Source organism: Sphingopyxis sp. GW821-FHT10B01, from assembly GCF_059415685.1.
In genome coordinates this window covers 933,913-986,412 of record NZ_JBWKNS010000001.1, presented here as the reverse complement: position 1 = coordinate 986,412, position 52,500 = coordinate 933,913, and the positions used below count along the sequence as shown (strand labels likewise).

At 63.0% G+C, this 52,500-nt stretch carries 46 protein-coding genes, 1 tRNA gene and 2 rRNA genes (1 of these 49 only partly in view); 24 read left to right on the top strand and 25 right to left on the bottom strand.

The window, feature by feature from the left end; genetic code table 11:
• From AC07NV_RS04360 to AC07NV_RS04350, 3 genes are all read left to right on the top strand, one after another.
• A 23S ribosomal RNA gene (locus tag AC07NV_RS04360) occupies positions 1–1,271 on the top strand (it extends 1,522 nt beyond the left edge of the window).
• 119 nt (positions 1,272–1,390) lie between these two features.
• Positions 1,391–1,505 (top strand): 5S ribosomal RNA (rrf, locus tag AC07NV_RS04355).
• 119 nt (positions 1,506–1,624) lie between these two features.
• Positions 1,625–1,701: transfer RNA gene (locus tag AC07NV_RS04350), tRNA-Met, on the top strand.
• Positions 1,702–1,791: 90 nt separating this feature from the next.
• On the opposite strand, the gene AC07NV_RS04345 is transcribed toward AC07NV_RS04350, so the two are convergent.
• Together AC07NV_RS04345 and AC07NV_RS04340 are read right to left on the bottom strand one after the other, a co-directional pair.
• On the bottom strand, positions 1,792–3,090 hold the full coding sequence (locus AC07NV_RS04345; protein ID WP_495165113.1) for an Hsp70 family protein: 1,299 nt from the start codon (positions 3,088–3,090) through the stop codon (positions 1,792–1,794).
• Between the two features lie 98 nt (positions 3,091–3,188).
• The gene (locus AC07NV_RS04340) at positions 3,189–3,779 is read right to left on the bottom strand and encodes a TetR/AcrR family transcriptional regulator (protein ID WP_495165112.1); all 591 of its coding nucleotides are present in this window, start codon (positions 3,777–3,779) and stop codon (positions 3,189–3,191) included.
• Between the two features lie 107 nt (positions 3,780–3,886).
• Between AC07NV_RS04340 and AC07NV_RS04335 the strand changes: the two genes are divergently transcribed.
• Genes AC07NV_RS04335 through AC07NV_RS04325 form a run of 3 tightly spaced genes read left to right on the top strand, consistent with a single transcriptional unit; the run spans position 3,887 to position 8,016 of the window.
• Complete coding sequence (locus AC07NV_RS04335; protein ID WP_495165111.1) at positions 3,887–5,314, top strand: efflux transporter outer membrane subunit; 1,428 nt, start codon at positions 3,887–3,889, stop codon at positions 5,312–5,314.
• Complete coding sequence (locus AC07NV_RS04330; RefSeq protein ID WP_495165110.1) at positions 5,314–6,462, top strand: HlyD family secretion protein; 1,149 nt, start codon at positions 5,314–5,316, stop codon at positions 6,460–6,462. Before AC07NV_RS04335 ends, AC07NV_RS04330 begins: the two co-directional genes overlap by 1 nt.
• Before the next feature lie 3 nt (positions 6,463–6,465).
• Positions 6,466–8,016 (top strand): DHA2 family efflux MFS transporter permease subunit, encoded by a 1,551-nt coding sequence (locus tag AC07NV_RS04325; protein WP_495165109.1) that lies wholly within the window; start codon positions 6,466–6,468, stop codon positions 8,014–8,016.
• A 2-nt stretch (positions 8,017–8,018) separates the two neighbouring features.
• On the opposite strand, the gene AC07NV_RS04320 is transcribed toward AC07NV_RS04325, so the two are convergent.
• Positions 8,019–8,441: a VOC family protein gene (locus AC07NV_RS04320; RefSeq protein WP_495165108.1), complete on the bottom strand. Its 423-nt coding sequence runs from the start codon at positions 8,439–8,441 to the stop codon at positions 8,019–8,021.
• Between the two features lie 80 nt (positions 8,442–8,521).
• On the opposite strand from AC07NV_RS04320, the gene AC07NV_RS04315 reads away from it, so the two are divergent.
• From AC07NV_RS04315 to AC07NV_RS04305, 3 genes are all read left to right on the top strand, one after another.
• Complete coding sequence (locus AC07NV_RS04315; protein ID WP_495165107.1) at positions 8,522–10,396, top strand: ABC-F family ATP-binding cassette domain-containing protein; 1,875 nt, start codon at positions 8,522–8,524, stop codon at positions 10,394–10,396.
• Positions 10,397–10,569: 173 nt separating this feature from the next.
• Positions 10,570–11,658: a 4-hydroxyphenylpyruvate dioxygenase gene (hppD, locus tag AC07NV_RS04310; RefSeq protein ID WP_495165106.1), complete on the top strand. Its 1,089-nt coding sequence runs from the start codon at positions 10,570–10,572 to the stop codon at positions 11,656–11,658.
• Positions 11,655–12,200: a VOC family protein gene (locus AC07NV_RS04305; protein ID WP_495165105.1), complete on the top strand. Its 546-nt coding sequence runs from the start codon at positions 11,655–11,657 to the stop codon at positions 12,198–12,200. The genes hppD and AC07NV_RS04305 overlap by 4 nt, the downstream gene beginning before the upstream one ends.
• A gap of 132 nt (positions 12,201–12,332) precedes the next feature.
• Here AC07NV_RS04305 and AC07NV_RS04300 read toward each other — a convergent pair whose 3' ends face one another.
• The 3 genes from AC07NV_RS04300 to AC07NV_RS04290 form a co-directional block, all read right to left on the bottom strand.
• Positions 12,333–13,013: a YqaA family protein gene (locus tag AC07NV_RS04300; RefSeq protein ID WP_495165104.1), complete on the bottom strand. Its 681-nt coding sequence runs from the start codon at positions 13,011–13,013 to the stop codon at positions 12,333–12,335.
• A 151-nt stretch (positions 13,014–13,164) separates the two neighbouring features.
• Positions 13,165–14,757 carry a bifunctional phosphoribosylaminoimidazolecarboxamide formyltransferase/IMP cyclohydrolase gene (purH, locus tag AC07NV_RS04295; protein ID WP_495165103.1) on the bottom strand — a complete coding sequence of 531 codons (1,593 nt, stop codon included), beginning with the start codon at positions 14,755–14,757 and terminating at the stop codon, positions 13,165–13,167.
• A gap of 215 nt (positions 14,758–14,972) precedes the next feature.
• On the bottom strand, positions 14,973–15,995 hold the full coding sequence (locus tag AC07NV_RS04290) for a phytase (RefSeq protein ID WP_495165102.1): 1,023 nt from the start codon (positions 15,993–15,995) through the stop codon (positions 14,973–14,975).
• 183 nt (positions 15,996–16,178) lie between these two features.
• On the opposite strand from AC07NV_RS04290, the gene AC07NV_RS04285 reads away from it, so the two are divergent.
• Positions 16,179–18,956 (top strand): TonB-dependent receptor, encoded by a 2,778-nt coding sequence (locus tag AC07NV_RS04285; protein WP_495165101.1) that lies wholly within the window; start codon positions 16,179–16,181, stop codon positions 18,954–18,956.
• A gap of 109 nt (positions 18,957–19,065) precedes the next feature.
• Here AC07NV_RS04285 and AC07NV_RS04280 read toward each other — a convergent pair whose 3' ends face one another.
• The 9 genes from AC07NV_RS04280 to AC07NV_RS04240 all read right to left on the bottom strand — a co-directional run bounded on the left by AC07NV_RS04280 (position 19,066) and on the right by AC07NV_RS04240 (position 27,126).
• The gene (locus AC07NV_RS04280) at positions 19,066–20,844 is read right to left on the bottom strand and encodes a heparinase II/III family protein (RefSeq protein WP_495165100.1); all 1,779 of its coding nucleotides are present in this window, start codon (positions 20,842–20,844) and stop codon (positions 19,066–19,068) included.
• A 3-nt stretch (positions 20,845–20,847) separates the two neighbouring features.
• The gene (rpe, locus tag AC07NV_RS04275; protein ID WP_495165099.1) at positions 20,848–21,519 is read right to left on the bottom strand and encodes a ribulose-phosphate 3-epimerase; all 672 of its coding nucleotides are present in this window, start codon (positions 21,517–21,519) and stop codon (positions 20,848–20,850) included.
• Positions 21,520–21,642: 123 nt separating this feature from the next.
• On the bottom strand, positions 21,643–22,356 hold the full coding sequence (locus AC07NV_RS04270; RefSeq protein ID WP_495165098.1) for a hypothetical protein: 714 nt from the start codon (positions 22,354–22,356) through the stop codon (positions 21,643–21,645).
• 142 nt (positions 22,357–22,498) lie between these two features.
• Positions 22,499–22,741, bottom strand: coding sequence for a hypothetical protein (locus tag AC07NV_RS04265; RefSeq protein WP_495165097.1), 243 nt, complete (start codon positions 22,739–22,741; stop codon positions 22,499–22,501).
• Positions 22,738–22,950, bottom strand: a complete 213-nt coding sequence (locus tag AC07NV_RS04260; RefSeq protein WP_495165096.1) for a type II toxin-antitoxin system antitoxin — start codon at positions 22,948–22,950, stop codon at positions 22,738–22,740. The genes AC07NV_RS04265 and AC07NV_RS04260 overlap by 4 nt, the downstream gene beginning before the upstream one ends.
• 106 nt (positions 22,951–23,056) lie before the next feature.
• Positions 23,057–23,959 carry an SPFH domain-containing protein gene (locus tag AC07NV_RS04255; protein ID WP_495165095.1) on the bottom strand — a complete coding sequence of 301 codons (903 nt, stop codon included), beginning with the start codon at positions 23,957–23,959 and terminating at the stop codon, positions 23,057–23,059.
• Positions 23,960–24,369: 410 nt separating this feature from the next.
• Positions 24,370–24,567, bottom strand: a complete 198-nt coding sequence (locus tag AC07NV_RS04250; RefSeq protein ID WP_495165094.1) for a hypothetical protein — start codon at positions 24,565–24,567, stop codon at positions 24,370–24,372.
• A gap of 115 nt (positions 24,568–24,682) precedes the next feature.
• Entirely contained in the window at positions 24,683–25,225 is a 543-nt protein-coding gene (locus AC07NV_RS04245; protein ID WP_495165093.1) for a hypothetical protein, read from the bottom strand.
• A gap of 245 nt (positions 25,226–25,470) precedes the next feature.
• Entirely contained in the window at positions 25,471–27,126 is a 1,656-nt protein-coding gene (locus AC07NV_RS04240) for a hypothetical protein (protein WP_495165092.1), read from the bottom strand.
• A gap of 922 nt (positions 27,127–28,048) precedes the next feature.
• Here AC07NV_RS04240 and AC07NV_RS04235 point away from each other — a divergent pair.
• Positions 28,049–28,522 carry a hypothetical protein gene (locus AC07NV_RS04235; RefSeq protein ID WP_495165091.1) on the top strand — a complete coding sequence of 158 codons (474 nt, stop codon included), beginning with the start codon at positions 28,049–28,051 and terminating at the stop codon, positions 28,520–28,522.
• A gap of 155 nt (positions 28,523–28,677) precedes the next feature.
• On the opposite strand, the gene AC07NV_RS04230 is transcribed toward AC07NV_RS04235, so the two are convergent.
• Complete coding sequence (locus tag AC07NV_RS04230; RefSeq protein WP_495165090.1) at positions 28,678–29,223, bottom strand: hypothetical protein; 546 nt, start codon at positions 29,221–29,223, stop codon at positions 28,678–28,680.
• 11 nt (positions 29,224–29,234) lie between these two features.
• On the opposite strand from AC07NV_RS04230, the gene AC07NV_RS04225 reads away from it, so the two are divergent.
• Positions 29,235–29,681 carry a hypothetical protein gene (locus AC07NV_RS04225; protein ID WP_495165089.1) on the top strand — a complete coding sequence of 149 codons (447 nt, stop codon included), beginning with the start codon at positions 29,235–29,237 and terminating at the stop codon, positions 29,679–29,681.
• Positions 29,682–29,770: 89 nt separating this feature from the next.
• Here the strand turns inward: AC07NV_RS04225 and AC07NV_RS04220 are convergent, their stop codons facing one another.
• The 3 genes from AC07NV_RS04220 to AC07NV_RS04210 form a co-directional block, all read right to left on the bottom strand.
• A complete protein-coding gene (locus AC07NV_RS04220; protein WP_495165088.1) occupies positions 29,771–30,535 on the bottom strand; it encodes a hypothetical protein in 765 nt (254 codons plus the stop codon).
• A 1-nt stretch (position 30,536) separates the two neighbouring features.
• A complete protein-coding gene (locus AC07NV_RS04215; protein WP_495165087.1) occupies positions 30,537–32,648 on the bottom strand; it encodes a M3 family metallopeptidase in 2,112 nt (703 codons plus the stop codon).
• A gap of 165 nt (positions 32,649–32,813) precedes the next feature.
• Entirely contained in the window at positions 32,814–33,683 is an 870-nt protein-coding gene (locus AC07NV_RS04210; RefSeq protein WP_495165086.1) for an SMP-30/gluconolactonase/LRE family protein, read from the bottom strand.
• Positions 33,684–34,019: 336 nt separating this feature from the next.
• Between AC07NV_RS04210 and AC07NV_RS04205 the strand changes: the two genes are divergently transcribed.
• The 4 genes from AC07NV_RS04205 (at position 34,020) to AC07NV_RS04190 (ending at position 37,704) form a co-directional block, all read left to right on the top strand.
• Entirely contained in the window at positions 34,020–35,174 is a 1,155-nt protein-coding gene (locus tag AC07NV_RS04205) for an acyl-CoA dehydrogenase family protein (protein ID WP_495165085.1), read from the top strand.
• 29 nt (positions 35,175–35,203) lie between these two features.
• Complete coding sequence (locus AC07NV_RS04200; RefSeq protein WP_495165084.1) at positions 35,204–36,373, top strand: acetyl-CoA C-acetyltransferase; 1,170 nt, start codon at positions 35,204–35,206, stop codon at positions 36,371–36,373.
• A gap of 109 nt (positions 36,374–36,482) precedes the next feature.
• On the top strand, positions 36,483–37,265 hold the full coding sequence (locus AC07NV_RS04195) for an SDR family NAD(P)-dependent oxidoreductase (protein ID WP_495165149.1): 783 nt from the start codon (positions 36,483–36,485) through the stop codon (positions 37,263–37,265).
• A 1-nt stretch (position 37,266) separates the two neighbouring features.
• Positions 37,267–37,704, top strand: coding sequence for an acyl-CoA thioesterase (locus tag AC07NV_RS04190; RefSeq protein WP_495165083.1), 438 nt, complete (start codon positions 37,267–37,269; stop codon positions 37,702–37,704).
• 124 nt (positions 37,705–37,828) lie between these two features.
• Here the strand turns inward: AC07NV_RS04190 and gmk are convergent, their stop codons facing one another.
• Positions 37,829–38,491 carry a guanylate kinase gene (gmk, locus tag AC07NV_RS04185; protein ID WP_495165082.1) on the bottom strand — a complete coding sequence of 221 codons (663 nt, stop codon included), beginning with the start codon at positions 38,489–38,491 and terminating at the stop codon, positions 37,829–37,831.
• Between the two features lie 52 nt (positions 38,492–38,543).
• Here gmk and AC07NV_RS04180 point away from each other — a divergent pair, with 52 nt between their 5' ends.
• Positions 38,544–39,107, top strand: coding sequence for a DUF2585 domain-containing protein (locus AC07NV_RS04180; protein WP_495165081.1), 564 nt, complete (start codon positions 38,544–38,546; stop codon positions 39,105–39,107).
• Here the strand turns inward: AC07NV_RS04180 and AC07NV_RS04175 are convergent.
• From AC07NV_RS04175 to AC07NV_RS04155, 5 genes are read right to left on the bottom strand one after another with little or no spacing between them, the layout of a single operon-like run.
• Positions 39,104–39,499, bottom strand: coding sequence for a hypothetical protein (locus AC07NV_RS04175; RefSeq protein ID WP_495165080.1), 396 nt, complete (start codon positions 39,497–39,499; stop codon positions 39,104–39,106). The two genes, AC07NV_RS04180 and AC07NV_RS04175, sit on opposite strands and share 4 nt — an antisense overlap.
• Positions 39,500–39,550: 51 nt before the next feature.
• On the bottom strand, positions 39,551–39,919 hold the full coding sequence (locus AC07NV_RS04170; protein ID WP_495165079.1) for a hypothetical protein: 369 nt from the start codon (positions 39,917–39,919) through the stop codon (positions 39,551–39,553).
• A 21-nt stretch (positions 39,920–39,940) separates the two neighbouring features.
• A complete protein-coding gene (gene fumC / locus AC07NV_RS04165; RefSeq protein WP_495165078.1) occupies positions 39,941–41,356 on the bottom strand; it encodes a class II fumarate hydratase in 1,416 nt (471 codons plus the stop codon).
• Positions 41,353–41,664 carry a hypothetical protein gene (locus AC07NV_RS04160; protein ID WP_495165077.1) on the bottom strand — a complete coding sequence of 104 codons (312 nt, stop codon included), beginning with the start codon at positions 41,662–41,664 and terminating at the stop codon, positions 41,353–41,355. Before AC07NV_RS04160 ends, fumC begins: the two co-directional genes overlap by 4 nt.
• A gap of 4 nt (positions 41,665–41,668) precedes the next feature.
• Entirely contained in the window at positions 41,669–42,151 is a 483-nt protein-coding gene (locus tag AC07NV_RS04155; RefSeq protein ID WP_495165076.1) for an SspB family protein, read from the bottom strand.
• A 96-nt stretch (positions 42,152–42,247) separates the two neighbouring features.
• Here AC07NV_RS04155 and hisB point away from each other — a divergent pair, with 96 nt between their 5' ends.
• From hisB to AC07NV_RS04120, 7 genes are all read left to right on the top strand, one after another.
• Positions 42,248–42,835, top strand: coding sequence for an imidazoleglycerol-phosphate dehydratase HisB (hisB, locus tag AC07NV_RS04150; RefSeq protein ID WP_495165075.1), 588 nt, complete (start codon positions 42,248–42,250; stop codon positions 42,833–42,835).
• A gap of 9 nt (positions 42,836–42,844) precedes the next feature.
• Positions 42,845–43,453 (top strand): imidazole glycerol phosphate synthase subunit HisH, encoded by a 609-nt coding sequence (hisH, locus tag AC07NV_RS04145; RefSeq protein ID WP_495165074.1) that lies wholly within the window; start codon positions 42,845–42,847, stop codon positions 43,451–43,453.
• Complete coding sequence (gene hisA, locus AC07NV_RS04140; protein ID WP_495165073.1) at positions 43,441–44,175, top strand: 1-(5-phosphoribosyl)-5-[(5-phosphoribosylamino)methylideneamino]imidazole-4-carboxamide isomerase; 735 nt, start codon at positions 43,441–43,443, stop codon at positions 44,173–44,175. Before hisH ends, hisA begins: the two co-directional genes overlap by 13 nt.
• A complete protein-coding gene (hisF, locus tag AC07NV_RS04135) occupies positions 44,172–44,936 on the top strand; it encodes an imidazole glycerol phosphate synthase subunit HisF (RefSeq protein WP_495165072.1) in 765 nt (254 codons plus the stop codon). Before hisA ends, hisF begins: the two co-directional genes overlap by 4 nt.
• Positions 44,937–44,984: 48 nt before the next feature.
• Positions 44,985–46,073 (top strand): calcium:cation antiporter, encoded by a 1,089-nt coding sequence (locus AC07NV_RS04130; RefSeq protein ID WP_495165071.1) that lies wholly within the window; start codon positions 44,985–44,987, stop codon positions 46,071–46,073.
• Between the two features lie 934 nt (positions 46,074–47,007).
• Positions 47,008–47,730 carry a hypothetical protein gene (locus AC07NV_RS04125; RefSeq protein WP_495165070.1) on the top strand — a complete coding sequence of 241 codons (723 nt, stop codon included), beginning with the start codon at positions 47,008–47,010 and terminating at the stop codon, positions 47,728–47,730.
• Positions 47,731–47,740: 10 nt separating this feature from the next.
• Positions 47,741–52,500 (top strand): SPM autocatalytic domain-containing protein (locus AC07NV_RS04120; protein WP_495165069.1); only part of this gene is annotated, 4,760 nt, incomplete at its 3' end.

The following is a 52,500-nucleotide window of genomic DNA, read 5'->3' as shown; positions in this document are numbered from 1 at the left end:
ATTATAGACCGTACCCTAAACCGACACAGGTGGGATGGTAGAGTATACCAAGGCGCTTGAGAGAAGTCTCCTGAAGGAACTCGGCAAATTGCCTCCGTACCTTCGGAAGAAGGAGGCCCTCATTCCGGGCAACCGGTTTGAGGGGGCACAGGCCAGGGGGTAGCGACTGTTTAGCAAAAACACAGGGCTCTGCTAAGTCGGCTTCAAGACGACGTATAGGGCCTGACGCCTGCCCGGTGCCTGAAGGTTAAGTGGAGTGGTGCAAGCTGCGAAATGAAGCCCAGGTAAACGGCGGCCGTAACTATAACGGTCCTAAGGTAGCGAAATTCCTTGTCGGGTAAGTTCCGACCTGCACGAATGGCGTAACGACTTCCCCACTGTCTCCAGGAGATGCTCAGCGAAATTGAATTCTCCGTGAAGATGCGGAGTACCCGCGGTTAGACGGAAAGACCCCGTGCACCTTTACTGCAGCTTCAGAGTGGCATTAGGAAAGAACTGTGTAGCATAGGTGGGAGGCTTTGAAGCGTTGGCGCCAGCTGACGTGGAGCCATAGGTGAAATACCACCCTGTTGTTTTCTGATGTCTAACCTCGATCCATGAAACTGGATTAGGGACCCTCTGTGGCGGGTAGTTTGACTGGGGCGGTCGCCTCCTAAAGAGTAACGGAGGCGCGCGATGGTAGGCTCAGGACGGTTGGAAACCGTCTGCAAGAGTGCAATGGCATAAGCCTGCCTGACTGCGAGACTGACGAGTCGAGCAGAGACGAAAGTCGGTCATAGTGATCCGGTGGTCCCGAGTGGAAGGGCCATCGCTCAACGGATAAAAGGTACGCCGGGGATAACAGGCTGATGATTCCCAAGAGCTCATATCGACGGAATCGTTTGGCACCTCGATGTCGGCTCATCACATCCTGGGGCTGGAGCAGGTCCCAAGGGTTTGGCTGTTCGCCAATTAAAGTGGTACGTGAGCTGGGTTCAGAACGTCGTGAGACAGTTTGGTCCCTATCTGCCGTGGGCGTCGAAATTTGAGAGGAGTTGACCCTAGTACGAGAGGACCGGGTTGAACATACCTCTGGTGTACCTGTCGTGGCGCCAGCCGCGCAGCAGGGTAGCTATGTATGGACGGGATAACCGCTGAAAGCATCTAAGCGGGAAGCCTCCCTCAAGATAAGATTTCTTAGAGCCGTGGAAGACCACCACGTTGATAGATCGGATGTAGAAGCGCGGTAACGTGTGGAGCTAACCGATACTAATTGCTCTATTCGCACTTAAGAGTCCCACCATCAACGACAATCCTGACGGGTTGTCCGCGACAAGTGGATGATTGTAGTCAGACAAATATTGCACGGACATCGATTGAAACCCGATTTTGACCCACGCCGACTTCATTGCTTGGTGACCATGGCGTCAGTGACCCACCCGATCCCATCTCGAACTCGGACGTGAAACCTGACAGCGCCGATGGTACTGCTGCTTAAGCAACGGAAGAGTAGGACGTCGCCAGGCATTGTGGTCGGCGTGAGGCTGAAATCGGAAGAACCCATTCACAAAGTTAGAGGCCGGCAGAAATGCCGGCCTTTTGCTGTTAGCGGCTCGCGCTTGGCGTCGAGATTCGCGATTGGTGGCGCGGGATGGAGCAGCCCGGTAGCTCGTCAGGCTCATAACCTGAAGGTCGTAGGTTCAAATCCTACTCCCGCAACCAACAAAAAAGCCCGCTTTCCTTGGGGATGGCGGGCTTTTTCGTGTCTGAAGCGAGCGTCTTTCGATGGTGCCGAAGGGAGCCCCGCCCGGATCAAGCGGTCCATTCGGAGGGATCGGATTCTTCGCCGATCAGTGCGAGGCCATGTGCGATCGATGTCAATTCTCCGCCGGTTGCGATGCGATCGGTGCCGAAGCGGCGGTCGAATATCGTCCTGATCGCGGGTATGAGTGACGATCCGCCGGTCAGGAACACGCGGTCGATATCCATCGGCTCGATGCCCGCGCGGACGAGCGCCTGATCCATCGCGCTTTCGATGCGGAGCAAATCGCCGGCGATCCACCGCTCAAAATCCGCGCGGCGTACATCGGCGCTGATTTCCACACCGCCGCCTACAAATTGAAACTCGGCGTGATCGCTGCTCGAAAGCGCGCGCTTGAGCCGGCCGACCGCGTCGTAGAGCGGGAAACCCTGTTCATGCTCGATCAGCCCGATCATGCGGCCGATGAGGTCGGGCCGGACGGCGTCGCGCTGAAGGCGGCGCAGTTCTTCGATGGTCCGGCGGTTGCGCATCATCGCAAGCCGCGACCAGTCGCCGAAATCGGCGAAATATCCGCCCGGGATCTCGAGCAATTTGTCGAACGACCGATAATTGCTGCCCTTGCCCAGCAAAGGCAGCACCAACCGGTCGACAATACGATAGTCGAAGCGGTCGCCCGCGATGCCGATCCCAGACGAGGCGAGCGGTACGCAACGGCGCGGGGCGCCCGGTTCGGCAACGCGGACGATCGAAAAGTCGGTCGTACCGCCGCCGAAGTCCGCAACCAATATCGTCGCCGGCTCGGTGAGCCGCGACGCATAGCTATGCGCGGCGCCGAGCGGTTCGTGAACATAGTAGATTTCGGTACCGAACGCCGCGAGCATCGCGTCGTAGCGTTGCCGCGCCAGCGCTGGATCGGCGCGTGCGCCGGCATATTCGACCGGACGGCCGACGATGATCCGATGCGGCCGCGTGTCGAGCGCGCCGCGAGCATGCGCGACGAGCCGCTGGAGAAACAGGCGCCCCATATCTTCGAAGCGGAACGGCTTGTTAAAGATCATCGCGCGTTCGAACAGCGGGCTGGCGGCTACACTCTTGAACGACTGGATAAAGCGGCTGTCGAGCGGTGACTGAAGATATTCGTCGATCGCCCAGGGGCCCGCCTCGTGCGCGATGCCGTTCCAGCCGCGTTCCTCTTCCCAGAAGCACAGCGCCGACCGGAACACGGCGTTGCGCGTCTGTGCGTCGCCGAACTCGACAAGCTGCGTTCCGCCCCGGCCATCGGCGAGCGCGACGACGCTGTTGGTCGTGCCGAAATCGAGGCCGAGCGCGCTCACGGCTGCGGTGGTCATGGGAGTGCTCCTGTGGCGGCGGGGTGCCGCGCGGGGCGGCGCCTATTGCACAGGGCGGGTCGGGGAGCAAGTTCCGGGTCGGGACGGGGCTTGTCCGGTCAGGCTTCGGGTCTCCACGCGCGATAGAAGGTGTCGACCGCGGCGTCGACTTCGTCCTGAAGGCGACTGAGGTCGCGGCTTTCGGGAAGATTCAGCAGGGCGAACTGGTACAGGCCCGACTGGCACAGTCCGGCAAATTGCTGCACCGCGCGCATCGGATCGCCCATCCTTATCTCGCCGCGTACCATCTTTTCGGCGACCCAGTCGGCGGCGCGCGCTTTTCCGCGCCGCGGGCCGCGATCATAGAAAGTCTCGGCCAGATGCGGGAAGCGGTCGGCCTCACCGACGACGAGACGATAGAGCGACAGCAAGGGGGTCGCGGTCAGCTTCGTCATCAACACATTGCCGAAACGACGCAGCACATCGGGCACCGGCTCGTCGAGCGGCAGGTCGATGGTGAGTGCGTCGCCATATTGTTCGACGATACCGTCGACGACGGCCGCGAACAGATCCTCCTTCGAAGGAAAATAGGTCCAGAGCGTGGTCTTCGACCCGCCGACCTTGCTCGCGATCGACGACATGGTGGTTCCCGCATAGCTGTTCGCGAAGAACAGCTCGCGCGCCGCATCGACAAACGCTTTTCGCCGCATCGCCGCGGCATCGTCTGTCGCAGCCGTACTATCTGGTATCATTTCGATTGACAACGCATCCTCCGAAGTTCATCTGCGCATGATACCAGCTAGTATCGTTGGAAGCCATGCCCCGGACAATTTTTCTCTCCACCGCTGTTTTCAGCCTGCTCGCGGGCTGCGCGAGCGTTCCCGACCTTGGACCCAAGCCGGTTCCGGCCGCAGCCGAGTCGCTCGAATCGAGCGCGTCTTTTGCCGGCGCGCAGGGCCAATGGCCTGCCGAAGGCTGGTGGCAGAGCTTCGGTGATGCGCAGCTCGATACGCTGATCGCCGAGGGTTTGAAGGGCTCGCCCGACGTTGCCATCGCGGCGGCGCGCGTGCGCGCCGCCGATGCGATGGCGCAGCAGGCCGATGCCGCCCTGTTGCCGCGCATTGGCGCGGAGGGCAGCGCCGGCGGTGTCCAGCAAAGCAAGAATATGGGCATTCCGCCCGCGTTCGTTCCCGAGGGTATCCAGGACACGGGGCATGTCGCCGCGACCTTTTCCTTCGACCTCGACCTGTGGGGCCGCAATCGCGCGGCACTCGCGGCCGCGACCTCCGAAGCCGAGGCCGCGCGCGTCGACGAAGCACAGGCGCGGCTGATGCTGACGACGGGAATCGCGTCGGCCTATGCCGATCTTGCGGGCTATTATCATGCGCTGGACGTCGCCAACGAGGCGGTACGCGTTCGCGTCGCAAGCGCGGACCTGTCGGGCGAACGCGCCCGCGCGGGCATCGAGAATCAGGCGAGCCAGCGGCAAGCCGAAAGCCGTGCCGCCTCGGCGCGCGCCGACGTCGTCGCGCTCGACGAAGCGATTGCCACGACCCGCAACCGGATCGCCGCGCTCGTCGGGGCAGGGCCCGACCGCGGCTTCTCGATTGCGCGGCCGCAGATGGCGCGCCCGCCATTGGGTCTGCCGAACAGCGCCGGGATCGACCTGATCGGGCGGCGCCCCGATATCGTCGCGGCGCGGCTGCGATCCGAGGCCGCCGCTAAGCGTATCGATGTCGCGCGCGCCGACTTCTATCCGGATATCAGCCTGTCGGCGCTCGTCGGGCTTCAGTCGCTCGGTCTGTCGAACCTGTTCAAGTCGGGGTCCGAATATGGCAATGGCGGCGCCGCGATCAGCCTGCCGATCTTCGAAGGCGGGCGCCTTCAGGGACGCTATCGCGGCTCGCGCGCTGATTATGACGTGGCGGTTGCAACCTATGACCGCACGCTGATCGATGCGCTGCGCGACGTCGCCGATCTCGTTGCGCAACGCGCTGCGACCGAGCGTCAGCTTGTCGGACGGCGCGAGGCGCTGACCGCGGCGGCCGAGGCCTCGAAGCTTGCCGGGCTGCGCTATCGTGCCGGCCTGTCGAACCAGATCGTCCAGCTCACTGCGGAGGACAGCATGGTGGCGCTCAGCCGCGCCGTCGCCGACCTCGAGGCGCGCCAGCTCACACTCGACATCGCCCTGATCCGCGCGCTTGGCGGCGGATACCGGGCCAGCAACTCAACAGGAGACGAATGATGGCCGACGAAACGGCTGCAGCGGCAACCGACGCTCCCGAAACCGCAGCCGAGGGCAACGGCGCCAAGCGCAAGAAGCTGCTCGGCATTCTTGCGATGGTCGTCGTGACCGTCGCGATCCTGTGGGGGCTCTGGTATTTTCTGACGCAGGCGGGGCGTGTCCACACCGACAACGCCTATGTCGGCGCCGATTCGGCGCAGGTGACCGCGCTCGTATCGGGCCCCGTCAAGGAAGTGCGCGTCAGCGGCACGCAGGCGGTGAAGAAGGGCGACATCCTCGTCATCCTCGACGACGCCGACCAGCGGATCGCGGTTGCCGATGCCGAAGCCGCATTGCGTCTGGCACGCCAGCGCTATGGACAGGCCGATGCCAACGCCGACGCGGCGCGGGCTCGTGTCGCGGCACGCGGCGCTGACATTGCGCAGGCGCGCGCGCGCCTGCGCGACGCCGACGCGGCGGTTGCGCGCACGCGCGCCGAACTCGCGCGGCGCGAAAGCATCGCGGGCACCGGGGCCGTCTCCGGCGAAGAACTCACCGCTGCGCGCGCAGCCTTGGCGTCGGCGAGCGCGGCGCGTGATCTCGCCGCCGCCGGTATCGCCTCGGCCGAAGCGACGCGCGGATCGGCGAGCGGCGATCTCGGCGCCGCCGAAGCCGTCGTCCGCGGCACAACGATCAACACCGCGCCCGATGTGGCCGCCGCCGAAGCGCGGCTCGAAAAGGCGCGGCTCGATCTCGCGCGCACCGTGCTGCGCGCGCCGGTCGACGGTATCGTCACCAACCGGCAGGTTCAGGTCGGGCAGCGCATTGCAGCGGGCGCGCCGATCATGGTCCTCGTCCCGATTGCGACCGCCTATGTCGACGCCAATTACAAAGAGAGCCAGTTCAAGGATATCCGCCTCGGCCAGCCGGTCGAGCTGGTCTCGGACTATTATGGCGGCGACGTCGTTTTCCGCGGCAAGGTGGTCGGCGTCGCCGGCGGCACCGGTGCGGCCTTCTCGCTGATCCCCGCGCAAAATGCGACGGGCAATTGGGTGAAGGTGGTCCAGCGTCTGCCGGTGCGCATCGCGCTCGACCCGAAGCAGCTCAAGGAGCATCCGCTGCGCGTCGGGCTGTCGATGGAAGCCACGATCGACACGCGCGGCAACTGAGCCATGGCCAGCGCTGCCCTCTCTGGATCCGCTATTCCGGCCGAACCGCAGCCGCTGACCGGGGTGCGGCTGATCGTCGCGGCCTTCGCGCTGGCGCTCGCCAATTTCGTCGTGGTGCTTGATACCACGATCGCCAACGTGTCGGTCCCGCATATCGCGGGCGGGCTCGCGGTATCGCCTACCCAGGGAACGTGGGTGATCACCAGCTATGCGGTCGCCGACGCGATCAGCGTGCCGCTCACCGGCTGGCTCGCGATGCGCTTCGGCACCGTGCGCTGGTTCATGATCTCGATCATCGGCTTCGGCATCTTCTCTTTCCTCTGCGGTGTCTCGCGCACGCTCGACGCGCTCGTGCTCTTCCGCGTATTGCAGGGGCTCGCTGGCGGGCCGCTGATGCCGCTGTCGCAGATCCTGCTGCTGCGCATCTTTCCCAAGGAAAAGGCCGGGATCGGTCTTGCGATCTGGGCGATGACGACAACCACCGCGCCCATCCTCGGACCGATCCTCGGCGGGACGATCAGCGACAATTGGACCTGGCCGTGGATCTTTTTCATCAACCTACCCGTCGTCGCAATCTGTGCGTTCGGCGTGTTCACGCTACTGACGCCGTTCGAGACCAAGCGCGCCAAGGCACGCATCGACGTCATCGGCCTGATCCTGCTCGTCGTGTCGGTCGGCGCGTTCCAGATCATGCTCGACACCGGACGCGAGCATGACTGGTTCGGATCGGCATGGATTGTCGGGCTCGCCGTCGTCGCCGCGATCAGTTTCGCCGCCTTCGTGATCTGGGAACTGACCGACGCCAATCCGGTCGTGAACCTGCGCATCTTCCGCTTCCGCGGCTTCACCTTCGCCACCATGGCGATATCCTTGGGCTTCGGCGCCTTCTTTGCGCAGGTCGTGCTCACGCCCTTATGGCTGCAGCAGGTCGCGGGCTATACTGCGACGCAGACCGGCTTCATCGTCGCCTGGCTCGGCGTGTTCGCCGTGCTGCTCTCGCCCGTCGCGGCGGGCCTGATGACGAGGGTCGACGTTCGCATCACCATTTCGGGCGGCATCCTCTGGATGGCGGTCATGTCGGTCTTGCGCGCGAGCTGGAACGCCGACGTCGGCTATTGGACCCTCGCGCTGCCGCATATCCTGCAGGGGATCGGCATGCCCTTCTTCTTCGTCGGACTCACCGCGCTCGCGCTGAGTTCGGTGCCATCGCATCTGCAAACATCGGCGGCGGGGTTGATGAGTTTCCTTCGTACGCTGTGCGGTGCGATCGGCACCGCGGTGGCCACGACAGCGTGGGACGACGCCAGCCGGACCTCGCGATCCGAACTGGTGTCGTCGCTCAACAATCCCGAAGCGGCCATGACCTCGATGCAAAGCGCCGGGCTGACGCTCGAACAGGCGCGCGGGGCGATCGAACGGCTCGTCGACGTACAGGCCTCGACGCTCGGGGTGATCCACCTGTTCCTTGCATCGGGCGTGGTGTTCGTGCTCGCCGCTATATCGGTCTGGTTTGCGCCGCGTCCAAAGCAGATTTCGATGGGGGGCGGGCACTAGGCCTATTTGGCGAACAATTGCCGGAGATCCGCGAAGGCCTTGAATTCGAGCGCATTGCCCGCGGGGTCGTAAAAGAACATCGTCGATTGTTCGCCCGGCTGGCCGGGAAAGCGCGTGTGCGGCTCGATCACGAATTCGGTTCCCGCGGCTTTCAGCCGGCCGGCGAGCGCGTGCCATTCGGCGGGCGGCAGCACGACGCCGAAATGCGGCACCGGCACCGCATGACCATCGACCGGATTATGTGCCGCCGCCGCACGCGCCGTATCGACTCGGTGCGCGACGATCTGATGCCCATAGAGGTTGAAGTCGATCCAGTCGGCGTCGCTGCGCCCTTCGGGGCAGCCGAGGACGGTGCCATAGAAATGGCGCGCGGCGTCGAGGTCATCGACGGGGAATGCGATATGAAAGGGGGCAAGGCCGGTCATGCCGCCTGTCTGCAACAGTCCCGGCAGGAATACCAGTCGGGGACTTGGGCTGGCGCGCCGAACATGCTAGGCGCGCGCCCATGCTGACAATCAACGGAATCACTGTACGCCTTGGCGGGCGCGCCATCCTCGAACGCGCTACTGCGAGCCTGCCGGCCAAAAGCCGCGTCGGGCTGATCGGGCGTAACGGCGCGGGCAAGTCGACGCTGATGAAGGTGATGATCGGCCAGCTCGAAGCCGACGAGGGCAGCATCGACATGCCGCGCAGGACGCGCGTCGGCTATATCGCGCAGGAAGCCCCGAACGGCACCGCGACGCCGTTCGACACCGTGCTCGCCGCCGATACCGAGCGCGCCGACCTGCTCGCGGCGTCGGAGGTCGAGCAGGACCCCGACAAGCTCGGCGATATTCACGAACGGCTGATTGCGATCGACGCCTATACCGCGCCGGCGCGCGCCGCGCGCATCCTGATCGGGCTCGGTTTCGACGAAGACATGCAGGCCCAGCCGCTCGACAGCTTCTCGGGCGGGTGGAAGATGCGCGTCGCGCTTGCGGCGCTGCTGTTCTCGGAACCCGACCTGCTGCTGCTCGACGAACCGTCGAACCACCTCGATCTCGAAGCGACCTTGTGGCTCGAAAATTTCCTGCGCGCCTATCCGGGGCAGCTGGTGGTGATCAGCCACGAGCGCGACCTGCTCAACAATGTCGTCGACAACATCCTCCACCTCGAAGGCGGCAAGGTGATGCTCTATGCCGGCGGCTATGACGCGTTCGAGCGTCAGCGCGCCGAACGCGCGGCGCAGCTCGCGGCGGCGAAGGCGTCGCAGGATGCGCAGCGCGCGAAGCTTCAGGATTATGTCGCACGCAACAGCGCGCGCGCCTCGACCGCGAAACAGGCGCAGTCGCGCGCGAAGATGCTGGCGAGGATGCAGCCGATCGCGGCGCTCGCCGAGGATCAGACGCTGGCGTTCGATTTCCCCAGCCCCGACGAACTCAAGCCGCCGCTGATCACGCTCGACCTTGCCAGCGTCGGTTACGCCGACCGGCCGGTGCTGCAGCGGCTCAATCTGCGGATCGACCCCGACGACCGGATCGCGCTGCTCGGCCGCAACGGCAACGGCAAGACGACGCTTGCGCGGCTCCTGGCGGCGCAGCTGACCCCGATGGTGGGGGCGATGGCGGCGTCGGGCAAGATGCGCGTCGGCTATTTCACGCAGTATCAGGTCGAGGAACTCGATGGCAGCGACACCCCGCTCGCGCATATGACGCGGGTGATGGAGGGCAAGACGCAAGGTGCGGTCCGCGCGCAGCTTGGCCGCTTCGGCTTTTCGGGCAACAAGGCGACCACGCAGGTCGCGAAACTGTCGGGCGGCGAGCGCGCGCGGCTGGCGCTGGCACTCATCACCCGCGATGCGCCGCACCTGCTGATCCTCGACGAACCGACCAACCATTTGGACGTCGATGCGCGCGAAGCACTCGTGCAGGCGCTCAACGGTTTCGAAGGCGCGGTGGTGCTTGTCAGCCACGACCGGCACATGCTCGAACTCACCGCCGACCGGCTGGTCCTCGTCGACGACGGCACCGCGCGCGAATATGACGGCAGCATGGACGATTATGTCGACATGATCCTCGGCAAGGGACCGTCAAAGGAAAAGGTGTCGAAGGCCGACAAGAAGGAAGATCGCAAGGCCGCCGCGGCGGCGCGCGAGGCAGCGGCCAAGATCAAGAAGGATGTTTCGGACGCCGAGGCCGATCTGGCCAAATATGAAGTCGTCCTCTCCGCGATCGACCGTGCGATGTTCGACCCGCAGGGCGCGGCGAACGAATATGCCGGGCTGACGATGAGCGAATTGTCGCAGCGCCGCGGCAAGATCGTCGCGGCGCAGGAAGCCGCCGAAGCGCGCTGGGTCGCGGCGAGCGAAGCGCTGGAAGCGTTCGAAACCGCCGCCGCATAGATCGTTCGCCCCGATATCGTCACCCCGGACTTGATCCGGGGTCCAGACATCGAAGCTGCCATGGATGCCGGATCAAGTCCGGCATGACGAAGTTGTTGTGGGCTCACCCGCATTGACTCCCGCACCTCAATCCATCATAATAGTTTCAATTGAAACTAGATGGGATGTGCGTCATGACCGATTTGTTCGATAATCCGCTGGGCCTCGACGGCTTTGAGTTCGTCGAATTCTCGGCGCCCGAGAAGGGCCTGCTCGAACCGGTTTTCGAGGCGATGGGCTTCACCCGGATCGCACGTCACCGCTCGAAGGACGTCCAGCTATGGCGCCAGGGCGGCATCAATCTGATCGCCAACTACGAACCCAAATCGCCCGCCGCCTATTTCGCCGCCGAACATGGTCCGTCGGCGTGCGGCATGGGTTGGCGCGTCCGCGACGCGGCGAAGGCCTATGCAGAGGCGATTGAACGCGGCGCCGAGCCGGTCGAGGTCAACCCCGGCCCGATGGAACTCCGCCTGCCCGCAATCCGCGGTATCGGCGGGTCGATCATCTACCTGATCGACCGGTACGGCGACGACCTCAGCATCTACGACATCGATTTCGTTTACGAAGAGGGCGTCGATCGTCACCCGGTCGGCGCGGGGATGCAGCTGATCGATCACCTGACCCACAACGTCTATGGCGGCCGCATGGCGCATTGGGCGGCGTTCTACGAGCGCATCGCGGGCTTCCGCGAGATCCGCTATTTCGACATCAAGGGCGAATATACCGGCCTGACCTCAAAGGCGATGACCGCCCCCGACGGCAAGATCCGCATCCCGCTGAACGAAGAAGGCGCGGGCGGCAAGGGCCAGATCGAGGAATATCTGCGCGCCTATAATGGCGAAGGCATCCAGCATATCGCGTTCAGCTGCGACGATCTTTACGCCGCGTGGGACAAGCTCAAGGCGCTCGGCAACCCCTTCGCTCCCGCGCCGCCGGCGACCTATTACGAGATGCTCGCCGATCGCCTGCCCGGGCATGGCGAACCCGTCGATGGCCTCCAGTCGCGCGGGATCCTGCTCGACGGCTCGACCACCGAAGGCGATCCGCGCCTGCTGCTCCAGATTTTCGGCCAGACCGTGATCGGCCCCGTCTTCTTCGAATTCATCCAGCGCAAGAAGGATGAAGGGTTCGGCGAGGGCAATTTTACCGCGCTGTTCAAATCGATGGAAATGGACCAGATTCGCCGCGGAGCGCTGACTGTCGAGGAACCTGCCGAATGACCAGCCCGATCAAACTCGGCGGCGTCCACCACGCCGCCTATCGCTGCAAGGATGCGAAGGAAACGGTGGGTTGGTACGAGCGTATGCTCGGCATGACCTACACCACCGCGTTCGCCGAGGATCATGTGCCGTCGACCGGCGAATATGACCCGTACATGCACGTCTTCCTCGACGCGGGGAACGGCAACATCCTCGCCTTTTTCGAATTGCCGAACCAGCCCGTCATGGGCCGCGACGAGAATACCCCGGCATGGGTTCAGCATCTCGCGTTCAAGGTCGGCAGTTTCGACGAGCTAACGCAGGCGAAGGCGCATCTGGAAAGCGAAGGCGTCGATGTGCTCGGCCCGACGCACCATGGTATCTTCAAGTCGATCTATTTCTTCGACCCCAACGGTCACCGCGTCGAGCTGGCGTGCGACATCGGCACCGCCGAGCAATATGCCGAACTGCGCCGCGTCGCACCGCTGATGCTCGAAGAATGGAGCCAGACCAAAAAGGCTCCGCGCCACGCCGATTGGCTGCATACCGCGGCGAACGAGTAGATTTCGCAGGGAGGGAGAGGGGCCTTCCCATCGTCACCCCGGACTTGATCCGGGGTCCACGACTTCAAGCGCTGCGATGGATCCCGGATCAAGTCCGGGATGACGAGACGGGGCCTTTTGGCACTTCGTCGATTACTTCCGATCCAGCCCGATGCTTTCCAGCGTCGCACCGCTGCACTTGTCGGCTTCCTTGCTCTTGCCATCGCCCGACAGCGCGCCGATCGCGAGGAAGCCCGCGACCACAGCGACCAGAAACGCGCCGGTGACCCAGATCAGATATTTGTCGATGAATGCCTTGATCGGCGCCCCGAACAGCCGGAACAGGATTCCGACGAGCATGAAGGAAAAGGCCCGACTGGCGAGGCTGGCCCACAGGAAGGTCCAGAAGTTCATGTGGATGAAGCCGGCGGTGATCGTCAGCAGCTTGAACGGGATCGGCGTCGCGCCCTTGATCAGGATGATCTCGGCGCCGAATTCGCGCAGGTAACAGGCGGCCGGCGGAAAGGCGTCGGTCAGCCCGAGCACGCCAAGCAGCCACAACCCGACGCTCTCGTACAGAAAATAGCCGATCGAATAGCCCAGCATCCCGCCCGCAACCGACGCGAGCGTGCAGATGATCGCATAGCGCACCGCCTTCTTCGGATTGGCGAGGCACATCAGCCCGAGCAGCGGGTGCGGCGGGATCGGAAAGAAGCTTGCCTCGACGAAAGACACCAGCGCCAGCCAGAACTCGGCATGCGGGTGCGCCGATTTCTCCATCGTCCAATTGTACATGCGCTGGATGAAACCGGGCCGTTGCGTAGTGGCGGTCATGCTGGTCCTTTGCGGGAGAGGTAACGCGGACCCGTATGCCGTCCGTATAGGGCGAAGTCGAGATGCCCGTCAGAGATAGTGATCCCCGGCGAAGGCCGGGGCCCATGCTTAGACATCCTCTGGGCGCCGGCTTTTGCCGGGGATCACCACATTAATGCCGGAAATGCCGCATCCCGGTGAACACCATGGCAAGGCCCGCCTCGTTCGCCGCCGCGATCACCTCGTCGTCGCGGATCGAACCGCCGGGCTGGATCACGCAGGTCGCGCCCGCTTCGACCGCCGCCAGCAGGCCGTCGGCGAACGGGAAGAAGGCGTCGCTCGCAACCGCGCTGCCGACGGTGCGCGCTTCGGCCCAGCCGTGCGACTCAGCGGCTTCGCGCGCCTTGACGGCGGCGATGCGCGCGCTGTCGCGGCGGTTCATCTGGCCGGCGCCGATGCCCGCGGTCGATCCGCCCTTGGCATAGACGATCGCGTTCGACTTCACATGCTTGGCGATCGTCCACGCGAACAGCGCGTCGGTCAGCTCTTCCTCGGTCGGCGCGCGGTCGGTGACAATTTTCAGGTCGGCGCGCGTGATGTGGCCATTGTCGCGGCTCTGCGCGAGCCAGCCGCCCGCGATCGTCTTCATCATCAGCCCGCCGCGCGCCGGATCGGGCAGTTCGCCGGTGAGGAGCAGGCGGAGGTTCTTTTTCTTTGCGAACACCGCGCGGGCGTCGGCGTCGGCGTCAGGCGCGCAGACGACTTCGGTGAAGATGCCGCTGATCGCCTCGGCCGTCGGCCCGTCGAGCGGCCGGTTGACCGCGATGATCCCGCCGAACGCCGAGACATCGTCGCATTTCAGCGCCGCGTCATAGGCTTCGGCGATCGTCGCCGCGGTCGCGACGCCACAGGGGTTCGCATGCTTGACGATGACGCAGGTCGGATCGGCCTCGCGGAATTCGGCGACGAGTTCGAGCGCCGCGTCGGCGTCGTTGATATTGTTATAGCTGAGTTCCTTGCCCTGCACCTGGCTTGCCTGCGCGATACCGCGCGCGGCGGGGCCGGCGGGCAGGTAGAGCGCGGCCTTCTGGTGCGGGTTCTCGCCATAACGCAGCTCGGCTTGCAGCTTGGCGGTCAGCGGCAGCGTATCGGGGAAAAGCTTGCCCTGATCGGCAAAAGCGAACCAGCTGGCGATCATCCCGTCATAGGTCGCGGTGTGCGCGAAGGCGGTCGCAGCGAGGCGCTTGCGCAGCGCGAGTGTCGTGGCGCCGCCATTGGCATCCATTTCGGCGATCACCGCGGCATAATCTTCGGGCTCGGTGACGATGTTCACGAACGCGTGGTTTTTCGCCGACGAGCGCACCATCGCGGGGCCGCCGATGTCGATATTCTCGATGATTTCGTCGCGCGCCGCGCCCTTCGCGACGGTCGCGGCGAAGGGGTAGAGGTTGACGACGACGAGATCGATTGCGCCGATGCCATGCTCCTCCATCGACGCGACATGCGCCGCATCGTCGCGCACCGCGAGGATGCCGCCATGGACCGTCGGGTGCAGCGTCTTGACGCGGCCGTCCATCATCTCGGGAAAGCCGGTGAGGTCGGACACGTCGAGGACCTTGTGACCGGCTTCGCGTAGCGCCTTGGCGGTGCCTCCGGTCGACACAAGTTCGACGCCATGCTTGACGAGCGCGGCGGCAAGCTCGACGAGCCCCGCCTTGTCGCTGACGGACAGGAGGGCGCGGCGGACGGGAATCAGGTCGGTCATTTGGGAGGGCCTCGGCTGGCGATGGGATGACGCGGCCCCCCTAGGCGGCTGGGCTTGCTACCGCAAGCTGAGTCCGATCAAATGGCCGGCCTCGCAACCAAAATCCGTTCGTGCTGAGCTTGTCGAAGGGCCGTCCTTTCTCTTGCGACGCCCGAAAGGAAGAACGGTGCTTCGACAAGCTCAGCACGAACGGCAAATGTGGTCGCCGTTGCGGCCTAAAGCCCCAGCGACGCCGCAATTTGATCCCAGCGCACCAGTTTGAAGTTCTGCGCTTTGGGCGCGTTATCGCCGTCCTGCGCGAGGAAGATGCCATCGGGATAGGCGGGGCCGAAATTGCCCGCCACGGCTTCGATCCCGTCCGTCTCGCTCGTCGCGCCGAATTGACCGGCGGCGACCGCAAAGCGTCCGACATATTCGACCGAAGGCAGGCGGAAGACCGCATAGGCATTGTCGCCCTGGCTCGACACGAGCAGGTAGCGCTGGCCCTTGTGGTCGATCGTCGCAAGGCCTTCGACATCGGCGACGAGGCGCTGGTTGTCGACCGGCGCGACGATGCGTGCGGTCGCGCCCTGGCCGTTCTGCTGCAGGACCCAGACGCCGGCGTCTTCTTCGCCGACGTACAGCGTATCGCCGTCGAAGACGCAGCCTTCGGACTGGGTCGGGATCTTATATTCCCATTGGGTGGCAAAGCTCGGCGTGCTGTCGACGGTCAGCGTGCCGACGCGCACCGTGCCATCCTTGACGATCAGCGCCGCGGTGATCGGCACGCCCGGCGCGGTTTTCTTGAGACACAGGCCATAGGCTTCGCCCGTCCCCGCCGCCGCGCGGCCGAGCGCGACGATCGCCGGCTTGTCGGCGTCGAGGCGGAACACCGCGAGATGCGCGTTCACCCCGTCGTTGCGATCGCTCGCGACGATGATGTTGCCCGCGACGTCGACATTGTTGACGAGGCCGGCCTGCGTAAACGCGATGTCCTTGCCGGTCAGGTCATAGACATGCAGCCCCGCCTTCTTGTCGGTCGCGACGATCAGCGCGCGGTTCGGATTGGCGGGATCGATCCAGATCGCCGGATCGTCGGCGGCGTCGGCCTTGCCCGTGCCGACCGGTGCGGTCTCGCCGTTCGCGGTGACCTGCACCGGGGGCAGGCCGGTGATCGCCGGCGCGCTTGCGGCGCAACCGGACAGTGCGGCGGCAAAAGCAAGTGAAGTCAGCAGCTTCCAGCGATCGGTCCCGGCCATGGCGATTTCCCCTGATTCGTACATGCGTCGAAACGCGTTGGCGGGGCCCGTTCCAGCAAAGTACAAGGGCGTCAATCCCACAATATTTCCGTCACTTAACTGTCATCATAGCGTCACACTGCTCGCCGCAAACTGTCACACGCCCCCCGTAGAGGCCCGGCAACCATAAGGGGGCATGACAAAATGATTCGAATTCTCAGCCTGCATTCCGCTGCCGCGCTCGCGCTTGCGACGGCGCTCGCCGCGACCCCGGCCGCCGCCGCCGAAGAAGAGGCCGCTGCGACCGCTGCCGAGGCGGCAGACGATGGCGAAACCATCGTCGTGACCGGCGACCGCCCGATCGCCGAGTCCGAAGCCGCGGCGCTGGAAGTTCAGCGCAATTCCGACTCGCTCGTCGCGGTCATCGCATCCGATTCCGTGGGCCGCTTGCCCGATCAGAATATCGCGCAGGCGACCAGCCGCCTGCCGGGGATCAGCGTCGAGCGCGATCAGGGGCAGGCGCGATACATCAACCTGCGGGGATCGCCCAAGACCTGGACCACCTTGTCCTTTGACGGGATCAATGTCGTCAGCCCTGAAGGCCGCGACGCGCGCTTCGATTCGATTCCGTCGGCCATCGCGGGTCAGGTCATCGTCTCGAAGGCGGTAACGCCCGATATGCCGGGTGAGACCGTCGCGGGGAATGTCAATGTCATCACCCGGTCGGCGTTCGATTATTCGGGGCTCCACGTCGCCGGAAAGGCCGGAATGGGTTTTGCGGAACTCGGCAATCGCAAGGAATATGAAGGCTCGCTCGTGCTGTCCGACCGCTTCCAGGTCGGTGGCGGCGAGATCGGCGTGCTGGTTTCGGGCAGCTATTACGAACGCAACATGATCACCGATAATTTCGAGACCGATTATGAGCGGGTGGGCGCGCAGGATTCGCGTCCCGGAAACGAAACGCGCTTTTGGGCGCATGAGGCGGAGAATAAGCTGTATCGCCTGACGCGCAAAAACTGGTCGCTTTCGGGACGGCTCGACTGGAAGCCCGACGACAACAACACGCTCTCGCTGCGCTCGGTTTATACCATATTCACCGACGATGAGGCGCGCGACAATTACCGCTTCGATCTCGACGACCGCCAAAGCGATGGATCATCGTCCTCGGCGGCCTGCACGATAACCCCCACTGCAACCCCCACAAACAGCGGCTATGCCGACGTCTGTATCGGAAATACGCCGCAAAAGGGCACGATATACGGCATCGACATTCGCCAGCGTTCGACCCTGCGCGCCTTTCGTCAGTCGATCTTTACCAACACGCTGGCGGGCGACCATGATTTTGGCGATGGCGCGTGGAAGCTGTCATGGGCCGGCAATTACACCGTATCGAAGGATGACCGCTCGGTCGTTGGCGAGGCCACATGGGACAGTCCGTCGACGCGCAACCTGCGCCCGACGGTCGCCTATGACTTCTCCGACCCCAATTTGTCGGTCCTCCGGCTTTACCGTACGATCCAGCTTTCGGGACCGACACGCTATCAGGCTGGCGACGCCGTGACGGCGGTCGACAGCTTCGCGAAACCGCTCTCCGGTTTTTCCGTGCTCGACGCGGTCGATACGACAAAGGCCTATACGGGCAAGCTGGCGTTGTCGCACGATACGGGTTTTCTGGGCGGCGAAGCGACCTTCCGAATCGGCTTTCAATATGATCAGCGCACGAAGGTTGCGGACGAAAACCAGATCGCGCTGACCGCGGCGCAGGCGGCCGGGATCGGAATGCCCAGCGACTATAATCAATTCTCGCTCGACCGGAAATTCCTGGGCGAAATCCCGATGGGCTACACGTTCCGCTATTTCGATAGAGACAAGATGCGGGCCGCATCGGATGCCGCGAAGGCGGCCTATCCGTTCGTTCCGGTGACCGCGAACAACTATGATGTGCGCGAACAAATATATGCCGGTTTTGCGATGGGAACGCTCCGCTATGATTGGGGATCGGTGGTCGGCGGCGTGCGCGTCGAGCATATCAAGAATCGCGGCATCGCGACGAACATCACCGCCGAGTCGGAACAGACGCTGGCTTTTCCAAGCCTGCACCTCAACTTCAAGGTCGACGACAGCAAGAAATTCCGGCTGTCGTTCAACTCGGGCGCGGCGCGCGCCGATTATGACCAGATGCGCCCCAATGTCGTGATCAACGATGTCAATCAGACGATTTCGGGCGGAAACCCGGCGGTGCAGCCCGAACGCGCTTATGGCCTCGATGCCTATTTCGAATGGTATGTTCAGCCTCAGGGCTATTTGATGGCGGGTCTGTTCTACAAGAAGATCAAGGATGTGCTGTACACGCAGTCGGCGACGTTCGGCTCCGATGCACTCAACAGCAATGGCATCGACCGTTCGGGCTATGTCTTTTCGGGCATCACCAACGGCGGCGATGGCCGCATCTATGGTCTGGAAGCCGCCGCGCAGCTCCAGCTGGAGCCGTGGACGGATGATCTGGGCCTGCCCGATTTCATGGGCGGATTTGGCATCTCGGCCAATCTGACATTGAACAACAGCCGCGTGACCAAGCCCGCCGTCAGCGGCATCCCTTCCCGCAGGGTTCGCCTGCCCGGCACATCGGACTTCGTTTACAATCTGGGCGCCTATTATGAAAAATACGGGCTGTCGCTGCGCCTGCAATATCAGAACCGCAGCAAGTGGCTGGACACGATCGCCGACACGCTGGCCGATGCGGGCGATACCTATTGGGCGTCGGACGACGAGCTGGATTTTTCGGCGCGCTATGCGGTGAACAGGAATCTCGAGATCTACTTCGACGCCTCGAACCTGCTCAACCACCCGGGACGCCGTTTCTCCGACCCCGGCAATCTCCTCACCGCCACGGGTATTCCTTCGCCCAGCACCAGCGGTCAGACGATTGAATGGGAACGTTTTGGCCGGCGCTTTACGGGCGGCATCCGGGTCAACTTTTAAGGCAGGATAAGCGCTGGAACCCGAAACGGCCGCGCCGGTGTTCGGGTTGATGGCGCGCTACGCCTTTTGACCGGATATTGGATAGGGGGCGGATTAGTCCCGCCGCTCCCTATCCGATATGCTTGAAGATCCAGCCGATGCTCGCGCCGCCCGCCGGTGCATTGCCGGTGACGACAAGCTGCTCGGTCGGGTGCGGACGGCCCTCGCCGTCGACCCACAGGCTTGGTTCGACCTCCAGCCCGCCTTCGGATGTCCGGAACTGCCATAGCGGCCCGCCGTTGATGCGCAGCAGCGCGCCGAGCCGGTCGGCGGTCAGGCTCGCCGAGATATGCGGGCCGAGGTGGAAGCGCAGCGCAAAGCCCTTGTCGCCCTTGCGCCGGCTACGCGGGGCGGGAAGCAGCAAATCCTCGCCGCGCAGCTCGCGCCCGTTGGGTGACAGGATCAGCAGGCGGCGATGGATCAGCCCGTGGCGCCGGGCGTAGCCGTCGTGGCTCATCTCCAGCCGGCTGCCCTGCGGCGTCTCGCGGCGGTCGAGCTCGACCTCGGTCACGCCCTTGCCGAGCGACCCGTTGGCGAGGATCGCGGTCGAATTGCTGTCGGCAAGGATCAGCGTCGAATGCGCCGCCGTGGTGCGCAGCCCGCGCGCAAGGTCGGCGGGGATCGTCGCGCCGGTGAGCGCGGCGCCGCCGCAATTGACGACGATACGCTCGGCGCCGTCGCTGAGTTCGAAGGCGAGGGTCGAGGCGCAACCCGCCTCGGTCACCCGGGCGATCGGCGGCGGCGCGGCGTCGGCGAGCAGCACCACCTTGTTCGCGACGAGCCGCTGATAACCCCAGTCGCGCGCTTGCTTGAGCGGCCGGGTACGGACACCGCTGGCATCGACAATCGCCTGGATCGTGGCCGCCGACGTCGCGCCGCTGCCTTGCCAGCTGCCCATGCCGCCGTCGCTGTGAAGCAGCCCGAGCAGCGCCGGAACCGCGCGCGCCAGCACTTCCTGGATGAAGGGCGGAACCTCCATGCGGCGCATGTCATAGATTTTGACGAGCATCGACAGCGCCATGATCGCGTCGAGCTGCGCCTGCGGCGATCGCGAGATGTTGCCGCCGTCGGCGTAGAAACTGGTTTCGAGTACCTTGCGCAGCCCCGCCTCGCCGAACACCTGCCGCGGCTCGCCGCCGGGCATCAGCAGCGATGCCGCGACGATGCCGACCCACGCGACCATCTGGCCGGTGCCGGGGCGCGTCTTGTCGGCGACGCGGTCGAGGTGGCGCGCGGCGCGCGCGAGATGGTTGAGCACCGCCGAGCGATAGATGAGGTCGCTCGACGACAGGATCAGCGGCGCGTGCGCGGCCCAGAACAGGATGCGCCAGGCGGTATTGTCGGCTTTCCACGCGGGTTCGCCGACCGTCTCGCCATGCGTGCCGAGCCAGTGGCGGACGACGGCTTCGGCGATCGGCGCGCCGTCGGCACGCGATCCGGTGGCGGCGAGATCGCGCAGCCAGGCAAAGCTGTGAAGATAGTCGGCAAAGGTCGGCGCGACGTTCAGCGCGGCGAAGTCGAGTTCGCCGAGCGGCAGCTTGAGCCCGCGATGCAGGAAATGACCCGCGCGGATCGCGGTGCCGGCGCGCGTGTCGCCCGGAACGGGGTCGGCCGGAACGCCCAGCAGTTTGAGCGGAAAGCGGCCCTTCAGACGCAAGGCGTGGAGCGGGGTGCGCCAGGTCAGGCGCGTGATGGCATTGGCGACGCGGTCGCCGAGCGAGAGGCCTTTGTCGGCCGGGAGGCGAATCAGCCTTTTGCCGGGTTCGATCGTGTCGTCGAGCGGCGGCGCTTCGTCACCGGTGTCGAGCGGCGGGTCGGCAGGGGCAGAAGTCAATGGTCTCCCCTCCATCGATCAGGCGCCCCGCAGCCGCCGGATATTGTCGGCGTAGGCGTCGGGACCACCCTTGAAGGTCGCAGTACCCGCGACGAGCACGTCGGCGCCCGCGGCGATCGCCAGCGGGGCGGTGCCCGCATCGATGCCGCCATCGACCTCCAGCCGGATGTCGCGGCCGCTCTTGTCGATCATCTTGCGCACCGCCTCGATCTTGCGAAGCTGGCTCGAAATGAAGCTCTGGCCGCCGAAACCCGGATTGACGCTCATGATCAGCACCAGGTCGATATCGTCGATCAGATAGTCGAGCATCTTTGCCGGGGTCGCGGGATTGAGCGACACGCCCGCCTGCTTGCCGAGCGACTTGATGTGCTGGACGGTGCGGTGGATGTGCGGGCCGGCTTCGGGATGGACGGTGATGATATCGGCGCCCGCCGCGGCAAAGGCGTCGAGGAAATGATCGACCGGGCTGATCATCAGGTGGACGTCGAAGGGCAGGTTCGAGTGCGGGCGCAGCGCCTTTACCACCGCCGGGCCGATCGTCAGATTGGGGACATAATGGCCATCCATGACATCGATATGGACCCAGTCGGCGCCCGCGGCCTCGATCGCGCGCACTTCCTCGCCCAGCCGCGCGAAATCGGCGCTGAGGATCGAAGGGGCGATGCGGACGGGGGCGGTTGGGGCGGTCATAAAGATCGGCCTTAACCATCAAGCGAGTCGGGGGCAAGCGGGGCGGGGACGCTATCGGCGCGATATCGACAAAATCGTCGCGGCTTTTCCCTCCATCGTCCGCTCGCCGTCGATACCGGTCGTTCAGGCGCGCGGGTCGGTCGGCGGGACGGGGTTCGGGGACCCGACGATGGGCAGCGCCTCGTCGGGCGGAAGCCGGCCTTCGGGCGCCCGTTCAGGGAAGGCTTCGGGCGGCGCGGGTGGGCGAGGTTCGGCTCCCCGCGGGCCATATCTGGTCCCTGGCCGTTTCTGGGCGGTGATGAAGTCGGTGCAGTCGCGCAGGGCCCGGGCGGCCGCGTGGTTTCCGTCCAGCGGGATGGCATAGATCTGCTTGCCCTTGACGCGCGCGATCAGAACCGCCGTGTCCGGCAGGGCCGCCAGTATGTCGATCGTCGTGCGGCTGTCATCGGGATCGGCGATCAGGCCGCCGGACAGGCCAAGCGCGGTGCCCGTTACTCCGAAGCGGAGATCGCCCGCGATCAACTCGGCCGGAAACTCGCCATATTTGCCACCTTCGGGCAGGGCATAATCGCCGGCCTCGGCGCCGATATGCAAAATGCCCCCCGATGGCGGCGCGCCGGGTGCGACATGATAGGGACCCATGAAGGTCAGCAGGGTGCGTCCGGAGTCCGCGAAATCGGCGTCGCAGCGATCGTCGCCATCGTCGGCGACCGTCCAGCCGCCCGCCTGCCACGTCGGAAAGCGCGGATAGCTGGCCGGGGCGGCGGCCGCCGGGCTGGCGAGAAGGATGGCGATGCCGATGGACAGGGTGGCGGACAGGGTGGTGGTTCGACGCATGACGCCCAGCATAGGGGCGGCCGGCCGGGGGAGTAAAATGCTATTTCAGCCATGTCATCTTGCCGCATCCCATGGTGGGCTGGACGGGAATGGTCTGGCCCTTGCTCCGGCCACGACGACGGTGCGCTTGCTGTCTCGCTTGTTATCGCCAGCGCCACCCGCCTTCGGTCTTGGCGCGGTAGATCGGCATCGGCGCCAGCCCGGCAAGGATGACGGCGATCGTCATCGCCAGCGGCCGGCCCTGCAGCACCAGCGAAAGCCCGGCGATCATCGCGATGTGGAGCGCCAGAAAGAACCAGCCTTCCCACACGATCGGCAGGCCGGTGCCATAACCGCGGCTTTTGGCGCGGAACCAGGGGCCTTTGCGCATGAACAGGTGCATCATGATCCGCTGTCCTCCTTCGGTGGCCGGCCGCGCTTGGCGGGAGCCGGGGGTTTGACGCTTACGCCGCGCCGGGCCAGCGCTTCGCGCAGCAACACTTCGATCTCGGCGTTGGCGCTGCGCAGATCGGCCGCAGCCATCCGCTCGATCGCGGCATGGAGCGCGGGATCGAGGCGGAGGGCAAAGGCCTTTTTTGCGGACGCATTGGGCATGGAGAAACCTCAATCCCCATTCGCATCGAGCGAAGTCGAGATGCCGGGAGTTGGCGTACCCACGATGGGTGTCTCGACTTCGCTCGACACGAACGGGGTTTTCACATCAATAGAGCGACCCGGCGTTCACCACCGGCTGCGTATCGCGCTCGCCGCACAGCACGACCATCAGGTTCGACACCATCGCCGCCTTGCGCTCATCGTCAAGCTCGACGACACCCTTTTCGGACAAGAGGTTGAGCGCCATCTCGACCATTGTCACCGCGCCTTCGACCAGCTTCTTTCGCGCCGAAATGACCGCTTCGGCCTGCTGGCGGCGGAGCATCGCGCCGGCGATTTCCTGCGCATAGGCAAGGTGGGTGAGGCCGCATTCGTCGACCGTGATGCCAGCGACGCTCAGCCGTTCGATCAGCGCCTTGCGCAATTCGACCCCGACCTCGTCATGGTTGCCGCGCAGGGTGATTTCCTGATGCTCGATATCGTCATAGGGATAGCGCGAGCCGATCGAGCGCACCGCGGCCTCGATCTGCGCCATCACGAATTCCTTGTAATCGTCGACGTCGAACAGCGCCTGCGCGGTGTCGGTGACGCGCCAGACGACCTGCGCCGCCATTTCGATCGGGTTGCCGCGCAAATCATTGACCTTGATCTTGTCCGAAATCACGTTGTTCGCGCGCACCGCGATCTTCTTGCGCGAAAGCCATGGCAAGACCCAGCGCAGCCCGCTTTCGCGGTCGGTGCCCTTGTACGCGCCGAACAGCTGGATTGCCGCCGCCTCGTTGGGATTGATCAGGTAAAAGCCGCAAAGGATGATCGTTCCGAAGATCGCCGATCCCGCGACGACGGCCCATTTCCACGCGACCTGAATGTCCGCGTTGGCGTTGGTAATCGCCGCCCAGGCTGCGAGCCCGAGCAGCAGCAGCCAGATGAACAGCATCAAATAGCCGCTTTGCGTCAGCGCCCGCGTCTCGCGGCTGCGGTTCAGCGCCGGTGTTGTTCCCTCGACCATGTTGCCCTCCGAATCATTTGATATAAAGATGATATCATATTTATATCGTTCCGGGTGATGGTCAACCCGATTCAGAACCCAAGGTTACGGGTTTCGATCGTCGCTAGGACCAGCTTACCGTGACCGTGAGCCAAGCTTGGTCCGACCGTGGTAACGGTTTTCCGCCGATTCACATCATTGGTAGGCCGGGTCGCATCATGCCGAGCCAGTAGCCAGCTGGTTGTCCGGAAGCGTGTCACTTCGCTCGAGGCGCGACATTCCGTCGGCTTCGCGCCTCATGTCGGACGTTCTGGCCCCAGTCTTCTCACTCCCGGAAGCGGTCGTGGTGTTGACGCGTTAAGCCTCTGGCTGCGAGATAGATTCAAAACGAATCTTGTGGCCGTTAACACGCCGGGCATATGCGTCTTAAACTAGGCGCGCGCCTCGTTCCGCCAGCCTTCGCGCGCTGCGGCGACGAGCCTCCGGCGCTCGAACTCGGGGGTCGAAATGCTGAGGCCGCGCCCCGCGCGCGCGACGCGCGTCCGGTGGTCGGCGCGAAGGATGGCGTTCAGCTTTGCGCACTCCTCTTCGCGCAGTTCCAGACAGAGGGTGACGAGGGTGGCCGTCATGCATCACATCTGGATCATCCTCCATAACAGCAGCCTTTGCCTCGTGCTTGCTCGATTGCCTGCCGGGTGATGTGCGGGATCCGTCCCATGCTGGTCCGCGACACTTTTTTGTTCGTCAGCCTTGTTCGCGCCCGGCCAGACCGGCAATCGCCTTTCTGGCAGGATCATCGGGTAGCAAGCTAAGCCCTTCCAGCGCGGCGGATAAAACAGCATAGGTCGTGTTCCAGCCCAGATTTTCGCTGTCGGTCGCCATTTGAAGGCGCGGTATCACGATGCGAGGATTGATAAAAAGCGCCGGCGCCTCGGTGGCGCGCCGCCACTGCGCCGAAACGAGTGCCGCAACGCTGCGGTCGGTCAGAGACGCGATCACGGGCTGGGCGAGATAATGAACCCACAAGCCGTGGCAGGCCATCAAGCGGTCCGGCGCCATCGGTTCGACGATCGTGCTTGCAAGTGCCGCCAGCGCATGATCTTCCCACCGTCCCGAGGCAGGCTGCCGGACTTCGGGCCAAGGCGTCTTGGCAGCGGTTATGAAATAGGCTTCAGCGTCGTCGATGAGCGCGCGAAGACGGCCGCCTTCGGGGTGCGCGTCGGCGTCGGCTCGCCACCTCGCGATCGGCAGGTCATCGAGCCGGTCGACCGCCGCGACGCCGAACAAGGCGGCGACGAGATATCGGATCGGAAACTCCTCAAGCGACGGCGACCATGCTATTGCCGAGCTATCATCGAGCAATGTCGGGTCGCTGTTTCCTCGCGCTCTGCTCTCTGCCATCGCGACGAGCGCGTCTGCCGCGTCGAGCGCATCCTTCAGGATTTCCGAAAAATCCCCGGTACGAAGGGCAAGGTGAAAGAGGGGTGATTGCGATACCGAGCGGAGAGCGCGAAAACGGGTGGCCCTTACCTTTACGCCTGGATGAGGGCGAGTTCGAGATGGACCGGGTGCCGGGCCTCCACGTCTATCAGATGTTGACGAACGAATTCGAGCGGCACGGCGGGAGAATTTTCGGACCCCGCCAGGGGCTCGAGAAAGCTCGGAATTCCGACGAGCCCGGCTGCCGTTTCACCGAGCGACATACCAAGTGGCGGATTTGCGGGCGCCGACAGTTGTCCGCCGATCGCTCGCTGCACCGAGCGGAGAGGTTCGGCCGTATAATCGGCTTGCAAGGGTTCCAGTTCGTCGAGCAACCCGGCGAAGTCGGCGATCGCCTCGCCATGCTCTCCCATCATGTACCGGCAGAGAATACTGTCGGCTTTCAGACCCACCACAAACGTCGGTATCGCATCATCGTTCAAGTGATCGAGCGCCGAGAGGAAATAGCGTCTCGCCTCCACCCAATCGCCGGCCTTCGCCGCTGCGATTGCGGCCTGTCGCGCCGCGAAAGCATAACCCAGACCCTCTCGCTGGACCGGCCAGCGGGGGAGCGCCTTGCGCCAGAGGTCGAGCGCCCGGGGTATGTCTCCGCTGTTCTTGATGACGACGGCCATGGCACATTGATAGGCAACGTCGCCGCCCGCGTCGGGTGCCAGATGTTCGGCCTCGGCGAGCGCGGCCGCATTGTCATCGACATTTTCATCGATTGTGCGGATGAGCGTGGCGGCCACAGCCGCCAAGAAAGTCGGGATACTGAGCTCCTGCGTCCGCTGGAGAAGTTGTTTCAGTACATCGCAGAGGAGCGACCAGCGGGGTTTCGCGCTGCGCATTTCGGCGAGCCAGAGGCGGTCGGTTAGTACCGTCGCAAGATCACGGTTCGGCGCCAGGGCCTGAAGCACCATGGCGGCCTCGTCCCGCTCGAGCGGAGCGATGATCTGGAGGATCTCGGTCATCGCATCGAGGTCCTGGACCATCTGGGTGAGGCGCAGCGTCAGGAAATAGACGCGCGGCGGCTGATCTTCGTCTTCGATATCGGGGAAGGTCGGCGTGTCCGGAAAGATGGCGGCGGCGAGCCGGACGAACTCGAGACCCCGGTCGACAATGGTCGCAAGCGGGTAAACAATCGCATCGGCGCCGAGGAACTGGCTGAGAAAAAGGAAGCGGAAATAGCGAAAGGGCTCCTCATCGGTGAAGGCTGCGAATTCCCGGTCGATTTTCGCTGCGACCTGACGGGCGATCTCGGGCTTGCGCGCGGCCGCGATGCGGTATTGGAAGATGCGAAAGAGGAAAGAGTCGACGGGACGCTCGAAGATTGGAAGGGCGTCCTTGAACCCCAGCGAGATATAGAAATCGCAGGCTTCGGCGATTTCTGCCCACGCCTCGTCGCCGGCCGAGTGAATGCCCTGAAGAACGTGCGCGAGCGGGTCGGAGCGTCCGCTGATGACGCAGTGCATCACGATTGACGATATATCCCATGGCGAGAGTTTGCGGTCGATGAGATAGACCCAAGCGAGCTTGCGGTGCATCGCCTTGGCCCAGCCCTGGCCCCGCGCGTCCTCAGCCGATCCGCGAACCAGCGGCGACACCCTGAATTCGCCATCGTCGGTCGGCTCGAGCCATGGCCCGGCCAGAATGTCGATGGCGTGGCCGGTTTCGGCGATCGCTGGCTCGAACCGCCCGACGGCCATGAGGCGCTGGCGCTGCATCCTGCCGGTCACCAAGCTCGCGCGGTAGAGGAGTTCCCTGGCTTCGTCGGGCAGCGCCGATATGAGCCTGCGTGCCTCGACCCTGACTCGGTCCATCTCGGCGGTCGGGCCGAGCGAACCGGTCGTCGTTGGTCATGTCGAGGTCGAGAATGATCAATTGCAGCCGTTCGAACCATCGGCGATCGCGCGCAGCCGCTTTTCTGCTTTCGGCTTTCAGCAGCATGGTCTCGAAGGCGCCGAAGCCGAGCACCGAAAAATGTCGCGCTCCGCCCTCGCTTTTCTCGAGCATGAGATCGCCGATCGCTGCCTGCCAGTCGCGATAGATATAGGCCTCCTTGATCCCGAGGATGGCGAGCGCGCCGGCACCGGTCTCGGCGACGAGCGTATCCGATATCGCGACTCCCGCACCCGTGGCGACGAGATCGGCGCAGCGCCGTGCCAGTTCGCCTTGATGTTCGGGGGAAAGGTCGGCGGCGGCCAGTACGTCGTTCGCCGCGAGAAAATCGGCGCGCTCGGCGTCAATGCGATTGGCAAGGTGAGCCTGATACGCGCTCGGGATCTTAGTGATGCCCCAGAGGGCCATCAGTTCCTGGAGGCGTTGCAACTCGACATGGTCTCCGTCGGCGAGCGCTGCCTCGATCTTTCCGATCAGCTTCATCTCGCTCGATGCAGAGGCCAGCTTCGGATCGAGATAGCTGCGTTCGCGTCGGACCGCGCGGATCCAGCCGAGCAGCGCCGCAATTCGGTAGAGCGTGCTGATACGCTTGTAGGTCAAAAACAGCGTCTTCGGCGCATCCGAGCGAAGATAGCGTCCCTGCTTCTTTTCGATGATTTCCTGAAGCCGGAATTTGAGGCTCGACACCGCCTCGCGGAGGGGGTCGGCGTATAGCCGGACGAGGTCCTGATGGTCGCGGCTCTCGATTTCGCGGCGGTCGGCAAGATCTTCGCCGCGCTTCCTGCGGGCGAGATAGACCGCCATGATCACGTCGCGCGCGATGAGGCCGACGATGACCCCGAGAAGCGCGATGAGCGCGGATATCACGGGCGGCGAGACGATAACCGCGCCGTTCAGATTCAACATCCTGATTACCTCGACCATATTTCCCCCTGCGGTCCGGTGCAACGCGCCGCCAGCGTGATGGCCGTCGCGCGTCTGACCTACCTAGTCCTAAATGTATCTGGCACCGTTTGGGCTTCGGTAGAACCGCACAAGCTGACTACAAATATCATGCAGACAGTGGCGGAGGCAAAGGCGGCAGAGGAGGAAACGAATCAATTTCCCGCCGCCGCACCACCGAAGGCCCTAAGCGCTCCTCGCAAAGCTCCGACGCCGAAGCCGCCGTTTGACGACGATTTGGATGATGACGTGCCACTTTAGGAGAATGTGCGATCACCGCAGCCGTTCTCTCGGACGCGCCGAGGCAGGATATTGGTCACGAGCTGTCGTTGCCGGCCACTGGCCCCAAACGTCTGCTTCTCTCGGCTTCCGACCTAGAAGCTGCCAGTCTCCTACCGGCCAAAATCCACCATTTGTCAGGGGCCGAACACAAGTTCGAGCATCTGCTTTTTCCAAATGGCTACCGATCGTTCGATCAACGCCATGTCTGGGTTGCGAATATATTCTACCGTCAGGCCGCGGGTGACGGCGTTGTTGAGGAGTTGCAAGCTCTGATAAGCCTTGTCGTTGTCGATACCTGCCGCATGAAGAATGAGGTGACCCCACAAGCGGACACGGCGGTCGAAGCGGCGAGTGCTTGGGCCTACCTCTTGGTCGAGGTCAGGGTCATTGCGGCGCGCGAGGTGGATTTCGAGAACCGCGGCCATTTCGGGGCGGCTGACCATCTTAAAATTGGCGTCGATCAGATTTTCCATCGATTCCCGGGGCGTCGCTCCCGCGCGGATCGCCTCGGCGTAGACGCGCGTACGGTATGCGGCAAATTCGGCCGCAACTGCCGCCATCATCTTCGCCTTGGTGGGGAATTGATGCTGGATCGCGCCGAGGCTCATCCCGGCCGCGTCACGGATCGCGTGCATCGTTGCGCCGGAATACACGTCGCATCGGCGGTAGGATGAAACCATGGGGAGCCATTATGGGTGCCTTGCTCGACGGCACGATTCCATACTGGCTGGCGTCTGGGCCGAACTACGCACGCCGTATAAGAGTGCGGCGCGCGGATATGGTCCGTTTCGATCAGATCGATTTTTTCGAGGCGGACTATCCCGGTTTCTCATTTTCACAATATCTGGTTAGGCGGGATGCCGACGAGATTCTGAACTTCGATCCGAACCAGTCCCGGCAATTATTGAAGCTCGAGCTCCTGAAATTTCACAGGAGCGCAACCAGCCTAAAATCTGATCGCACTGACGTACTGATGCTGGCTCAGCGGATCATCTCGCCGGCTGAGCTTTCCGAACGCTCTGGCCGGAGTTCGCAATCTGTCGCAGGCGAACTGAAACGATTCAATACGCCGCGTATCGCGTTTGGGTGGGATCGGCGGGTGATTTCAAAAATGCAGCAGTTCGCCGGAATTCTCTGAGGATCCTCGCGAGCTAGATTTCGCCGCTGTCCCGACGAGGACAGCGGCCAATTTTTTGCCCAAAATTATTAGCGGTCATTCTTGCTTGTCTAACATAAGCCCACGGTCACAATTGCTTGTACGTAAGCTTGTTGGATTTCGAGGAAGCCTCGGGATTCCGCCCTTCTGGTCGGTCGCGATAAGATTGCGGGAGGGTCGTGCCAATATTCGGGGGCGGCGGAGGGGATCGACTGGCGAAATCCGTCGGCAGTTTTCGCCAGCACGCGCAGGCCATCGGAGAGTTCGCATTCATGGCGGGTCGCAACATGATAGCCGTTGTGATCGACCAGTTCGAACAGCAATTGCATTCCGTCCATGCAAAGTCGGAGCCGGCCATCGGCGGCCGAATATCGGAACCCCTGATCCGCGAGCCGCGAAACAGCGAGCAGTTCTGCGATGCGCTTGCGATCCTGTGGCGCAAGTGGATGTTCTTCGTGCCCGCCACGCTGTCCGGGGGCATAGCCGCCGGCGCCACCCTCGGTTCCGGTCACGAGGATTTTCCCGGCATCGTCCGCGGGGGCCTCGATCCGTACCATATGTGCGGGGTGAAACGACGGCAGATAAAGAATGCGCAGCCGGAAGCTGTCCCGGTCGTGCGGAGGGTCCCGCCACAAAGGCTTTTCGCCCATCGCCGCAAGCTGGTCGCCAAACCAGCGTTCATAGAACGACCCGTTGCGTGCATCCGCCGTTCCGTCGGGCAGGAAGGCTTCGCCCGCCGCAGTGCGCGCGACGGCGGCGCGATCCGCGTGCCCCTCTTCCTGTGCCGCCGCCGATACGGAAAGCAGGGCGGCGAGCAGGAAGAGGGAGGCGCGCATCTTATTCGCCGGTCGGGAAACCGCGCTTGCGAAGCAGCGCCTTCACATCGGGATCGCGGCCGCGGAAGGCACGGTACGCCTCGGCGCGGTCGGTTTCATTGCCCGTCATCAGCAGGATGGTGCGGAACTTGTCGGAGACGGTGCGGTCCCACGGGCCGCCGGCCTCGGTGAACGCCGCCCAAGTGTCGGCATCCATCGTTTCGGACCACAGATAGCTGTAATAGCCCGCCGAATAAGCGTCCGAGCTGAACAAATGGCCGAACTGCGGCAGGCGGTGGCGCATGACGATTTCTTTCGGCATGCCCATTTCGGCCAGCGTTTCGCGCTCGAACTTGTCGACGTCGGTCACCGGCACCTTGCGGTCGTGGATCTTCATGTCGACAATCGCGCTCGACAGATATTCGACCGTCGAAAAGCCCTGATTGAACTTGTCGGAGGCGAGGATCTTGTCGACCAGCGTCTGCGGGATCGGCGCGCCGGTCTTGTAGTGCGTCGCATATTTCGACAGCACTTCGGGCGTCATCAGCCAGTTCTCGTTCACCTGGCTCGGGAATTCGACGAAGTCGCGCGGCACCCCGGCAAGCTCCGGATAGTTGATGTGCTGCAGCAGATAATGGATGCCGTGGCCGAATTCGTGGAACAGCGTCGTCGCATCGTCGAGGCTGATCAGCGTCGGCTCGCCCTTCGCGGCTTCGGTGAAATTATTATTGTTCGACGCGAGCACATTGCGTTCGCCGCCGAGCGTCTGCTGGCTGCGATAGGTCGTCATCCACGCACCCGAGCGTTTGCCGTCGCGCGCGAAATTGTCGAGATAGATGAGCCCGACATTCTCGTTCGTCTTGAGATTATAGACCTCGAAGGTTTTGACCTTGGGGTCAAAGACGGGGACGGTGCCGGTGTTTTCGCGGAAACCGAGGTCGTAAAGCTGGCCCGCCGACCAGAACATCGCCTGCGTCAGCTTGTCGAGCTGAAGATACGGCTTCACTTCGCTCTCATCGAGGTCGTATTTCGCCTTGCGCACCTTCTCCGAATAGAAACGATAGTCCCATGGTTCGATCGTCAGCTTCGGACCCTTGCCCGCCTTCGCATCGGCGTCGGCAATCGCCTGCATGTCGGCGACCTCTTCCTTCACGCGCGCGACTGCGGCGGGCCAGACCTTCATCATCAGGCCCATCGCGTTTTCGGGGGTTTTCGCCATCGTGTCGGCCATGCGATAATTGGCGTGCGTTGCGAAACCGAGCAATTCGGCGCGCTGCTGGCGCAGCTTCAGGATTTCCGCAATCGTCGCATTGGTGTCGTTGGCATCGCCATTGTCGCCGCGGCTGATAAAGGCCTTGTAGACCTTCTCGCGCAGTGCACGGTTGGTGGCGCCCTGCAGCACCGGCTGCGCCGACGAGCGGGTGTTCTTGATCGCCCATTGGCCGGGTTTGCCATTGGCTTCGGCCGCCGAGGCGAGCGAGGCGATAAAGCCGGGTTCGAGGCCCGCGAGTTCGGCCTTGTCGGTGACGAAGGTATAAAGCTTCTCGTCACCCAGCAGCTTCGACGAGAAGGCCGAGAACAGGCCTTCCAGCTTGGCGTTCATCGCGACGAGCTTCGCCTTGTTCTCGGGCGACAAATTGGCGCCATCGCGCACCATCTCGTCATAGCTGCGCTCGACGATGCGGATCTGCTGCGCGTTGAGGCCGCTCGAATTGCGCTTGTCGTACACCGCCTTGTACCGCGCGAAGAGTTTGGGTTCGAGGAACAGCTCGGTGTAGAAGGTGGAGATTTTGGGGCTCCACTCGGCGTCGATCGCCTCGACGCGGTCGTTCGACTTGTTCGACGACTGCACGCCCCACAGCGCGAACAGCCGGTCGGCGGTGTCGCCGGCCAGCATCATCGGAACATGGGTGTTCTCGAAGGTCGGGACCTGCGGATTGTCGATGACGGCCTGCACTTCGGCCTTTGTTTCGGCCATCGCCTTGGCAAAGGCGTCGGGGAACAGCTCGGGGTCCATCTTGTCCCACGGCGGCACCCCTTCGAACGGGCCGGTCCACGGCGCGAGCATCGGGTTTTGGCCCGCGGGGGCGGTGGCGACAGGCGGGACGATCGGTTGGGTGGCGTTGGCGGTCATCTGGCTATAACCCACAATCATCGCGGTGGATGCAAGCATGATCGACATACGACGGGCAAAAGGGTGCGCTTTGCGCGGCATCGGTAAATCTCCCCGGGGAAAAGGTTTCTGGCGAAACCAGGATGGGAGCGTCTTAATCCGATGTGACACTGTGGTGCAAGCTGCCTAGGCGCCAAAATCCCGCTGGATCAGGCCGGGGACATCGACGCCGAACGTAAAGACGCCGCCGGCATGCGGCTGCGCCTTGCGCTCTTCATCGGTCAGATTCTTGCCCGCGCTGGTGACGAACGCGGTTTTCAGGTCGGGGCCGCCAAAAGCGATCATCGTCGGACGCTGCACCGGCATCTCGATGGTCTGGAGCAATTCCCCCGCCGGCGACAGGCGCACGACGCGCCAGCCATCCCAGAGCGCCGACCAGTAGCAGCCCTCGGCATCGACCGCCGCGCCGTCGGGGCGGCCGTTACCGAACGCGAATTGGTGAAAGATGCGGCTTTCGCCGAGCGTGCCGGCGGCCGGATCGACGTCATAGGCACGGATCGCATGCGTCGGCGTGTCGGCATGATAGAAGGTCCGGCCATCGGGGCTGAAGGCGGCGCCGTTGCTCGTCGTGATGCTGCCGAAGACTTCGTGCAGCGACCCGTCGGGATCGAGCCGGTAGAGTGTCGCATCGGGGTGCGTCTTGTCGCTCGTCAGGCTGCCGACCCACAGCCGCCCCGCGGCGTCGACGCGGCCGTCGTTGAAACGCTGCTTGGGCTTGTCGGCCAGCACTGCGGGGCCAAAAGGACGCGGCGCGGCGCCCCAGCTATCGATCAGCGCGCAGCCATTTTCGAGCGCCGCGACGAGGCCGCCGCGCACGCGGGGCGCGATGCAGCCGACCTGCTCGGCAACTTCCATGACCTCGTCGGCGCCGGTGGCAGGATCGGTGCGGTGGATTTTGCGGCCTTCGATATCGACCCAATAGAGGCGGGTTTCGGCAGCATGCCAGAAGGGCGATTCGCCGAGCAATGCGCCGGCGTCGAGAAGCAGGTCGACCATGGCACGGGTCTTAGCGCGCGCCGTTGATGCTGCCCAGCGGCTGCAAACCTATTCGTTGGCCGGATTGAGCGCGCGACATCACCCGAAATTTCGTCATCCCGGACTTGATCCGGGGGCCACGCGGTCGCGCGCTGCCGCTGAACGCAGCAATGGATCCCGGATCAAGTCCGGGATGACGAGGAAAGATAGGGCTGCGAGCAAAGAGTCCATGCCGTAGCGGCATTTCTACTTGACGTGCACGTAAACGTAAGGTCAGTTGCGCGCCAACGACCACGCGCTGCGTGGCACCTTCGCAAACATCCGCGCCCGGCCGGCGCACCGGGAAAAGGAAAGACCATGTCGCTCGATCATCTGTCGCGCTCCGCCTACTCCGAAGATCATGAGGCGTTCCGCGCCACGGTCCGCCAGTTCCTCGAAAAGGAAATCGCGCCCAACGCCGCGAAATGGGCCGAGGACGGCATCGTCCCCAAGGACATCTGGCCCAAGGCGGGCGAACTCGGCATGCTGTGCCCGACGGTTCCCGAGGAATATGGCGGGCTCGGCCTCGATTTCGGTTATAATGCGATCGTCGACGAGGAAAGCGCCTATTACGGCCGCGCGACGACGGGTTTCTCGCTCCAGTCGGACATCGTCACCAGCTATATCGTCAAATATGGCAGCGAAGAGCAGAAGAAGCACTGGCTGCCCAAGATGGTATCGGGCGAGGTGATCACCGCGATCGCGATGACCGAGCCGGGCACCGGCAGCGACCTTCAGGGGATGCGCACGACCGCGAAAAAGGATGGCAATCACTATGTCATCAACGGGTCGAAAACCTATATCACCAACGGCCAGAACGCCGACCTCATCCTCGTCTGCGTCAAGACCGACACCGAGGTCCAGCCCGCGTGGAAGGGCGTGTCGATCGTCCTCGTCGAGGCCGACCGCGAAGGCTATGAGCGCGGCCGCAACCTCGACAAGATCGGGCAGGACGAGGCCGATACGTCGGAAATGTTCTTCAACGACGTCCGCGTGCCGATCACCAATTGCCTCGGCGAAGAGGGCCAGGGGTTCATCTATCTGATGAGCGAACTGCCGCAGGAACGCCTGTCGATCGCGGTGTCGGCGCAGGCGTCGGCGCAGCGCGCGTTCGACGACACGGTCGAGTTCACCCGCGACCGCAAGGCATTCGGCAAGCCGATCCTCGATTTCCAGAACACGCGCTTCGTGCTCGCCGATTTGAAGACCAAGCTGCAGGTCGGCTGGGCGCATCTCGACTGGGCGCTGTCACGCCATCTGAAGAAAGAACTCACCCCCGAAGAAGGCGCCGGGGCGAAGCTGTGGCACACCGAGCTCCAGTGGGAAGTGATGGACAAATGCCTCCAGCTTCACGGCGGCGCCGGCTATATGAACGAATATCCGATCGCCCGCGCCTGGCGCGCCGCGCGCGTCACCCGCATCTTTGGCGGCACGAACGAAATCATGAAGGAACTGATTGGGCGCAAGCTCTGACCCGATCAACGCAGGAAAGGAATTCTCCCATGGCCGAAGCCTATATTGTCGACGCCGTCCGCACCGCGGGTGGCAAGCGTGGCGGCAAGCTCGCCGGTATCCATCCCGTTGACCTCGGTGCCGCGGTGTTCGACGCGATCGCCGACCGCAATGATTTCGACACGTCGGCGATCGAAGACGTCATCACCGGCTGCGTGTCGCAGGGCGGCGAGCAGACGATGGACCTCGGCCGCAACGCCGTCCTCGCATCGAACCTCCCTGACTCGATCCCCGCGGTGACGATCGATCGCCAGTGCGGGTCGTCGCAGCAGGCAATGATGTTCGCGGCGCAGGGCATTTTGTCGGGAACGCAGGACATGGTCCTCGCCAGCGGCATCGAAAGCATGTCGCGGGTGCCGATGGGCTCGACCGCGATGCTCTATATGAAGGAAGGCATGGGCAATTATAAATCGCCCCGGCTCGAGGAAAAATACCCCGGCATCATGTTCAGCCAGTTCATGGGTGCCGAAATGATCGTCAAGAAGCATGGCTTCACCAAGGACGACCTCGACGCCTATGCGTTCGAAAGCCATCGCCGCGCCAAAGCCGCCACCGAAGCTGGCCGTTTCCAGCGCGAGATCGTCGGGCTAGAAATCGAAACCCCTGAAGGCCGCCAGACGCATCTGGTCGACGAAGGCATCCGTTTCGATGCGACGCTGGAAGGCATCGCCGGCGTCAAGCTGCTGCAGGAAGGCGGCTCGATCACCGCGGCTTCGGCGAGCCAGATTTGCGATGGCGCATCGGCGGTGCTGATCTGTTCGGAACAGGCGCTGAAAGATCATGGCCTGACCCCGCGCGCGCGCATCCACCATGTGTCGGTGACCGCGGGCGACCCGGTGATCATGCTCGAGGAACCGTTGTTCGCGACCGAAAAGGCGCTGAAGCGCGCGGGGCTGAAGATCGGGGATATCGACGCTTACGAGGTCAACGAGGCGTTTGCGCCGGTGCCGCTGGCGTGGCTCAAATATCTCGGCGCCGACCATGCGCGGCTCAACGTCCATGGCGGCGCAATTGCGCTCGGCCACCCGCTCGGTGCTTCGGGCACCAAGCTGATGGCGACGTTGCTCGGCGTGCTCGACGCGACCGGCGGCAAATATGGGCTGCAGACGATGTGCGAAGGCGGCGGCCAGGCCAACGTCACGATCATCGAGCGGCTTTGATCTAAAGGAATCGGCGTCGCCCCCGCGAAGGCGGGGGCCGCTATCGGGGTAGCGCAAGGCTGCCAACGGCCCCCGCCTCCGCGGGGGCGACGAATAGGGAGATAGAATGATGAAACTCGACTCAACCGTATCCGCTGTCGTCACCGGCGGCGCCTCGGGCCTCGGCGCCGCCACCGCGCGCCAACTCGCCGCCAAGGGCGTGAAGGTCGCGATCTTCGACCTGCAGGAAGAAAAGGGCCTCGCGATCGCGGCCGAGCTTGGCGGCATCTTCTGCGAATGCAACGTCACCGACGACGCATCGGTCGACGCCGCTTTCGCCAAGGCGCGCGAAGCGCATGGCCAGGAGCGTATCCTCGTCAATTGCGCGGGTACCGGCAACGCGATCAAAACCGCGAGCCGTTCGAAGGAAGACGGCAGCATCAAGCATTTCCCGCTCGATGCCTTCAACTGGATCATCCAGATCAACCTCGTCGGCACCTTCCGCTGCATCGCCAAGTCGGCGGCGGGCATGCTGACGCTCGATCCGATGGAAGACGGCGAACGCGGCGCGATCGTCAACACCGCATCGGTCGCGGCCGAGGACGGCCAGATCGGCCAGGCGGCTTATTCGGCGTCGAAGGGCGGCGTCGTCGGCATGACGCTCCCCATCGCGCGCGATCTCGGTAACGAGAATATTCGCGTCAACACGATCCTGCCGGGCATTTTCGACACCCCGCTGCTCGCCGGCGCGCCGCAGCCGGTGCGCGATGCGCTCGGCGCCTCGGTGCTCAACCCGAAGCGCCTCGGCAACCCCGCCGAATATGCCAATCTCGCGATGTGCATGATCGAGAATGGCTATTTCAACGGCGAAGATGTCCGCCTCGACGGCGGCATCCGCATGGCGCCGCGCTGACATGCCGAAACCGGAAAGCTGGCGGCTCGATGCCGCCAGCTACCCCGTCTGCATCGAATTGCAGACGCGATTTCAGGACATGGATATCAACGGCCACCTCAACAATGTGGCCTTTGCCGCGCTGTTCGAGAGCGGGCGCGTCCTGCTCAACCGGCAAGTGCGACCGCTGGAGGACCGTCCGTCGAACGAGCGGACGATGGTTGCCGCGGTCGAGATCAACTACTTGGCCGAGGGCAATTTCCCCGATCCGGTGAAGATTGCGACGGGCATCGGCCGGCTCGGCACCTCGAGCTGGACGATCGTCCAGGCGATGTTTCAGAACGGCCGCGTCATCGCGACCTGCGATACGGTCGTCGTGTGCCGCACCGATGGTCAGGCGAAACCGCTCCGCGCCGAAATGGTCGCGGAGCTCGAAGCGAATCTGGTGAAGCCGGTTTAGGACACGGCCCAACACCCTCAACCGTTCGCCCTGAGCTTGTCGAAGGGCTGTTCTTTCTTCTCGCCGCGCCCAAAGAAGAATGGTGCTTCGACACGCTCAGCACGAACGGATTTGGGGCGACGGTTTAGAGATTCTTGTCGGCGTCGGGGACCGAGCGGATCAGGTCGCGGGCAAAGCCGATCAGGCCGATCTGGCGGCGGCGTTTCAGCCGTTCGGCGCGCAGGATTGCGCGGACTTCGTCGAAACAGCCTTCGACATGGTCGTTGATCAGCACATAGTCGTATCCGTCCCAGTGGCTGATCTCGTTCGCGGCGCGTTCCATGCGCGCGGTGATCACCTCGTCGCTGTCGGTGTTGCGGCTGCGCAGGCGACGTTCGAGTTCCTCCATCGTCGGCGGCAGGACGAAGACGCGCACGACGTCGGGGCCGGCCTCCTGATAGAGCTGCTGCGCGCCCTGCCAGTCGATGTCGAACAGCACGTCCTTGCCGGTGGCTAGCAGTTCTTCGACGCGGTGCCTTGGCGTGCCGTAGCGGTGGCCGAAGACATGCGCCCATTCGAGGAATTCGCCGTCCGCGGCCATCTTCTTGAAGGTGTCGGTGTCGACGAAATGATAATGGACGCCGTCGACTTCGCCGGGGCGCGGCGGGCGGGTCGTCGCGGAGATCGAGAGCGCGATGTCCTTGTCGGCTTCGAGCATCATTCTCGATATCGTGGTCTTGCCCGCGCCCGAGGGCGAAGAAAGGACGAATAACACGCCGCGGCGGTTCAGGTGGACGCTTTCAGCCATGGGCGCTATTCGCCAAAGCTGCGCCAGTGGTCAAGGGCGAAGGGGGCGGGGCATGGCAGGAATTTCACGAACCGGATGGCTGGTCGCCGCGGCGCTGGTCGCGCTGCTCGCGGTCGTCCTTATCGCGATGGGCCGCCCGCCGATCTGCCCGTGCGGGACGATCAGCCTGTGGCACGGCACCGTCCAGTCGAACCAGAACAGCCAGCAGATTTCGGACTGGTACAGCTTCAGCCATATCATCCACGGCTTCATCTTCTATGGCCTATCGCGCTGGTTGCTCCCGAAACGGCCCCTGTGGATCGCGCTGGCGCTGGCGATCGGGATCGAGGGCGCGTGGGAGATTTTGGAAAATTCGCCGATCATCATCGATCGCTACCGCGAAGTGACGATGGCGTTCGGTTATGCGGGCGATTCGGTGCTCAATTCGGTCAGCGATGCGCTGTTCATGATCCTGGGCTTCATCGCCGCCAGCTGGATGCGCTGGTGGGTGACGGTGACGCTTGCCATCGCTTTCGAGCTGTTCACGCTGTGGACGATCCGCGACAATCTGACGCTGAATGTGCTGATGCTGGTCTCGCCGGTCGAGGCGATCAAGGAGTGGCAGGCGGGCGCCTAGCGAAGCCCCTTTCGGCCAAAGCTGCCCGGCTTTGTGGCGGGCGCATCGCCGGGACCGCGATCACCGCGGCCCTCCATGTAACGGGCGATCGCCGCGTCGGGGTCGAAGGTCGACTCGCCGGGATAGATATCGACAGGTTGCGGCGCTTTTTCGGACGCGCCACCGGTAGCAGGCGCGGTGTTCCGTTTTTCGAAGAAGATCGTTTTCAGCCCCCAGACAAAGCAGCCGAGCGCTGCGATCAGGGTGAGCAATGCCGAAAGATGATAAGCAAGCCGCGTTCCGGTGACGTCCGACAGATCGCCTGACAGCTCAAGCGCGTTGCTGAGCCTGATCAGCGCGAAACCGACGGCGACAAGCACAATCGTGCGAAAACCGGGCGGGTTGATCGTCATGACCGGCGCAATAGCCGATCACGGTAAGAATATTCCTAACTGCGCGCGCGATCAGTGAAGCGAACTGCTACGCCCATTTCCGTCGACCGGAATTGCGGGTGGCAAGGCATCGCCGATCGTCTGTCCGTCGGTCGGAACGCCAGCCGTTCCGGCATAGGTATCAACGACACCGGCTCTCGCTAATGCGGGATCGAGCGCATGGGCCTCTTCGGCGGCCTTGCGGGCCTCGGCCCGCTCGGCCCATTTCTTGGTCAGATAGCCTGCCGCGACGGTCGCCGCGAGAACGGCATAGCGCTGCGGGAACAGGCGTCGCGCCGCAAACAGGGCGCCTGCGCCGATTACGGCCCCGGCGACGGGGTGATTGCCCTTTTTCTGCCCGATGGCACTACCGAGCACACCGCCAACGATCCTGCCTATCATGCCCATGTCTCCTTCTCCCTATCAATCCGCGGCAGGGGGCTTGGGTTCCGATCCCAACATCGTCCGCGGATCGACCAGCCGGTCGAAGGTCGCGGAATCGACATAGCCAAGGTCTAGCGCCGCCTCTTTGAGCGTGCTGCCGCTTTCATGCGCATGCTTCGCGATCTTCGCCGCCTTGTCATAGCCGATTTCGGGCGCGAGCGCGGTGACGAGCATCAGCGAACGGTTCATCAGATCGTCGATACGCGCGCGATTCGGTTCGAGTCCGAGGACGCAATGTTCGGTGAACCCCGCCATGCCGATCGCGAGCAATTCGATCGAGCGCAGGACATTGGCGCCGATCAGCGGCTTGAAGACATTGAGTTCGAGATGGCCCTGGAGCCCGCCCACCGTCACCGCCTGATGGTTGCCGATCACCTGAGCCGCGACCATCGTCAGCATTTCGCACTGGGTGGGGTTGACCTTGCCCGGCATGATCGAGCTGCCGGGTTCGTTCGCGGGCAGGTCGAGCTCGCCGAGCCCCGCTCGCGGTCCCGACCCGAGGAGGCGGATGTCATTCGCGATTTTGGTCAGTGCGACGGCAAGCGTGTTCAATGCCCCAGAGAAGAAGACGAGTCCGTCGTTCGATGCCAGCGCTTCGAACTTGTTGCGTGCGGGTTCGAAGGCGATGCCGGTGGTTTGCGACAAATCGGCGGCGATCGCCACATCGAAGCCGGCCGGTGCGTTGAGGCCGGTGCCGACCGCGGTGCCGCCCTGTGCAAGCTTGCAGATATTATGGGCCAATGCGCCCTCGATCCGCGCGCGGCATGCGATCAGCTGTGCAACATAGCCCGAAAACTCCTGACCGAGCGTCAGCGGCGTCGCATCCTGCAAATGGGTGCGGCCGATCTTGACGATATCGCCCCATGCAGCCGCCTTCGCAGACAGTGCGTCGGTGAGTTCGATCAGCGATGGCAGCAGCTGTGCTGTGGTTTCGATTGCGACCGCAACATGCAGCGCGGTGGGGAAGCTGTCGTTCGACGACTGGCCCATGTTCACATGGTCGTTCGGATGCACCGGCGACTTGCCACCGCGCGTGCCCGCCAGCGCCTCGTTGGCGATTCCCGCGACGACTTCGTTCGCGTTCATATTCGACTGGGTGCCGCTACCGGTCTGCCAGATCGCGAGCGGGAACTGGCCGTCATAGCGGCCGGAGACGATGGCGTCGGCGGCGGCGGCAATCGCCGCGGCCAGTCCGGCGTCGAGCCCGTGGTCGCGGTTGATCCGCGCTGCCGCGCCCTTGATCCGGGCCAGCGCGTGGACGATCGGCATCGGCATGCGTTCGTGCGGCGGGAAAGCAAAATTATGGCGACTGCGCTCGGTTTGCGCCCCCCAATAGGCGTCGACCGGAACCCCGATCTCGCCGATGCTGTCGCTTTCGATCCGCGTGTCGGTCATGTTACTAGCATCCTTGTTACGAGCACCGACCCGGCCCAGATCATCGCGACCAGTCCGAGCATTTGCCAATATCCGCTTTCGCCGACTCGGCGGCGCAGCCAGGCGGCGGCGAGCCATAGGAGCACGAGCGTCGGGGTCAGGATCAGCACGCTAAAGCGCAGCAGTCCGTCGGCTATCTGTCCGCGCGGGATGTTGCTCTGGGCCAGGGCATAGCCTTCGATACCCCACCAGAAGGCGGCAGTGAGCACGACCATGCCCGCAAGGGCCCAATATTGCCAGAAACGGCTGGGGGGCCATAGCGGAGCCATGGCGCTATCTCTTCTTGCCGAAGTCCACCGTAACGACGTTCGACCCGTCCTCGGTCGTTACCTCGGGACGGTCGTTGTCGGCCTCGTCATGCGGTTCCGGCTGCGCTTCGTCATCGTCGCTGACCTGGAACTGCAGTCCGAAATCGACCGACGGGTCGACGAACGCGGTGATCGAAGCATAGGGAATGGTGAGGATCGACGGCGTCTGGTTGAACGACAGGCCGACGCTGAAATGATCATCCTCGACCTTCAGGTCCCAGAAGCGATTCTGCAGCACGATCGTCATTTCATCGGGGAATTTGGCGATCAGATGCGCGGGAATGTCGACGCCAAGCGCCTGCGTCTTGAAGGTGATGTAGAAATGATGCTCGCCGGGAAGGCTGTCATAACCCACGATCTGGCTCAGCACGCGGCCGACCACGGCGCGCAGGGCGTCCTGCACGATTTCGTCATAGGGAATCAGGCTGTCGCGTACATCGTCACTCATGGGGCGAGGGGATGAACGGCGCGCGCGCGCCGGTCAAGGGGGGTCAAGCGGGGAGAGTCGCCTTGCGCTGCGAAAAGTGGGTGCTATGGGGGCGCGATGCGAACCGCCATAGTCCAGCGCACGACCAAGGAAACGGATATCGCGATTACCGTCAATCTTGACGGAACGGGCGAATATTCGGTGTCCACCGGTATCGGTTTTCTCGATCATATGGTCGAGCAATTGTCGCGCCACTCGCTGATCGACATCTCGATGCAGGTGAAGGGCGACCTTCACATCGACCAGCATCACACCGTCGAGGATTCGGCGCTCGCGCTCGGCGAAGCGGTCGCAAGGGCGCTCGGCGACAAGCGTGGTATCGCGCGCTACGGCGAGGCGCACGCGCCGATGGACGAAACGCTGACGCGCTGCGTCCTCGACATTTCGGGGCGCCCGCACTGCGTCTACAAATCGGCCTTCTCGCAACCGCGGCTCGGCGAGATGGACACCGAGATGTTTCCGCACTGGTTCCATAGCTTTGCGCAGACTGCGGGCATCACGCTGCACATCGAAATGCTGTACGGCGAGAACAACCACCACATCGCCGAAAGCATGTACAAGGCGCTCGCGCGCGCGCTGCGTCAGGCGGTCGAAATCGACCCGCGCAAAGGTGACGCCATTCCCTCGACCAAGGGGGTCCTCTAGGACTTACGCATGAGTGCCATTGCCCTGATCGACTATGGCGCGGGCAATCTTCGCTCGGTGCACAACGCGCTCGTTGCGGCGGGCGCGGAAAATGTTGTCGTCACCGCCGATCCCGATGTCGTTGCGAAGGCCGACCGGATCGTGCTGCCGGGCGTCGGGGCGTTTGCTGCGTGCATGAACGGGCTTTCCGCTATCGACGGGCTTGTCGAGGCGATGGAGCGCCGCGTACGCAGCGATGGCGTCCCCTTTCTCGGCATTTGCGTCGGCATGCAGTTGCTCGCCGATGCGGGCGAAGAGCGGGGGCAACATAAGGGCCTTGGCTGGATCGGCGGCACCGTCCGCGCCTTCGCTCCGCAACCGGGGCTTCGCATTCCGCATATGGGCTGGAACGATGTCGTGCCGAGGTTCGCCCATCCGGTGATCGCAGCTGGCGAAGCCTATTATCTCCACGGCTATCATTTCGCCGATGCCGCCGATGTTGCTGCAACCAGCAGCCATGGCGGGACCTTCACCGCCGTCGTGGCGCGTGACAATATCGTCGGCGTGCAGTTCCATCCCGAAAAGAGCCAGGCCTATGGCCTCGCAACATTGGAAAGATTCCTTGCATGGCGGCCCTGACCATCTTCCCCGCGATCGACCTCAAGGGCGGGCAGGTGGTGCGGCTCGCCGAGGGCGATATGGCGCGCGCGACCGTCTATGGCGACGATCCGGCGGCGCAGGCGCGGCTGTTCGCTGAAGCGGGCGCCGCGCACCTCCATGTCGTCGATCTTGACGGTGCCTTTGCGGGAAGCAGCGTCAATGGCGCGGCGGTCGAGAGCATCATCGCAGCTTTCCCGGGCAAGGTGCAGGTCGGCGGCGGCATCCGCGATCGCGCCGGCGTCGACCGCTGGCTGGCGCTCGGCGTCGAGCGCGTGATCATCGGCACCGCGGCGCTCAAGGATCCCGAATTTGTGAAGTCGGCTGCGCGCGACCTGCCTGGCCGGATTGTCGTCGGGGTCGATGCGCGCGACGGGATGGTCGCGACCGAGGGCTGGGCCGATATCTCCGACGTGCGCGTCGAGGATCTGGCGCGGCGGTTCGAGGATGCAGGTGTTGCGGCGCTGCTCTTCACCGATGTCGGCCGCGACGGATTGCTCAAGGGCTGCAACGTCGAAGCGACGGTTGCGTTGGCCAAGGCGGTTGCGATTCCGGTGATCGCGAGCGGCGGCGTGGCCGATATCGGCGACATTCACGCGCTGCGCCCGCATGTTGCGAACGGCATCGAAGGCGTGATTACCGGGCGTGCGCTCTATGACGGGCGGCTCGATCTGGCCGAAGCGATTGCGGCAGGGTCGGCATGACCGTCCGTGTCCGCGTTATTCCCTGCCTCGACGTCGCCGACGGGCGCGTCGTGAAGGGGGTCAATTTCGTCGACCTGCGCGATGCAGGCGATCCGGTCGAGGCTGCGCGCGCCTATGATGCCGCGGGCGCCGACGAGCTTTGCTTTCTCGATATCGGCGCGAGTCATCAAGGACGCGGTACCTTGCTCGACATGGTCAGCCGCACCGCGGAAGTCTGTTTCATGCCGCTGACGGTTGGCGGCGGGGTACGCAGCGCCGACGATGCACGCGCGCTGCTGCTTGCAGGCGCCGACAAGGTCGCGGTCAACAGCGCGGCGGTCGCGCGGCCCGAGCTTGTCGCCGATATCGCCGACCGTTTCGGCAGCCAGTGCGCCGTCGGCAGCATCGACGCGCGGCGGGTTGCTGACGGCCGATGGGAAATCTTCACCCATGGCGGACGCAAGCCCACCGGGATCGACGCACTCGAACACGCCGTCCGGCTTGCCGAACTCGGCGCAGGCGAATTGCTCGTCACCAGCATGGATCGCGACGGCACTCGCGATGGTTATGACCTGACGCTCACGCGGGCGATTGCCGATGCGGTGAGTGTGCCGATCATCGCGTCGGGCGGGGTCGGCAATCTTGATCATCTGGTAGCTGGTGTCGTCGAAGGCGGCGCCAGCGCAGTGCTCGCCGCGAGCATTTTCCACTTCGGCGAGGCAACGATCGCCCAAGCGCATGCGCGGCTGGCCGCCGCCGGATTGCCCGTCCGCGCACATTAATCCCTTCGCGGGGTGGTCATGCGGGGAGGGGGCTGCAATATAAGCCCCATGACCTCAAAACTCCGCATCGCCGACCGTACCAACGATATCTTCCCGATTTTGGGATTTCTGGCCGCGATGGCGAGTTTCGCCATGCCGCTCAATTCCTGGCTGGTCGCGTTCATCCTGATGGGTGCGGTCGTCGCGGCGGTCCATCATGCCGAGGTCATCGCGCACCGCGTCGGCGAACCGTTCGGCACGCTGATCCTCGCGCTGGCGGTGACGGTGATCGAGGTCGGGCTGATCCTGACGCTGATGCAGGCCGAACCCGAAAAGGCGCAAACGCTGGCGCGCGATACGGTGTTTGCGGCCGTGATGGTGATCCTCAACCTGTTGATGGGGCTTTGCCTGCTCAGCGGAGCAATTCGTCATCACGAGCAACGCTTTCAGCGTACCGGAATCGGCGCCGCACTCGCGACGTTGACCGTGCTCACCGTCGTGACGCTGGTGCTTCCCAATTTCACGTCGAGCGTACCGGGACCCTTTTATTCGGCGACGCAGCTTGGCTTCGTCGCGGTCGTTTCGTTGATTCTCTATGGCACCTTCGCGCTGGTGCAGACGGTTCGCCACCGCGACTATTTTCTGCCCGACGGCGATGCTGACGGCGACGGTGAGCCCGACGCGCACGCCGCGCCGCCCAGCGTCCAGCGAACCGCGATTTCAAGTGCGTTGCTGCTCGCCAGCCTGATCGCGGTCGTGCTGCTCGCGAAGAACCTGTCGCCGGTCATGGGAGCGTTGCTCGCCGACTGGGGCGCCCCGCCGGCGGTGCTCGGCGTGCTGATCGCGGCACTGATCCTTGCGCCGGAAGGCCTGGCCGCGGTCCGCGCGGCGAAGGCCGACCGGCTCCAGACCAGCCTCAATCTCGCGCTCGGTTCGGCGCTCGCAACGATCGGCCTCACCATTCCGGCGGTCGCGATCCTGTCGATCATGACCGACATGCCGATCAGCCTCGGGCTGGACGCCAAATCGACCGTGCTGCTGTTCCTCTCGCTGATCGTGTCGGTGCAGACGCTGGCGAACGGCCGCACGACGGTGCTGCAGGGGGTGATCCACCTGATGCTGTTCGCGATCTACCTGTTCACGACATTCGTGCCTTAGCGTCGCCCCCGCCTTCCCGGGGACACTTATGTTATAACTCGCCTGAAATCGCAATTTGAGAACCAAATTGGCTGCACGGCAATACGCGCGCCAATCTAAATGCTGAGCGGTTTGGAAAACATCGAAAACTTGAGGGTTAGCAGGAAACCCTTTTTCGCTGACGAAAGCAATCTGCCGATCGACTGGGGAGTGATTGTAATAAATTGTCTTTCGACCGGCCAAAGACTTGTCTGGGCGGTTGGGAGGAACACTCCATCGGGCTTGAGGTTTCCTGAGCCTCGGTCGGCTCATGAACCTCTGCCCTCCGACGAGAGTGGGGGGCAAACGGAGCGGGAGACTTCCCGGGGAACCTGCTGCACGGAACGAGAAGCGTAGAGGAAGCTGGGCGGAAGACTCTCTTAAGTGCGCTCAGGGGCAAAGCCCCAAGCCTTTTGCGTTAGCGGTCGTTGCCTCTGGCGGAGACTACAGGCTCCGGGGGCGTTAGCGCATAGAACGCGGCCCGAAAGGGAACGCCTGATTGCTTCTGTTTTTTTGCATTTCAAGCCGTCGAATTGGGAACAGACGGGCAGAATATTTCGATTTACGTGACCCGTCGGTGAAAAATTCCGCGCTCTGCGATTTTTAGTGGCGCTGTCATGATTTATGAGCTTTTATTGTGCTTTAGAAGAAGTCCTGCCTCTTAGTCAGGCCCTTCTCTTGGGGGTGCGCGATGACGGATTTCGATATCTTTGTAGAGCGGCTGCACTACGAATCAGCCGAAAACGTATCCACTTGGGACTTGCTGCCGTTGCTTCATGGGAACGGCTCCAACCCCTTCGCTGATCATGTGCGTTTTTCCGTACATAGGTAATCAATCAATACACTGTGTTCTGCCCTAAGTGATGCGGGCTATCGGTAGCGCCTTAGGATCGGGCAGAAAGAAAGGAAGGCTTTTGTGAGCCAGTCGAACATTCAGCGATATGAGGTTGGAGGACGTTGTAAGCCGATCGACCCCGCTCTGCTCGACCAATTGATCGCACATCTGTCGCTGCCCTATGGCAACCACGACTATGATGACGCTTGGGGCACCTTCCTTCTCTTGGAAGCCAATGGGTTCGACGTAGCCATGATGCGAAATAAATTGCATTTTCGCATCACGCGGGACGATCAGGAAAGCAATCCCTTCGCACGAGAAGACGGGCCACCATGGGTCGAGCCCGTCTCATATGAGGAGGAGAGGTGCCTGGTTCTGGGGCTGCGTCAGCGGGCACGCTCGGCCTCCGGGCTGCCCCCGCTCGACGTCGCGCAGCAGGAAGCGTGGGAATATCCAGAAATTGAACCGGTCATAAGCCGCCCTGAGCCGACCGATGATATGACTCAGGAGCAAGCGCGCGCATATCTCCAGACGCCCGAACCGCCACCGTCGGACGACGAGACCGATGTCACCGTCAAATGGGTCGAGGCCGAACTGCCGGAACTGCTCCGGGCATATCAATTAATCCGAAAAGTAAATGCTGGCCCGCGCCTTCCGGGGGGAGCGCCGCGCCTTGGTGGAAGCTGGGTCCTCAGCGTGATTACCGTGGCCATCGCAAACCACAGGACGAACTTGGGAAGTCGAGCGGTCCGGGCTCTTAGCAGCGCAGTCTGGTCCAAAATCAATAACTCCAGCCTCGATTGAGGAATTTCTTATGCCTTCCACCATGTCGAATTCTGTCGGAACCATCTGGGTAGATGCTGCTCTTATCCGAAACTGGATATTGGAGCAGGGAGGTACGTCGCTGCTCGATTTGTTGAAGAGGTTTCAACAGAAAGGCTACGAAATCCACACAACTGATGTCATTGAGCAAGAACTTCGTTGGCCCGACGGCACGGAATCGCCCGAGTCCAAAGCGTGGAACAAATTCAAGGCGGACAATCCGGGATTGGTCCAGGTCGATACACCCAACTTCCCGATAGATCCGATGGACACAAACAACGGCGAAAAATCGATCAAGGCCGCAATCGAACAGGGTCTTGGTGGAAATAACGCGACCATCTTTTCTGACGACGCTTTCCGAAATGTCGACCTGATCGACGCCCGCACTGGTGAGCCGATCAAGACGGCTAAAACGGGCGACATCATCCGCAGAGCCGCGACTGAGGGTGTGATCAGCAATGTCGAGGCGGCAGCAATCCGCGATACCGCTACTGGGCTCCTCAATCGTAACGGGCAACAATTGTATGGGAATTATCCCGGCAGCATCGCGGAGAATCCGGCCAAGAAAGGTTGGCAGAATATGCCAACTAACGAACAATTGAACGTTGAACGCGGCTACCAGACTAGCGCCAGCGAGCCCGGGAAAAGCGGTTATTGGGACAAGTCCCAGTCGCGTCCAAGCGGATTTCGAACCGACGCGGAAAACTTGGCGCTATCTAACGAGCCTGCCAATATCAAGGCGAGCAAGGCAGCGGTTGCGGATGAAATCAGCAAGCTTCTTCGAGATCCCGCTTCATATGCTGGTGAGGCTTTAAAGCCCGGGATCGCCTCAAAGATCAACCTGTTGGGCAAGGGGCTTATCGCGGTTGGCATAGCGGCGACCGCGTATGACATGGTCGCCACGGCTGCGAAAGTTCAAGCACTCCGCGACAGCGGCCAAAACGCCCAAGCGAATATCGAAGCCGCAGCGCTAATCGGCAGACAGGAGGGAGCTTGGATATTCGGGCTCGCGGGTGCTTCGGTCGGGGCGGACATCGGGGCAGTTGTCTTCGGAGCTATCGGGGCTTTAGCCGGCCCCGGGGGCGTCGCGGTTGGCGCCAGCATCGGATCGGTTGTTGGGGGCTTGATTGGAGGCGCCCTAGCAGCGATTGGCGGATATGAATATGGCGATCAGATCGGTCGCTTTCTGGGAGATGTTTATAATCAGGCCTCGGATTTGTGGAATGATACTGCCCGCGACTTCGACTTCCCTTGGCCGAACAACCCGGATGGCAGCCCGTCTTTTCCTTGGGATCCGAATAGTCCGTTTAATCCGGATAATTGGTTCCCACCGGACAGCCCCTGGAATCCGAATAACTGGTTCCCGCCAGACAGTCCCTGGAATCCGAACAATTGGCGCGACCCGCAAAATCCGCTCAACCCGAACAATTGGTTGCCAAATTTGTTTGGCCCGTCCTTCTTGCGGCGCGATCCGCTGGTTCTCGATCTCAATGGGGATGGTGTCCATCTGACCGCACTCGGCGGCGGCGCCATTCATTTTGACCTGAACGGCGATGGTTTTGCGGAGAAAACTGGATGGATTTCTGCAGGTGACGCGTTCCTGGTGCTGGATCGCAACGGGAACGGGCAGATCGATAATGGAAACGAGTTCTTCGGAAGTTCGACACGCGACGGATTTACTGCGCTACGCGACCTTGACAGCAATGCGGATGGGTTCATCACCTCCGCTGACGCACAATTTGGTTCGCTGCGGCTGTGGATCGATGCGAACCGGGACGGCGTATCGCAGGCGAACGAAATCGTCAGCTTGTCCAGCAAGAATATCGCCTCGATCGATTTGACAGCGACGCGAGCGGGCTGGGAAGACAATGGCAATGGTGTGCTCTTTCAAGGCGGTTTCTCGCTGACCGATGGAACGCAGCGGCAGGTAGTCGCCGTCGATTTCGCTACGGATCAGGTGCATACCGTCTTCAATCTGCCTGACGGGTTCATCTATGATCCCGAAGTTTTTGCGCTACCCAATCTGCGTGGATATGGTCGTGTTCCCGACCTCTGGGTAGCAATGTCGCTGGACCCTGAGCTGAAACAAATGGTTAAGGCGTTCATCGACGGCGGATTGAGCGCCATCGATGCAAGCTTTGGGCGCCCATATGTTCATGTCGTGAATATAATAGGGACTGGAGGCGCGCCCAGCGGTCCCACTGTTGAGTACAGATATGAAGCGAGCGCCTTCGAGGATATTCTCGCTCGCTGGGCTGGCGTCCCGATATCTGCGGGCGACAATGACGTTACGCAGATTCAGGCAACCGCAGAAGCTTTCATGAACCGCGCCACGCTATTGGGCGCTGGCGGCGATAACCCGGATTTCCAAATCCTTTTCCAGAAGTTTGCCGCCAGCGAGGCCGTTCGTTTCTTCGTTCAAACCGCGGCGCTCGTCATCAGCCGCGGCACCTCCTTGAACTTCGGATCAGACGGCAGCCTCACTATTGGCCAAGCAACGCTTCCGGCGAACCTTGCCCCATTTGCCGGAATGGTCTTCGATCCGCGCACGGATGACATCTCGGGCAATATTGGGAAGCTGATCGATTCCGAAATGTCGGACCTTTCGTTCGACCCCGCTGATCCTTGGGGCGGTTACACGCAATGGGTCGCCAAGCACAAGATTGTCCTCGATGTCGTCGATCCGACAGGCGTTACGCTCGCGGAACGGCATCGAGCAAGAACCGGCAATCGGGCCCTCGACATCCTCTTGGTTGCGCACGATGAGCATCGCGGCACAGCTGGAACTGACATTGTAAACGGGGATACGAATGGCTCGCCTACAGCGGATTTGCTGATCGGCCTAGAGGGCGACGACCTTCTGTCTGGAGGGGGAGCGTCCGATACATATGTCTTTGCCGACAATTTCGGTACAGACACGGTAATCGATAGCGGCGGTGCCGGAGACGAAATAGCATTTCAGGGAACGCGCTCGTCCACCCTTGCCCAATTTTCTTTCGCAAATGGCAACCGATCCGATCTTCGGATCACTTTCTCCGACTCAACCGATAGCGTCACAGTCATCAACTTCTTTGATCAACGAGGTGGCGCCGCAATAGAGAGAATAACCTTCGCCGATGGCATCCTGACATCAGCGAGATCGCTTCGCGATGCCGTAATGGCCAGCTTGGCCACTACCGGCGATGATTCCATTGCGGCATTTGATCTTGGAAGCGCCGTCTTCGGGGGCGCAGGTCAGGATACGCTTTATGGTGCTACCGGAAACGACCGGGTTATCGGCGGGACTGGCAACGATATCATCTTCGAGAGCGATGGCGACGACACCTATGTCTGGAGCCTTGGCGATGGCGACGACATCCTGCGCAATGCCGGTTGGTGGGACGGCTTCAACACGCTGGAGTTCGGCCCCGGCATCACGGCGACCGACCTCGTTATCACGCGCGTGGGCACCGGCACCGACCTGAAGATCAGTGTGGCGGGCCAGCCCGGCTCGTTCACGCTGGAGGCCGGGCTCGATCGTGCGGGCGATCAGTCGATCGATCAGATACGTTTTGCGAATGGCCGCATCATAACACGCACAGCGCTTCTTGCCGCTGCGGTGGCAAGCCAGATTACATCGGGCAATGACGACATTCTCGGTAGCCATCTCGACGACGCGATCACCGCAGGTGCGGGTGACGACGTCATCAATCCCAATTACGGCAACGACCGTGTCATCGGGGGGGCTGGCAACGACACCATCTTGGAGAGCGACGGTGACGATACCTACGTCTGGAACCTCGGCGATGGCGACGACATCCTGCGCGGCGGTGGCTGGTGGGATGGCTTCAATACGTTGGAGTTCGGTCCCGGCATCACCGCAACCGATCTCGTCATCACGCGCGTGGGCACCGGCACCGACCTGAAGATCAGCGTGGCGGGCCAACCCGGCTCGTTCACGCTGGAAGCGGGACTTAATAGTGCTGGCGACCAGAAAATCGATCAGATCCGCTTTGCCGATGGCAGCATCATGACGCGTGCGGCGCTTCAGGCCGCTGCGATGGCAAGCCAGAGCACGTCGGGCAAAGACGACATTCTCGGTAGCCATCTCGACGACGCGATCACCGCAGGTGCGGGTGACGATACCATCAATCCCAATTACGGCAACGACCGTGTCATCGGGGGGGCTGGCAACGACACCATCTTGGAGAGCGACGGTGACGATACCTATGTCTGGAACCTCGGCGATGGCGACGACATCCTGCGGGGCGGTGGCTGGTGGGATGGCTTCAACACGTTGGAGTTCGGTCCGGGCATAACTGCTGATCAGATCATATTCACCAAAACCACTGATGGCCGCGGAATCATCCTCTCGGTTGCCGACCAGCAAGGCTCCCTGGCATTGGAAAATCTGTTGGTCGCCGGGGCGTCCGACGGCATTGATCAGGTACGATTTGCCGATGGCACGATCTGGAATCGTAATATCCTTCAACAGAAGATCACGGGTTCTCAAAGCACAAACGGTAATGATAATATTACGGGAACGCCGGCGAGTGATTTTCTTTTCGGCGCGGGCGGCGATGACGTCATCAATCCCAATTACGGCAACGATCGTGTTATTGGCGGAGCAGGCAACGACACCATCTTGGAGAGCGACGGTGACGATACCTATGTCTGGAACCTCGGCGATGGCGATGACATCCTGCGCGGCGGTGGCTGGTGGGACGGCTTCAATACGCTGGAGTTCGGCCCCGGCATCACGGCGACCGACCT

Excerpts from the sequence above, each read along its gene's own strand:
- AC07NV_RS04345 (WP_495165113.1), bottom strand. The coding sequence starts at position 3,090 with ATGACCACCGCAGCCGTGAGCGCGCTCGGCCTCGATTTCGGCACGACC.
- AC07NV_RS04340 (WP_495165112.1), bottom strand. The coding sequence starts at position 3,779 with ATGCGGCGAAAAGCGTTTGTCGATGCGGCGCGCGAGCTGTTCTTCGCG.
- AC07NV_RS04335 (WP_495165111.1), top strand. The coding sequence starts at position 3,887 with ATGCCCCGGACAATTTTTCTCTCCACCGCTGTTTTCAGCCTGCTCGCG.
- AC07NV_RS04330 (WP_495165110.1), top strand. The coding sequence starts at position 5,314 with ATGGCCGACGAAACGGCTGCAGCGGCAACCGACGCTCCCGAAACCGCA.
- AC07NV_RS04325 (WP_495165109.1), top strand. The coding sequence starts at position 6,466 with ATGGCCAGCGCTGCCCTCTCTGGATCCGCTATTCCGGCCGAACCGCAG.
- AC07NV_RS04320 (WP_495165108.1), bottom strand. The coding sequence starts at position 8,441 with ATGACCGGCCTTGCCCCCTTTCATATCGCATTCCCCGTCGATGACCTC.
- AC07NV_RS04315 (WP_495165107.1), top strand. The coding sequence starts at position 8,522 with ATGCTGACAATCAACGGAATCACTGTACGCCTTGGCGGGCGCGCCATC.
- hppD (WP_495165106.1), top strand. The coding sequence starts at position 10,570 with ATGACCGATTTGTTCGATAATCCGCTGGGCCTCGACGGCTTTGAGTTC.
- AC07NV_RS04305 (WP_495165105.1), top strand. The coding sequence starts at position 11,655 with ATGACCAGCCCGATCAAACTCGGCGGCGTCCACCACGCCGCCTATCGC.
- AC07NV_RS04300 (WP_495165104.1), bottom strand. The coding sequence starts at position 13,013 with ATGACCGCCACTACGCAACGGCCCGGTTTCATCCAGCGCATGTACAAT.
- purH (WP_495165103.1), bottom strand. The coding sequence starts at position 14,757 with ATGACCGACCTGATTCCCGTCCGCCGCGCCCTCCTGTCCGTCAGCGAC.
- AC07NV_RS04290 (WP_495165102.1), bottom strand. The coding sequence starts at position 15,995 with ATGGCCGGGACCGATCGCTGGAAGCTGCTGACTTCACTTGCTTTTGCC.
- AC07NV_RS04285 (WP_495165101.1), top strand. The coding sequence starts at position 16,179 with ATGATTCGAATTCTCAGCCTGCATTCCGCTGCCGCGCTCGCGCTTGCG.
- AC07NV_RS04280 (WP_495165100.1), bottom strand. The coding sequence starts at position 20,844 with ATGGAGGGGAGACCATTGACTTCTGCCCCTGCCGACCCGCCGCTCGAC.
- rpe (WP_495165099.1), bottom strand. The coding sequence starts at position 21,519 with ATGACCGCCCCAACCGCCCCCGTCCGCATCGCCCCTTCGATCCTCAGC.
- AC07NV_RS04270 (WP_495165098.1), bottom strand. The coding sequence starts at position 22,356 with ATGCGTCGAACCACCACCCTGTCCGCCACCCTGTCCATCGGCATCGCC.
- AC07NV_RS04265 (WP_495165097.1), bottom strand. The coding sequence starts at position 22,741 with ATGATGCACCTGTTCATGCGCAAAGGCCCCTGGTTCCGCGCCAAAAGC.
- AC07NV_RS04260 (WP_495165096.1), bottom strand. The coding sequence starts at position 22,950 with ATGCCCAATGCGTCCGCAAAAAAGGCCTTTGCCCTCCGCCTCGATCCC.
- AC07NV_RS04255 (WP_495165095.1), bottom strand. The coding sequence starts at position 23,959 with ATGGTCGAGGGAACAACACCGGCGCTGAACCGCAGCCGCGAGACGCGG.
- AC07NV_RS04250 (WP_495165094.1), bottom strand. The coding sequence starts at position 24,567 with ATGACGGCCACCCTCGTCACCCTCTGTCTGGAACTGCGCGAAGAGGAG.
- AC07NV_RS04240 (WP_495165092.1), bottom strand. The coding sequence starts at position 27,126 with ATGGCCGTCGGGCGGTTCGAGCCAGCGATCGCCGAAACCGGCCACGCC.
- AC07NV_RS04235 (WP_495165091.1), top strand. The coding sequence starts at position 28,049 with ATGGTCGCGGCTCTCGATTTCGCGGCGGTCGGCAAGATCTTCGCCGCG.
- AC07NV_RS04230 (WP_495165090.1), bottom strand. The coding sequence starts at position 29,223 with ATGGTTTCATCCTACCGCCGATGCGACGTGTATTCCGGCGCAACGATG.
- AC07NV_RS04225 (WP_495165089.1), top strand. The coding sequence starts at position 29,235 with ATGGGTGCCTTGCTCGACGGCACGATTCCATACTGGCTGGCGTCTGGG.
- AC07NV_RS04220 (WP_495165088.1), bottom strand. The coding sequence starts at position 30,535 with ATGCGCGCCTCCCTCTTCCTGCTCGCCGCCCTGCTTTCCGTATCGGCG.
- AC07NV_RS04215 (WP_495165087.1), bottom strand. The coding sequence starts at position 32,648 with ATGACCGCCAACGCCACCCAACCGATCGTCCCGCCTGTCGCCACCGCC.
- AC07NV_RS04210 (WP_495165086.1), bottom strand. The coding sequence starts at position 33,683 with ATGGTCGACCTGCTTCTCGACGCCGGCGCATTGCTCGGCGAATCGCCC.
- AC07NV_RS04205 (WP_495165085.1), top strand. The coding sequence starts at position 34,020 with ATGTCGCTCGATCATCTGTCGCGCTCCGCCTACTCCGAAGATCATGAG.
- AC07NV_RS04200 (WP_495165084.1), top strand. The coding sequence starts at position 35,204 with ATGGCCGAAGCCTATATTGTCGACGCCGTCCGCACCGCGGGTGGCAAG.
- AC07NV_RS04195 (WP_495165149.1), top strand. The coding sequence starts at position 36,483 with ATGAAACTCGACTCAACCGTATCCGCTGTCGTCACCGGCGGCGCCTCG.
- AC07NV_RS04190 (WP_495165083.1), top strand. The coding sequence starts at position 37,267 with ATGCCGAAACCGGAAAGCTGGCGGCTCGATGCCGCCAGCTACCCCGTC.
- gmk (WP_495165082.1), bottom strand. The coding sequence starts at position 38,491 with ATGGCTGAAAGCGTCCACCTGAACCGCCGCGGCGTGTTATTCGTCCTT.
- AC07NV_RS04180 (WP_495165081.1), top strand. The coding sequence starts at position 38,544 with ATGGCAGGAATTTCACGAACCGGATGGCTGGTCGCCGCGGCGCTGGTC.
- AC07NV_RS04175 (WP_495165080.1), bottom strand. The coding sequence starts at position 39,499 with ATGACGATCAACCCGCCCGGTTTTCGCACGATTGTGCTTGTCGCCGTC.
- AC07NV_RS04170 (WP_495165079.1), bottom strand. The coding sequence starts at position 39,919 with ATGATAGGCAGGATCGTTGGCGGTGTGCTCGGTAGTGCCATCGGGCAG.
- fumC (WP_495165078.1), bottom strand. The coding sequence starts at position 41,356 with ATGACCGACACGCGGATCGAAAGCGACAGCATCGGCGAGATCGGGGTT.
- AC07NV_RS04160 (WP_495165077.1), bottom strand. The coding sequence starts at position 41,664 with ATGGCTCCGCTATGGCCCCCCAGCCGTTTCTGGCAATATTGGGCCCTT.
- AC07NV_RS04155 (WP_495165076.1), bottom strand. The coding sequence starts at position 42,151 with ATGAGTGACGATGTACGCGACAGCCTGATTCCCTATGACGAAATCGTG.
- hisB (WP_495165075.1), top strand. The coding sequence starts at position 42,248 with ATGCGAACCGCCATAGTCCAGCGCACGACCAAGGAAACGGATATCGCG.
- hisH (WP_495165074.1), top strand. The coding sequence starts at position 42,845 with ATGAGTGCCATTGCCCTGATCGACTATGGCGCGGGCAATCTTCGCTCG.
- hisA (WP_495165073.1), top strand. The coding sequence starts at position 43,441 with ATGGCGGCCCTGACCATCTTCCCCGCGATCGACCTCAAGGGCGGGCAG.
- hisF (WP_495165072.1), top strand. The coding sequence starts at position 44,172 with ATGACCGTCCGTGTCCGCGTTATTCCCTGCCTCGACGTCGCCGACGGG.
- AC07NV_RS04130 (WP_495165071.1), top strand. The coding sequence starts at position 44,985 with ATGACCTCAAAACTCCGCATCGCCGACCGTACCAACGATATCTTCCCG.